Annotated in this window: 52 protein-coding genes and 2 tRNA genes (2 of these 54 only partly in view); 8 read left to right on the top strand and 46 right to left on the bottom strand. The window is 63.3% G+C overall.

The window, feature by feature from the left end; genetic code table 11:
- From DESPIGER_RS02520 to DESPIGER_RS02470, 11 genes are all read right to left on the bottom strand, one after another.
- Window positions 1-174: the start of a hypothetical protein gene (locus tag DESPIGER_RS02520; RefSeq protein ID WP_072332648.1), read on the bottom strand. The gene continues 255 nt to the left of window position 1, outside the view; only the first 174 of its 429 coding nucleotides appear in the window; its start codon is at window positions 172-174; the stop codon falls past the left edge of the window.
- A gap of 483 nt (window positions 175-657) precedes the next feature.
- Entirely contained in the window at window positions 658-2,880 is a 2,223-nt protein-coding gene (feoB, locus tag DESPIGER_RS02515) for a ferrous iron transport protein B (protein ID WP_083575259.1), read from the bottom strand.
- Between the two features lie 115 nt (window positions 2,881-2,995).
- Window positions 2,996-3,271 (bottom strand): DUF2325 domain-containing protein, encoded by a 276-nt coding sequence (locus DESPIGER_RS02510; protein ID WP_006004989.1) that lies wholly within the window; start codon window positions 3,269-3,271, stop codon window positions 2,996-2,998.
- Window positions 3,272-3,481: 210 nt separating this feature from the next.
- Window positions 3,482-4,249, bottom strand: coding sequence for a tryptophan synthase subunit alpha (gene trpA, locus DESPIGER_RS02505; RefSeq protein ID WP_072332642.1), 768 nt, complete (start codon window positions 4,247-4,249; stop codon window positions 3,482-3,484).
- 193 nt (window positions 4,250-4,442) lie between these two features.
- The gene (gene trpB / locus DESPIGER_RS02500) at window positions 4,443-5,633 is read right to left on the bottom strand and encodes a tryptophan synthase subunit beta (protein WP_072332639.1); all 1,191 of its coding nucleotides are present in this window, start codon (window positions 5,631-5,633) and stop codon (window positions 4,443-4,445) included.
- A gap of 124 nt (window positions 5,634-5,757) precedes the next feature.
- Entirely contained in the window at window positions 5,758-6,372 is a 615-nt protein-coding gene (locus tag DESPIGER_RS02495; RefSeq protein ID WP_072332636.1) for a phosphoribosylanthranilate isomerase, read from the bottom strand.
- The gene (locus DESPIGER_RS02490) at window positions 6,362-7,177 is read right to left on the bottom strand and encodes an indole-3-glycerol phosphate synthase TrpC (protein WP_072332632.1); all 816 of its coding nucleotides are present in this window, start codon (window positions 7,175-7,177) and stop codon (window positions 6,362-6,364) included. Before DESPIGER_RS02490 ends, DESPIGER_RS02495 begins: the two co-directional genes overlap by 11 nt.
- The gene (gene trpD / locus DESPIGER_RS02485) at window positions 7,167-8,759 is read right to left on the bottom strand and encodes an anthranilate phosphoribosyltransferase (RefSeq protein WP_072332629.1); all 1,593 of its coding nucleotides are present in this window, start codon (window positions 8,757-8,759) and stop codon (window positions 7,167-7,169) included. Before trpD ends, DESPIGER_RS02490 begins: the two co-directional genes overlap by 11 nt.
- The gene (locus tag DESPIGER_RS02480; protein ID WP_072332626.1) at window positions 8,740-10,182 is read right to left on the bottom strand and encodes an anthranilate synthase component I family protein; all 1,443 of its coding nucleotides are present in this window, start codon (window positions 10,180-10,182) and stop codon (window positions 8,740-8,742) included. The genes trpD and DESPIGER_RS02480 overlap by 20 nt, the downstream gene beginning before the upstream one ends.
- 233 nt (window positions 10,183-10,415) lie before the next feature.
- The gene (locus tag DESPIGER_RS02475) at window positions 10,416-12,608 is read right to left on the bottom strand and encodes a glutamine synthetase III (protein ID WP_072332623.1); all 2,193 of its coding nucleotides are present in this window, start codon (window positions 12,606-12,608) and stop codon (window positions 10,416-10,418) included.
- Between the two features lie 27 nt (window positions 12,609-12,635).
- Window positions 12,636-13,058, bottom strand: a complete 423-nt coding sequence (locus DESPIGER_RS02470; RefSeq protein WP_072332620.1) for an FKBP-type peptidyl-prolyl cis-trans isomerase — start codon at window positions 13,056-13,058, stop codon at window positions 12,636-12,638.
- Window positions 13,059-13,375: 317 nt separating this feature from the next.
- Between DESPIGER_RS02470 and lysA the strand changes: the two genes are divergently transcribed.
- The 6 genes from lysA (at window position 13,376) to ybaK (ending at window position 20,795) form a co-directional block, all read left to right on the top strand.
- A complete protein-coding gene (gene lysA / locus DESPIGER_RS02465; RefSeq protein ID WP_072332617.1) occupies window positions 13,376-14,656 on the top strand; it encodes a diaminopimelate decarboxylase in 1,281 nt (426 codons plus the stop codon).
- 366 nt (window positions 14,657-15,022) lie between these two features.
- Window positions 15,023-16,399, top strand: coding sequence for an MATE family efflux transporter (locus tag DESPIGER_RS02460; RefSeq protein WP_072337493.1), 1,377 nt, complete (start codon window positions 15,023-15,025; stop codon window positions 16,397-16,399).
- A gap of 15 nt (window positions 16,400-16,414) precedes the next feature.
- Complete coding sequence (locus DESPIGER_RS02455) at window positions 16,415-17,290, top strand: DUF2156 domain-containing protein (RefSeq protein WP_072332615.1); 876 nt, start codon at window positions 16,415-16,417, stop codon at window positions 17,288-17,290.
- Window positions 17,291-17,299: 9 nt separating this feature from the next.
- Window positions 17,300-18,661: an NlpC/P60 family N-terminal domain-containing protein gene (locus DESPIGER_RS02450; RefSeq protein ID WP_072332612.1), complete on the top strand. Its 1,362-nt coding sequence runs from the start codon at window positions 17,300-17,302 to the stop codon at window positions 18,659-18,661.
- The gene (gene coaE / locus DESPIGER_RS02445) at window positions 18,661-20,259 is read left to right on the top strand and encodes a dephospho-CoA kinase (RefSeq protein ID WP_072332609.1); all 1,599 of its coding nucleotides are present in this window, start codon (window positions 18,661-18,663) and stop codon (window positions 20,257-20,259) included. The genes DESPIGER_RS02450 and coaE overlap by 1 nt, the downstream gene beginning before the upstream one ends.
- Before the next feature lie 41 nt (window positions 20,260-20,300).
- Complete coding sequence (gene ybaK / locus DESPIGER_RS02440; protein ID WP_072332606.1) at window positions 20,301-20,795, top strand: Cys-tRNA(Pro) deacylase; 495 nt, start codon at window positions 20,301-20,303, stop codon at window positions 20,793-20,795.
- Between the two features lie 144 nt (window positions 20,796-20,939).
- Here ybaK and DESPIGER_RS02435 read toward each other — a convergent pair whose 3' ends face one another.
- The 4 genes from DESPIGER_RS02435 to DESPIGER_RS02420 form a co-directional block, all read right to left on the bottom strand.
- Complete coding sequence (locus DESPIGER_RS02435) at window positions 20,940-22,205, bottom strand: O-acetylhomoserine aminocarboxypropyltransferase/cysteine synthase family protein (RefSeq protein ID WP_072332603.1); 1,266 nt, start codon at window positions 22,203-22,205, stop codon at window positions 20,940-20,942.
- Window positions 22,206-22,355: 150 nt separating this feature from the next.
- Window positions 22,356-22,799: a DUF523 domain-containing protein gene (locus DESPIGER_RS02430; protein ID WP_072332600.1), complete on the bottom strand. Its 444-nt coding sequence runs from the start codon at window positions 22,797-22,799 to the stop codon at window positions 22,356-22,358.
- A complete protein-coding gene (locus tag DESPIGER_RS02425) occupies window positions 22,800-23,078 on the bottom strand; it encodes a hypothetical protein (RefSeq protein ID WP_231927615.1) in 279 nt (92 codons plus the stop codon). It lies immediately after the preceding gene.
- A 78-nt stretch (window positions 23,079-23,156) separates the two neighbouring features.
- A complete protein-coding gene (locus DESPIGER_RS02420) occupies window positions 23,157-24,881 on the bottom strand; it encodes a YeiH family protein (protein ID WP_072332595.1) in 1,725 nt (574 codons plus the stop codon).
- Between the two features lie 424 nt (window positions 24,882-25,305).
- Here DESPIGER_RS02420 and DESPIGER_RS02415 point away from each other — a divergent pair.
- Both DESPIGER_RS02415 and DESPIGER_RS02410 read left to right on the top strand, forming a co-directional pair.
- Window positions 25,306-25,380, top strand: a tRNA-Gln gene (locus DESPIGER_RS02415).
- A 17-nt stretch (window positions 25,381-25,397) separates the two neighbouring features.
- Window positions 25,398-25,474: transfer RNA gene (locus tag DESPIGER_RS02410), tRNA-Glu, on the top strand.
- A 342-nt stretch (window positions 25,475-25,816) separates the two neighbouring features.
- On the opposite strand, the gene DESPIGER_RS02405 is transcribed toward DESPIGER_RS02410, so the two are convergent.
- The 31 genes from DESPIGER_RS02405 to DESPIGER_RS02260 form a co-directional block, all read right to left on the bottom strand.
- A complete protein-coding gene (locus DESPIGER_RS02405) occupies window positions 25,817-26,398 on the bottom strand; it encodes a formyltransferase family protein (protein ID WP_072332592.1) in 582 nt (193 codons plus the stop codon).
- Entirely contained in the window at window positions 26,386-27,549 is a 1,164-nt protein-coding gene (locus tag DESPIGER_RS02400; protein WP_072332590.1) for an ABC transporter ATP-binding protein, read from the bottom strand. The genes DESPIGER_RS02405 and DESPIGER_RS02400 overlap by 13 nt, the downstream gene beginning before the upstream one ends.
- A complete protein-coding gene (locus DESPIGER_RS13110) occupies window positions 27,546-27,713 on the bottom strand; it encodes a hypothetical protein (protein ID WP_173783279.1) in 168 nt (55 codons plus the stop codon). Before DESPIGER_RS13110 ends, DESPIGER_RS02400 begins: the two co-directional genes overlap by 4 nt.
- On the bottom strand, window positions 27,667-27,882 hold the full coding sequence (locus DESPIGER_RS13460) for a Com family DNA-binding transcriptional regulator (protein WP_072332587.1): 216 nt from the start codon (window positions 27,880-27,882) through the stop codon (window positions 27,667-27,669). The genes DESPIGER_RS13110 and DESPIGER_RS13460 overlap by 47 nt, the downstream gene beginning before the upstream one ends.
- Before the next feature lie 230 nt (window positions 27,883-28,112).
- The gene (locus DESPIGER_RS02390) at window positions 28,113-28,979 is read right to left on the bottom strand and encodes a tyrosine-type recombinase/integrase (RefSeq protein WP_231927614.1); all 867 of its coding nucleotides are present in this window, start codon (window positions 28,977-28,979) and stop codon (window positions 28,113-28,115) included.
- Window positions 28,980-29,039: 60 nt separating this feature from the next.
- Window positions 29,040-29,783 (bottom strand): hypothetical protein, encoded by a 744-nt coding sequence (locus tag DESPIGER_RS02385; RefSeq protein ID WP_156831612.1) that lies wholly within the window; start codon window positions 29,781-29,783, stop codon window positions 29,040-29,042.
- A complete protein-coding gene (locus tag DESPIGER_RS02380; RefSeq protein WP_072332582.1) occupies window positions 29,773-31,377 on the bottom strand; it encodes a hypothetical protein in 1,605 nt (534 codons plus the stop codon). The genes DESPIGER_RS02385 and DESPIGER_RS02380 overlap by 11 nt, the downstream gene beginning before the upstream one ends.
- A gap of 10 nt (window positions 31,378-31,387) precedes the next feature.
- Window positions 31,388-34,588, bottom strand: a complete 3,201-nt coding sequence (locus tag DESPIGER_RS02375; protein ID WP_083575256.1) for a DUF4815 domain-containing protein — start codon at window positions 34,586-34,588, stop codon at window positions 31,388-31,390.
- 10 nt (window positions 34,589-34,598) lie between these two features.
- The gene (locus DESPIGER_RS02370) at window positions 34,599-35,102 is read right to left on the bottom strand and encodes a hypothetical protein (protein ID WP_231927613.1); all 504 of its coding nucleotides are present in this window, start codon (window positions 35,100-35,102) and stop codon (window positions 34,599-34,601) included.
- A gap of 36 nt (window positions 35,103-35,138) precedes the next feature.
- Window positions 35,139-36,431 (bottom strand): phage tail protein, encoded by a 1,293-nt coding sequence (locus DESPIGER_RS02365; RefSeq protein WP_072332575.1) that lies wholly within the window; start codon window positions 36,429-36,431, stop codon window positions 35,139-35,141.
- A gap of 2 nt (window positions 36,432-36,433) precedes the next feature.
- Window positions 36,434-37,621: a baseplate J/gp47 family protein gene (locus DESPIGER_RS02360; RefSeq protein WP_072332572.1), complete on the bottom strand. Its 1,188-nt coding sequence runs from the start codon at window positions 37,619-37,621 to the stop codon at window positions 36,434-36,436.
- Entirely contained in the window at window positions 37,572-38,045 is a 474-nt protein-coding gene (locus DESPIGER_RS02355) for a baseplate assembly protein (RefSeq protein ID WP_072337487.1), read from the bottom strand. The genes DESPIGER_RS02360 and DESPIGER_RS02355 overlap by 50 nt, the downstream gene beginning before the upstream one ends.
- 76 nt (window positions 38,046-38,121) lie before the next feature.
- Window positions 38,122-38,856 carry a baseplate assembly protein gene (locus DESPIGER_RS02350; RefSeq protein WP_072332569.1) on the bottom strand — a complete coding sequence of 245 codons (735 nt, stop codon included), beginning with the start codon at window positions 38,854-38,856 and terminating at the stop codon, window positions 38,122-38,124.
- 104 nt (window positions 38,857-38,960) lie between these two features.
- Complete coding sequence (locus DESPIGER_RS02345; RefSeq protein WP_072332566.1) at window positions 38,961-39,779, bottom strand: hypothetical protein; 819 nt, start codon at window positions 39,777-39,779, stop codon at window positions 38,961-38,963.
- On the bottom strand, window positions 39,776-40,321 hold the full coding sequence (locus tag DESPIGER_RS02340; RefSeq protein ID WP_072332563.1) for a hypothetical protein: 546 nt from the start codon (window positions 40,319-40,321) through the stop codon (window positions 39,776-39,778). Before DESPIGER_RS02340 ends, DESPIGER_RS02345 begins: the two co-directional genes overlap by 4 nt.
- Window positions 40,318-42,861 (bottom strand): phage tail tape measure protein, encoded by a 2,544-nt coding sequence (locus DESPIGER_RS02335; RefSeq protein WP_072332560.1) that lies wholly within the window; start codon window positions 42,859-42,861, stop codon window positions 40,318-40,320. Before DESPIGER_RS02335 ends, DESPIGER_RS02340 begins: the two co-directional genes overlap by 4 nt.
- Window positions 42,862-43,033: 172 nt before the next feature.
- The gene (locus DESPIGER_RS02330) at window positions 43,034-43,339 is read right to left on the bottom strand and encodes a hypothetical protein (protein WP_072332557.1); all 306 of its coding nucleotides are present in this window, start codon (window positions 43,337-43,339) and stop codon (window positions 43,034-43,036) included.
- A 115-nt stretch (window positions 43,340-43,454) separates the two neighbouring features.
- Window positions 43,455-43,919 carry a hypothetical protein gene (locus DESPIGER_RS02325; RefSeq protein ID WP_072332553.1) on the bottom strand — a complete coding sequence of 155 codons (465 nt, stop codon included), beginning with the start codon at window positions 43,917-43,919 and terminating at the stop codon, window positions 43,455-43,457.
- A gap of 11 nt (window positions 43,920-43,930) precedes the next feature.
- Window positions 43,931-45,646 carry a DUF2586 domain-containing protein gene (locus tag DESPIGER_RS02320; RefSeq protein ID WP_072332550.1) on the bottom strand — a complete coding sequence of 572 codons (1,716 nt, stop codon included), beginning with the start codon at window positions 45,644-45,646 and terminating at the stop codon, window positions 43,931-43,933.
- A 75-nt stretch (window positions 45,647-45,721) separates the two neighbouring features.
- Window positions 45,722-46,114: a hypothetical protein gene (locus DESPIGER_RS02315; protein WP_072332547.1), complete on the bottom strand. Its 393-nt coding sequence runs from the start codon at window positions 46,112-46,114 to the stop codon at window positions 45,722-45,724.
- Between the two features lie 12 nt (window positions 46,115-46,126).
- The gene (locus tag DESPIGER_RS02310; protein ID WP_072332544.1) at window positions 46,127-46,642 is read right to left on the bottom strand and encodes a translation initiation factor 2; all 516 of its coding nucleotides are present in this window, start codon (window positions 46,640-46,642) and stop codon (window positions 46,127-46,129) included.
- A gap of 8 nt (window positions 46,643-46,650) precedes the next feature.
- Window positions 46,651-47,145: a phage virion morphogenesis protein gene (locus DESPIGER_RS02305; protein WP_072332541.1), complete on the bottom strand. Its 495-nt coding sequence runs from the start codon at window positions 47,143-47,145 to the stop codon at window positions 46,651-46,653.
- Between the two features lie 9 nt (window positions 47,146-47,154).
- Window positions 47,155-47,580: a phage protein Gp36 family protein gene (locus DESPIGER_RS02300; protein WP_072332538.1), complete on the bottom strand. Its 426-nt coding sequence runs from the start codon at window positions 47,578-47,580 to the stop codon at window positions 47,155-47,157.
- 116 nt (window positions 47,581-47,696) lie between these two features.
- Complete coding sequence (locus tag DESPIGER_RS02295) at window positions 47,697-48,695, bottom strand: major capsid protein (RefSeq protein ID WP_072332535.1); 999 nt, start codon at window positions 48,693-48,695, stop codon at window positions 47,697-47,699.
- Window positions 48,696-48,718: 23 nt separating this feature from the next.
- On the bottom strand, window positions 48,719-49,309 hold the full coding sequence (locus DESPIGER_RS02290) for a hypothetical protein (RefSeq protein ID WP_072332532.1): 591 nt from the start codon (window positions 49,307-49,309) through the stop codon (window positions 48,719-48,721).
- Window positions 49,310-49,317: 8 nt separating this feature from the next.
- Window positions 49,318-50,241: a phage protease gene (locus tag DESPIGER_RS02285; RefSeq protein ID WP_072332529.1), complete on the bottom strand. Its 924-nt coding sequence runs from the start codon at window positions 50,239-50,241 to the stop codon at window positions 49,318-49,320.
- Window positions 50,242-50,321: 80 nt separating this feature from the next.
- Window positions 50,322-51,488: an ADP-ribosylglycohydrolase family protein gene (locus tag DESPIGER_RS02280; RefSeq protein ID WP_197678016.1), complete on the bottom strand. Its 1,167-nt coding sequence runs from the start codon at window positions 51,486-51,488 to the stop codon at window positions 50,322-50,324.
- A gap of 12 nt (window positions 51,489-51,500) precedes the next feature.
- On the bottom strand, window positions 51,501-53,426 hold the full coding sequence (locus tag DESPIGER_RS02275; RefSeq protein WP_072332526.1) for a phage minor head protein: 1,926 nt from the start codon (window positions 53,424-53,426) through the stop codon (window positions 51,501-51,503).
- Window positions 53,419-54,966, bottom strand: a complete 1,548-nt coding sequence (locus DESPIGER_RS02270) for a DUF935 domain-containing protein (RefSeq protein WP_072332524.1) — start codon at window positions 54,964-54,966, stop codon at window positions 53,419-53,421. Before DESPIGER_RS02270 ends, DESPIGER_RS02275 begins: the two co-directional genes overlap by 8 nt.
- An 81-nt stretch (window positions 54,967-55,047) precedes the next feature.
- Entirely contained in the window at window positions 55,048-56,517 is a 1,470-nt protein-coding gene (locus tag DESPIGER_RS02265; RefSeq protein WP_072332521.1) for a hypothetical protein, read from the bottom strand.
- Window positions 56,518-56,980, bottom strand: partial view of a hypothetical protein gene (locus tag DESPIGER_RS02260; RefSeq protein ID WP_072332519.1) — the 3' portion only. Its footprint extends 149 nt past the window's final position; the window shows 463 of its 612 coding nt (coding positions 150-612); the start codon falls outside the window, past its right edge — the gene reads right to left on this strand; the stop codon is at window positions 56,518-56,520.

Here is a 56,980-nt window from a genome sequence, read left to right as displayed (position 1 = left end):
ATTGCGCGCACGCAGCGAATAGCTGACGCCCGGGCGGGCCTTGAACTCCAGCGAAACGTTCTCCAGGCCCGCCAGATAGTCACGATATGCCAAGAAGGCCGCGCGGGCATTCAGGGGATCGCTCTGCCAGGCCTGCACCAGTTCTTCAACGCCCTTGCTCCAGTCAGCGGACATATGAACACTCCTTTGTCTGCTCTTTGCCACGGCGCACCGCATGCGGACGAAACGGCCCCGTCGTGAGTCCGGGCATCTCCTTTTCGTGCACAGTCCGACCATGTGGCTGCGCACGCGTCCTTGCTCTGCGGACCGCATGTCCGCCGGATCAGGGAATGCCCCATCGTGGGGATAATGCCCGTGCTCCGCAGCCTTTGTCAAGGCAGGGGAAGTCCCCTCTCCCTGCAGACAGTCTGCCGGGGCGGCATCTTCCGGTCTCGCTGTCCGGCATGCCCGCGGCCTGCAGGCGAACGGGGATGGACGGGATTGTCATCCCAGACCGCTGCGGGATGGCCGCGCGAGCGGCCCTGCGCTCCATACAGCCCCCGCCGGGCTCCTTGTGCCATGACCGCCGCAGAAAGCCCAAAAAAGGAGGGGCTCCAGAAAGCCCCTCCCGCATGACGGCGGCCGTTACCCGCCGCCGGACGTTCAGCCTGTACGGGTCTAGTCCCAGACCACCAGCCCGATCTGGTAGGCTGCTACGGAGACGGCAAAGGCCAGCAGCGTATTGAAGACCATGCTGAAGATCAGCCAGCGCCAGCCCCCGGCCTCACGCTGGATGACCACCAGGGAGACGAAGCAGGGCGAATACAGCAGCACGAAGAGCATCAGGGAAAGGGCCGTGGCCTTGTTCCAGTTGGGGTTGCTCCGCAAAAGCTGGCCCAGGTTCTGGGCATCTTCGGGATCCACATCACCAAGGGAGTACGCCGTGCCCATGGTGGAGACAACAGCTTCCTTGGCGGCCACACCGGCCAGCAGGGCGATGTCCGTACGCCATTCAAAACCGGCGGGCAGGGTCAGGGGCTCGATGGCCTTGCCCAGGCGACCGGCATAGCTGTAAGCCAGCTCGGCGGCGCCTTTCTCTTCTTCCAGCCTGGTGATCTGCTCTTCCAGGGCAGCGCGGCCTTCGTCTTCGTCAGGCAGGGCGTCCAGCTGGGCCGTGAGCTGCTCGATCCGCGTGTCGAACCTGGCCGAATCGGCTTCATCCAGCTTGGGATAGGTCAGACCGGCCCAGATGATGATGGAGATGGCCAGGATCACGGTACCGGCCTTTTTCACATACATCCAGGTACGTTCCCAACAGTGCATGAGCACGCTGAACAGGGTGGGCAGACGGTAGGGCGGCAGTTCCATGACGAAGGGGGTCGCCTCGCCCTTGATGATGGTGGAACGCAGCAGGCGGGCCACCAGCAGGGCAAAGACCCAGCCCGACAGCATGACCAGCATCATCACCGTCGGAGCCTGATCGCCAAAGAATGCCGCGGCCAGCAGCAGGAACACGGGCAGCTTGGCGCCGCAGCTCATGTACGGCAGGGTCAGCAGGGTCGCCAGTTTTTCCTTGGGGCTGCGCAGGGTACGCGTGGCCATGGCGCCGGGGATGGCGCAGCCGCCCGCGATACCGCCCGCGATGATATAGGGCATGACAGAGGCGCCGTGCAGGCCGAAAGCGCGGAAGATGCGGTCCATCATATAGGCGATGCGCGCCATGTAGCCGCTGTCCTCCAGGAAGGCGATGAGGGCGAACATGATGACGATGAGGGGCGCGAAACTGAGCACGCCGCCCACGCCGCCGATGATGCCGTCCACCACCAGGGACTGCAGCTCCCCTTCAGGGATGATGCCGGCAAAAAATTCCCCCAGCGCGGCGCAGCCGTCTTCCACCCAGCCCTGCGGATAGGCACCGACCTCGATGGTCACATAGAACAGGCCGTACAGCACGACCAGCATGATGAGCGGCCCGAAAAAGGCATTGGTCAGCACCTTGTCCAGTTTGTCGGAAAGGGCCAGACGGTCCTTGCCGGCATCCTGGCGCACCACGCCGTCACGCAGCAGACCGCGGATATACCCGTAGCGGGCATCCGTGATGTAGGCTTCCATGGAGATGTTGTGCGCGGTACGGATATGCTCTGCCACCTTGCGGCGCACGGCATCCAGTTCGGCCGCGGCGGCGCTGCCGGCCTGCTGCACTTCCTTGCGGATCTCGGCGTCACCTTCCATGAGCTTCACGGCGATCCAGTGGGGCTCATACTTCGGCAGCAGGCCCTCACGCCGGATGATCCCGCACATGGCCCGCAGCCCCTCGTCGATGTCCGCGCCGTAATTGATCTCCAGCACCCGGCGCTTCCCTTGCCCGGCCAGGCGCACCGCCTCGCCAAGGGCCTGCTGCAGGCCCTCTCCGGTACGGGCCACGGCGGAGACCACAGGGATGCCCATCATCCTGGACAGCCGGTCCATGTCGATATGCACCCCGGCCTTGCGGGCTTCGTCCATCATATTGCAGACCAGCACCACCGGCAGGCCCATCTCCATCATCTGCACGGTCAGCAGCAGGTTGCGTTCCAGGGCCGAGGCATCCACCACGTTGATGACGGCCTGGACATCGCCGCTGCCCAGCTCGGCACGGGCCACCAGCTCTTCCATGGAGTAGGCGGTCAGGGAATAGGTACCGGGCAGGTCCACCAGGGTGATGTCGGCGTTGCCGTGGCGCACATGGCCTTCCTTGCGGTCCACCGTGACGCCGGGATAGTTGCCCACATGCTGTCGCGCGCCTGTATAGGCATTGAACACCGTGGTCTTGCCACAGTTGGGATTGCCTGCCAGAGCGATCCGCAACGCTCCCGTGGCCATTTTTCCCTGACCACCATCAAACCGGGCTTCAGCACTCATTCCAAAAACTCCTCTTTGAGGCCTTGTGTGACCAATGGGCAAAACAAAGGTAAGGGTTCGAAAAAACGAATTTCATTTCCCGAACCCTACTCAACTTGAAAATGAATGTCAATATTTATGAAGACGACAAACAATCACGCAGGCTGGACACGCCGCAGGAGTGCACCAGATGGATGGGGATGTTGCGGGAACGGGCATGCAGCAGAGCTTTGCGCTTGGCCTCATGCGAGACTTTGTTGGTGAACACGATGATGGCATCAGGGTTGCCGATCTTGTCCACAAAATTCCGCTCGTTGCGGCTGATGCATTTGAGGGTTGCCCCTCCCTGACGGGCAGCGGCGATATAGTCCTGCTTGAGTCTGTCCATTCCGCCGATGAGAGTGACGCACATATATGGCTCCTTATCTTGTTTTCACGCTCAGCCCCCACATGCTGCAAATCCAACTTAATTGAAAACGAATTTCAAAGTCAAGAAAAAAAATCCTCTGCCTCCCCCACAAAAAAAGGGCCGCCCTGCACCAGCAGAAACGGCCCCCGTTCCCGGTGAGGACCAGCACACGGCACTGCCCCCACCGGATTAAAAAACGACGCCTCCCCCAGGTCACTTCCAGCGCGCGAGGAACTGGGCCGCGGATTTGCCGGCATCCAGATGTTTCAGCAACGCGCTGCCGAAAACCACGGCATCGGGCAGGGTGTCCGGCGGCAGGCCGGCCAGCTGCTCCGGCTGTTCCAGGCCGAAGCCCAGCGCCAGCGGCAGACGGAACACGGAACGGGCCCGCTGCAGGGTCTCGGCCACCTGCATCTCCATGCGGGCACGCTGGCCGGTGGTCGCCATGGCCGAGACCACATAGACATAGCCCTCGCTGACCTCCGCATACAGACGCATCCTCTCCTCCGAGGTATTGGGCCCCACCAGCGCGATCAGGGCCAGCCCCTGCGCGGCGAGGATACGGCGGATCTCCCCGGATTCCTCATAGGGCAGATCCGGGATGATGAAGCCGTGCACACCGGCCTCACGGGCCTCCACCGCCAGTTTCTCCACCCCGTATTGCAGGAAGGGGTTCAGGTAGCCCATCAGGACGATGCCCGCACGGAAGACCCCGGCACGCAATTTCAGCTCTTCCATGATCCGGGCCAGGCAGACGCCGTCGCTCAGGACCCGGCGCGAGGCTTCCTCCACCACAGGCCCGTCGGCCACAGGGTCGGAAAAGGGGACCCCGATCTCGATGATGTCCGCCCCGCTCTCGTCCAGCTCCACCAGCGCGGGCCAGAAACGTTTTTCATCGGGGAAACCAAAAGTCACAAAGGGGATCAGGGCATGGCGCCCGTCCGCACGGGCCGCACGGATCTTTTCTTCAAGGATATGCATGGTGAAACTCCCGGAGCGGTCGTTGACGACCGCCCCCGTTATGGCTGTTGTTCCATAGGGCCCCCTGCCGGCGCCATTTCGACGCGGGCACCGGGATAGGGCCATTTTGCAGGCTCCGGCCACATGACGCGGGAGCGGCGTTCCCTTGCAGGGGAACGTGCCTTTCCACGCGCCCGCCGGTGGGGCTGCCGCTCTAGCAGATATCCCCGCTTTCCGGCAGGTTCAGGGCTTTGCGCACGATGGCCAGGTCCTTGTCCCCCCGGCCGGAGAGGTTGACCACCACCTTGCTGCCGGGCTCGAACTCTTCGGGATGATCCAGCACCCAGGCCAGGGCATGGGAGGATTCCAGGGCGGGCAGGATGCCTTCGGCATGGCACAGTTTTTCAAAAGCGGCCAGGGCCCGGGCATCACGGACCATCACATAGCGCACCCGGCCCGTCTTGTGCAGGAAGGCATGCTCCGGCCCCACGCCGGGATAGTCCAGCCCGGCCGAGACAGAATGCGAAGGCTCGATCTGGCCGTCACGGTTCTGGAGCAGCATGGTGCGGTTGCCGTGCAGTACGCCGGGGCTGCCCAGATTGAGCGGCGCAGAATTGAAGCAGCCCGGTTCGCCCGTACCGGCGGCTTCCACGCCGATGATGCGCACGCCCTCGTCATCCAGGAAGGGATGGAACAGGCCGATGGCATTGGAGCCGCCGCCCACGCAGGCCACCACGGCGTCCGGCAGGCGCCGGGCCCGGGCCAGCATCTGTTCCCGCACTTCCTGGCCGATGACCTGCTGGAACATGCGCACCAGCGTGGGGAAGGGATGGGGCCCGGCAGCCGTGCCGAAGCAGTAATGCGTGGTCTGCTGGCTGACGATCCAGGCACGCAGGGCCTCGTTGATGGCATCCTTGAGCGTGCGCGAGCCGCTTTCCACCGGATGCACGGTGGCACCGAGCAGACGCATGCGCATGACGTTGGGCGCCTGCCGCTCCACGTCTTCCGCCCCCATGTAGATGGTGCAGCTCATGCCCAGGCGTGCGGCCGCCACGGCCGTGGCCACACCATGCTGTCCGGCACCGGTCTCGGCCACCAGGGCGGTCTTGCCCATATACTTGGCCAGCAGCGCCTGCCCCAGGGTATTGTTGATCTTGTGGGCGCCGGAATGCAGCAGGTCTTCACGCTTGAGCCACAGTTCAAACCCCAGTTCTTCGGAAAGACGCGGACAGAACGTCAGGGGCGTGGGCCGTCCCGCATAGTTGTGCAGCAGATCCTGCAGCTCGTCCTGGAATTGCTGCGTCGGCATGATGTCCCGCATGGCCGCTTCCACTTCCAGCAGCGGCGGCATCAGCAATTCAGGAACGAAACATCCCCCAAATTCGCCAAAATACCCTTTTTTCATGGTCGTACTCCACTGTATCTGAACTGTATCGTTTATCGTTTTTTATACCGTGTATCCGTCCGGCTCTCCAGCCCGGGCGGGAGCAGTCCCCGCGCCCGCCCCCCAAAGCGGACGCCCGCTCCCGTCAGGAGCGTCCGGCAAGCCGGGCCATGTCCGTCATGGCCCGGGCATTTTTCCGCCCCGGCGCATCTTCCACGCCGGAATTGCAGTCCACGCCGTCAGGACGGCACCGTGCCAGGGCCTGCCGGAGATTGGCAGGCGACATGCCCCCGGCCAGCAGCCAGGGATGGGGCAGACGCAGATCTTCCAAGTCTTCCCAGACCAGCGTGCGGCCGCTGCCGCCGCCTGTCCTGCCGGCATCCAGCAGGTACAGGGCACAGCTGTCGGCATACTGCCCTGCCGCGGCTTCCAGGGCGGCCGCATCCCCGTACCGCTGCGGCCAGAGGACACGGATCACCCGTTCAGGGCCCAGCCGCCGGGCACACTCCACGGACTGCCCGGCATGGAGCTGGGCCATGTCCAGTCGCGCCAGCCGCATGATGCGGGCTATCTCGCCGCTGTCCTGCCCGGTGAAAACGCCCACGCGCAGCATGGCGCCGCTCTCCAGACGGGAGACCGCCACGGCATCCACACAGCGGGGGCTGCCCGCATGGAACACAAAACCGCAGTGCGTGGCTCCCAGCCGGGCGGCCAGCGCCACATCTTCCTGCCGCCGCAACCCGCAAAATTTAAGCAGCATGATGCCCTTCCTCCCGGCCGTGGAGCAGCCGGTGCAAGGCGGCACCGGGTTCTCCGTCCGCCATGAGGGCCGTCCCCACCAGCGCAGCGGAAAATCCGGCCCGGGCGGCTTCTTCCAGATGCCCGCGACGATCCATGCCGCTGGCCGCGATCCAGATCTCGCCCTGCTCCGGCGGAAACTGCCGTGCCAGTTCCAGGCAGGCACGTCTGTCCACCCGCAGCGTGTCCAGATCCCGGGCATTGACCTGGATGAGGCGCGCCCCGCTCTCCCGGGCCAGCGCCAGATCCTTCCTGCCGCAGACCTCCACCACGGCCTGCATGCCGAAACTTTCCGCCTGCTCGCGCAGACGCCGCAGCAGCGCGGCATCCGGGGTCAGGGCCACGATGAGCAGCAGGGCCGCTGCCGGGGTGGCCGCCGTGGCCCGCACCTGCAGGGGATCGAAGATGAAGTCCTTGCGCAGCAGGGGCGTTCCGGGGCAGCGGGCGGCCGCCCGCCCCAGGAAGTCCAGCTCACCGGCAAAAAAGCGCCGCTCCGTGAGGATGGACAGGGCTCCCGCGCCGGCGTTCACATACTGCCGGGCGGCCTCCTCCACCGTCAGGGTGTCGCAGATGCGCCCGCGGGACGGTGAAGCCTGCTTGAATTCCGCGATGACGGCCAGCGGCGCGCCCTCCTTCCTCCCCTGCAGGGCCGCAGCAAAATCGCCGCGCTGCCCGCTGTAGGGGGCAGGCAGGCCGTCTTCCCTTTCCTGCCGCCGCAACCGTGCCACTTCGTCAGCCTTGGCCCAGAGAAAACGCTCAAGCAGCATGGAGGACCCTCCTCCCCAGACCGGCACGTACGGCTTCGCGGGCACGGGCCATGCAGACATCCAGCGGCATGCTCTCTTCCATGAGGAAGATGGCCAGCCCCACGTTGAGGGCCACCATGTCGCGCATGGGGCGCGGGCCTTCACCGTCAAGCAGGCGCCGCAGCACGGCCACGGCTTCTTCACGGCTCTCCACCGCCAGCTCTTCCGGGGTGCAGCTCTGGAAGCCGAAGCTGGCGGGATCCAGCTCAAGGGGCCGGACGCTGCCGTTGTGCAGCAGCATGGCCGTGGCCGGGCCCATGGGCGTCAGCTCGTCATAGTTGCCGGCCCCGCAGACCACCGCCGCCCGGTAGAGCGCGGACTGGGACAGGGTATCGGCCAGCAGGGGCACCAGCTCGGGCCGGGCCACGCCCATGAGCAGATGGCTGGGCCGGGCCGGATTGATCATGGGGCCCAGCAGGTTGAACAGGGTGCGCACCCCCAGTTCCTTGCGCAACGGGCCGATATTCTTGAACGCCGGATGAAAATGCGGGGCGAAGAGGAAGGCGAAGTTGCGCCTGGCCACCATGTCCGCCACTGCCGCGGGATCGGTATCCAGCGGGATGCCCAGGCTCTCCAGGGCATCGGCACTGCCGCAGGTGGACGAGACGGCCCGGTTGCCGTGCTTCACCACCTTGTAGCCCATGCCTGCCAGCACCAGCGAGGTAGCCGTGGAGCAGTTGAAGGAATGGCGGCCGTCACCGCCGGTCCCCACCACGTCGATGCACGGGCCAGGGATGCCTTCCACGCGCACGGCACGGGCCAGGGCCGCCCGGGTGGCATGGGCCAGCTCCAGAGCGCTTTCGCCCTTCATGCGCAGCCCCATGAGGAAGCTCCCGGCCTGGGCAGGCGTGAGCTTGCCGTCCATGAGCGCCCCAAAACTGCGTGCCGCCATGTCTGCCGTCAAATCCTCCCGGCGTGCCAGATGCTCCAGCACCTCGGCCATGCCGCCGTCCCGTCCCTGCCGGGGCAGGATGGCCTGGGGGAAGTTGCCCAGCAGGCGCAGGCCGTCCGGCGTCAGGATGGATTCGGGATGGAACTGCACCCCCACCCACGGCCTGTCACGGTATTGCAGGGCCATGACCTCGCCCTCGGGGGCCCGGGCCGTCACCTTGAACAGGGCATTGCCCTCCTCTTCCCCGGTACGGACCACCAGCGAATGATAGCGGGCCACCTTCATGGGATTGGGCAGGCCCTCGAACAGGCCGCTGCCGTCGTGCACGATCTCGGACTGTTTGCCGTGCATGATGCAGGGGCCCACATCCACCTGCGCCCCGGCATGCAGGCCCAGCAGCTGATGGCCCAGACAGACGCCCAGCACCGGCACATGATGCGGCAGGCGGCGCAGGAATTCGGGGCAGAAGCCTGTTTGCGAGGGATGTCCCGGCCCGGGCGAGATGCAGACCATCTCCAGGGCGGGGTCCACGGCCATGTCCAGGATGGCGGGGTCGTCGTTGCGCAGCACCACGGGCTCGTGCCCCAGGGCATAGAACGCCTGGACCAGGTTGTAGGTAAAGGAGTCGTAATTATCGATGAGCAGGAACATGAGCGTCACCCTCTTCAAGCACAAGGCGCATGATGGCTGATTTGTTGCAAACTTCTTTCCATTCCAGAGCAGCGTCGGAATCGTGGACGATGCCGCCCCCGGCCTGCCAGAACAGACGGCCCTGACGGCTCCACATGCTGCGGATGGCGATGCCCATGTCCAGGTCCACACTGTCCTTGTCCAGTCCCAGCCAGCCGATGCACCCCGCATACGGCCCGCGGGCGCGCCCTTCTAGGCTGCGGATGATCTCCATGGCCCTGACCTTGGGCGCACCGCTCACCGTCCCCGCCGGGAAGGTGGCCGCCAGCACGTCCAGGGCATCGAGCCCCTGGGCAAGGCGGGCCGTGACACGGCTGGTCAGATGCATGACATGGGAAAAACGCTCCACATCCATGCAGCGCTCCAGGTTCACGCTGCCGGGCTGGGCCACCCGCCCGAGGTCATTGCGCCCCAGATCCACCAGCATCACATGCTCGGCCTGTTCCTTGGGGTCACTGCGCAATTCCTCCGCCAGTCGGGCATCTTCCAGATCGTCCCGGCCACGGCGCCGCGTCCCGGCGATGGGCGACAGCTGCAGGCGGCCTTTCTGGCAGCGCACCATGACTTCCGGCGAGGCCCCCCAGAAGCAGAAGTCTGCCAGCCGCATGAAGAACATGTAGGGCGAGGCATTATAGCGGCGCATACGCCGGTAGAGCACGAAGGGATCCCCTTCGCAGGCCACGGAAAAATTCACGGACGGCACCACCTGTATGGCCTCGCCCTGATGCAGCATGGCCTTGATCTTTTCCACCATGGCCTTGTAGCCGGCTTCCCCGGGATCGTCGCGGACGTCGCCGCTGACGCTGAAGCTGCCTTCCGCATCGCGGCTGCCCCGTACCTCGCGGTGTTCGCCCAGGCTGATCTGGCACAGCCGATTGTACAGATGGTCGAAGACCAGCTGCGTCCCGGGCAGCACCAGCATGCTTTCCGCCTCTTCCGGCGGCATGACCGTGGCCAGGCGGGGCTGGAACAGGGAGGCCATGCCGAAGCCCACCCAGCCGTAAAGGGCGCGGGTGATGGCCGGAAGGCCTTCGATCTGCGCCGGGGCCTCCAGGTACAGGCCCTGCATCAGGCGGCGCAGGCCTTCCACAAAAGGCAGGCCCTGCAAAACGGCAAGAGGGGCAAGGCGTGCATCCTCGATGCGCAGGTCCAGCCGCCCTTCGCGGCAGCGGACATACAGGGCCATATCGCAGGCAAGGACGCTGTAGCGCCCCCAGCGGCCGTCCACCTCCGCGCTTTCCAGCAGGATGCCGTCCTGCCGGCCCACCATGCCCAGATAAAGGCTGATGGGCGTATCCATGTCGGCGGGCAGCCAGCGGGCCTGCTGCCGCAAGGAGACAAGTGGAGCCTGGGGAGCCGCGTCGGAAGAAGTAGTGGTATTCATAAGGTCCGTCCTTCAAAATAAAAAAAGCGCCGTTCCCCGTGGGGGGAACGGCGCTTGCTCAATGCATGTGACGTATCAATCGCAACAGGCTATGCCTGCACGTCCCCCGTACATTGACTCACGCGCCACCAGAAGGTGCGGAAGCATATATGGGAGAAGGTGCACGACATAAAAACTATCCTGATGGTTGAAATTTCTTTGAGTAGAAGATCACAATTCCTTCCGGCTGTCAACTACTTTCCGAAAAGGATCTCCTGATAGCTGGGCAGATCCCACAGGTCATCGGCCACACGGGTCTCCAGCAGGTCGGCATAGCGCCGCACCTCACTCATGAGGGGCAGCACTTCCGTGCAGTAGCGGGTGGCACGGGCCAGGAAATCGCCCTTGCCGTCCACGCTGGCCAGTGTGGCTTCCAGACTGCGGGTAGCATCCTGCAGGCCGCGCAGCTGCTCGGTGACTTCGTCCAGGGTCATGGTGCGGAAGTCCTTGCCGATGGCCTTCATGCGGGCCGCTGTCTCGGCCAGTTCGCCCTGATAGCGCATGGCCGCGGGGAAGATGATGGTCCGGGCGATGCGGGTGGTCAGGATGGCTTCGGTACGCACGGTCTTGCAGTACTGTTCCAGATAGATGTCGTAACGGGCCTTGAGCTCGGCACGGTTCAGGATGCCCAGACGCTCGTAAAGGTCGATGACCTCGGGGCGGATCAGCTCGGGCATGGCCTCGGGCGTGGTGCGCAGATTGGGCAGGCCGCGGCGTTCGGCTTCGGCATGCCAGATGCTGGAGTAGCCGTCACCATTGAAGATCACGGCGCTGTGCTCCTCGATGACATGCTGCACATAGTGCTGGATGGCCGTATTGAGATCCTTGCCGCGGGCCAGTTCGCCTTCCAGGAAATCTGCCGCATGGCCCAGCGAATCGGCCATGATGGCGTTCAGGGCCGTGATGGAACCGGCAGCGGACTGGCTGGAGCCCAGGGCACGGAACTCGAAACGGTTGCCCGTGAAGGCGATGGGGCTGGTGCGGTTGCGATCCCCGGGATCGGTGGGCAGGGGCGGCAGGGTATCCACGCCCACGTTCATGACACGGCCGCTCTTGCTGTTGGCGGCATCGTCGATACGGCCGGCGCGGAAGGCTTCGAACACTTCCGTCAGCTGGTCGCCCAGGAAGATGGACATGATGGCCGGCGGAGCTTCATGGGCACCCAGACGGTGGTCATTGCTGGCACTGGCCACCGTGGCGCGCAGCAGGCCGCCGAACTTGTGCACGGCGCGGATCATGGCCGCACAGAACACCAGGAACTTGGCATTGGCGTGCGGGGTCTCGCCGGGGTTGAACAGCGTGCCCAGCTCGGCATTGCCGATGGAATAGTTCACATGCTTGCCCGAGCCGTTGACGCCGTAGAAGGGCTTTTCGTGCAGCAGGCACTTGAGCCCGTAGCGTTTGGCCACGTTGCGCAGGGTGGACATAATGATGTGGTTGTGGTCCACGGCCAGGTTGCTGGCCTCGTACAGGGGCGCGATCTCGTACTGGCTGGGCGCGGCTTCATTGTGGCGGGTGCGCACGGGCACGCCCAGCTTGTAGAGCTCGCGTTCCACTTCCATCATGTAGGACAGCACGCGCTGGGGGATGACCCCGAAGTACTGGTCGCTGAACTCCTGGCCCTTGGCCGGACGGGCACCGAAGAGCGAACGGCCCGCCACCTGCAGGTCGGGACGGGCGAAGTTGAAGTTGTGGTCGATGCAGAAATATTCCTGCTCCAGACCGGCATAGGAGACCACGGGCAGCTTGGTCTCGATACCGAACAGCTTCAGCACGCGGCGGGCCTCACGGTTGAGGGCCTGGCCGGAACGCAGCAGCGGGGTCTTCTTGTCCAGGGCCACACCGGTCCAGGAAAGGAACATGGTGGGGATGCACAGGAAAGTCCCGTTGGGGTTCTCCATGATGTAGGCGGGACTGGTCACATCCCAGGCCGTGTAGCCGCGCGCCTCAAAGGTGGAGCGCAGGCCGCCGGAGGGGAAGGACGAGGCGTCGGGTTCGCCGCGGATCAGCATGGCGCCGGAAAATTCGGCGATGATGCGGCCCTGGCCGTCAGGCATCAGGAAGCTGTCGTGCTTTTCCGCCGTCTGGCCGGTCAGGGGATAAAAAATGTGGGTGAAGTGGGTGGCACCCTTTTCGATGGCCCAGTCCTTCATGACGGCGGCCACGGTATCGGCGATGCCGGGATCCATGCGCTCGCCAAATTCGATGGTCTTGTGCAGGGCCTTGTAGACATCCTTGGGCAGGCGTTCGCGCATCACCTTGTCAGTGAACACGTTACAGCCGAAAATGTCGGTGGGCTTGGTATCATAGAAATTCAGCGGCGACGCTTCCGGCTTGTAGGTGGTGATGGCCTGAACGGCACTTCTGCGGGCGGAGTTGCTGCTCATGAAAGCTCCCTTGTCAACGTCGGGACCCTAGTTGACGCTGACGATTTCGATTTCGAAGGTCAGTTCCTTGCCGGCCAGGGGATGGTTGGCATCCAGGGTGATCTCCTCGTCCGTGACTTCGGTGATGGTCACGTCCATCTGGCCCTGTTCATTGGAAAGCTGCAGCGGCACGCCCACGGTCAGCGGGATGTGGTCGGGCACCTGGGCGCGGTCCACGGTGAAGACCAGCTCGGGGTCGCTTTCGCCATAGGCCTGGGACGGGGGAATGGTGACGGTCACGGTCTCGCCCGCTTCGTGGCCCATGACGGCGGCTTCGAAGCCGGGGATGAGCATGCCTTTGCCCATGGTGAATTCCAGGGGATCGCGTTCGCGGGAAGAATCGAAAACAGTGCCGTCGCTGAGAGTGCCGGTGTAGTGCACGCGCAGGGTGTCGCCATTCTTGATAGCCATGGATACTCCGTATGATTCGGGCAAGCCCGGTTGATTACAAAAAAAGAATGCGCGGCAAAAGGCCGCGTGAAAGGCGGGAACCCGGATGCCGCCAGGGCATTTTCCACCGTTCCGCTGTTTTGGAATAAAGCAGGGGGGCTGTCATGTCAATGCGGGCGGGCCTGCCATCCCCTGCGGCACGGCCCGGGCCGCCATGAAATCGCCCTTGCCGCGGGCCTGCCATCTTGACAGCCGGGGGAGGCGACAGCATATATTGAGCGCCCAAACAATGCCTGAGCCGGCCAGAGCCGGCAGCCTTTCAGACCAAGGAATCCCCTATGTCCCAGATCCGCTCCAGCTATACCGACAGTATCAATTTTTATGAAGGCCATTCTCCTCTGGATCTGGCCCAACAGTTCGGTACGCCGCTCTATGTCTACAACGAGGCCGTGCTGCGCCAGCGCTGCCGCGAACTCAAGGCCCTTTCCTCCCTGCCCGGCTTCGGTGTCAACTATTCGGTCAAGGCCAACACCAACCCCGTGCTGCTGCGCATTATCCGTGAAGAAGGCCTGGTGGTGGATGCCATGAGCCCCGGCGAGCTGTACATGGACCGGCTGGCGGGCTTCACCGCCGACGAGATCCTTTACATCTCCAACAACATCTCTGAGGCCGAGCTGCGCAATGCCGTCGAGCACGGTGTGCTGGTCAGCGTGGATTCCCTTTCCCAGGTGGAGACCCTGGGCCGCGTCAACCCCGGCGGCAAGGTCATGGTGCGCTTCAACCCCGGCATCGGTGCGGGCCATCACGCCAAGGTCGTCACGGCCGGCAAGGAGACAAAATTCGGCGTTTCGCCGGAACTGCTGGACGACCTGTTCGCCATCCTGAAGAAACATGACCTGCATCTGGCCGGCATCAACCAGCACATCGGTTCCCTGTTCATGGAAGCCGACGGCTATATCGCCGCCGCCGACGTCCTGCTGCACCTGGCCGAACGCCTGCCCGCCGATGTGCTGCAAAAGCTGGAAGTCATCGACTTCGGCGGCGGTTTCGGCATCCCCTACCACAAATACGAAAACCAGCCCCGTCTGGACATGGACGACCTGGGCCGCCGCCTGCACGGCCTCATCAGCGGCTGGGCGGAAAAGACCGGCTACACCGGCCGCTTCCTGGTGGAGCCCGGCCGCTATGTGGTGGCCGAATGCGGCATCCTGCTGGGGAGCGTCAATGCCACCAAGACCAACGGCGACAGGCGCTATGCCGGGACCGACCTGGGTTTCAACGTGCTGGTGCGCCCGGCCATGTACGACTCCTTCCACGATGTGGAAGTGTATCGCCAGGGCGCGCAGGGCCCGGATACCGGGACCGTGGAGCAGAGCGTCGTGGGCAATATCTGCGAAAGCGGCGACATCCTGGCCAAGAACCGCCAGCTGCCCCTGCTGCATGAAGGCGACGTGCTGGGCGTGCTGGACGCCGGGGCCTACGGCTTCGTGATGTCTTCCTCCTACAACCAGCGTTGCCGGGCCGCCGAGATCCTGATCCAGACCGACGGCAGCGTGCGCCTGATCCGCCGCCGCGAGACCCTGGAGGACCTGGCCGCCTGTTACGAGGGCCTGCTGTAATCCTGGGCCATCTGCCCGATTCTCCATAAGGGGGAAGGGGACTTTCCCGGCGGGAAAGCACCCCTTTCCCCTTTCGAGCGCTTCCGGCCATACGGAACTTTTGCCCCGTCCATCTGCCGCAGCAGAAAGGTCCGTCCTGTCCCGCGCCAGGAAAGCCCGCGCGGCATCCGGGCGACCGCCCTGCCCCCCGGGTCTCCGGCCCTGCCGGAAGAGCGTGCGGCCCCTTCAAACAACAGGGACATACGGGTATGATCTGCCGCCGGATTGCCGGAGCGGGATGTCTCCCCGGCCTGTCCGGCCCGGGGACATTTGCCGTCCAGCAACCTTTTCCGTGCCACCCGCACGCAAACCTTTTGGGAACGCCCCATGCCGGAACCGGATCTCAGCATTTCCCCCCGCGCCATATGGAAGCTCACCTGGCCGCAGATGCTCATGATGTATCTGGTCTTCTTCATGGGCTTCATCAATATCTGGGTGGCCGGACGCATCAGCGCCGACGTGCAGGCCGCGCTCGGCATGGTCAACCAATGCGGCCTGTTCCTCATGGTCGTGGCCATGTCCATGTCCAGCGGCGCCACGGCAGCGGTCAGCCAGTCGCTGGGGGCCAAGCGCCTGCGCCGTGCCCAGCGCTATGTGGGCACCACCGTCCTGGGCAGCCTGCTGGCCGGCATCCTGGTGGCCCTGCTGGGCTGGCAGCTGGGCAGTCCCATCCTGCGCACCCTTCAGGTCCCGGAACGCATCCTGCCGGTCACCGCCGGTTTCTGGGGCATCACCATGCTGGCCCTGCCCGCCCAGTATGTCTACGCCGCCACCGGCGTCATGTTCCGTGCCACCCGGCAGGTCCTGCCGCCGCTCTGGGTGGCGGCCACGGTCTGCATTTTCGACCTGCTGGGCTGTCTGGGGCTGGGTCTGGGCTGGTTCGGCCTGCCCTGCATGGGCTATATGGGCATCGCCTGGGCCAATGCCGGTGCCCAGTGCCTGGGGGCCGTGGCCAACTGCCTGCTGCTCTGCCGGGCCGGATACCTGTGCCGCCGGGCCCTGCCCACCATGCGCTGGCTGCGGGGCGGCCTGCCCTATCTGCTCAAGGTGGCCCTGCCCGCGGGAGCGGCCCAGATCGTCTGGCAATCCGGCTACCTCATGCTCTTCGTCCTGGTGGCATCCCTGCCCTTCGACAGCATCAATGCCCTGGCGGGCCTCACCGCCGGACTGCGCATCGAAGCCCTGCTCTTCCTGCCTGGCATGGCCTTCAACATGAGCGTTTCCGTCCTGGTGGGCAACTGTCTCGGCATGGGCGAACCCGCCAAGGCCAAGCGTGTCGCCCTGCAGATGATCGTCATCGCCTCGCTGGGCATGAGCGCCGTGGCGGCCCTGCTCTGGCCCTTCCGGGCCGACCTGGCGGCCCTGCTCTCCCATGAGGCGGGCACACAGGCCCAGATCATCAACTACCTGACCTACAACCTGCTTTCCACGCCCTTTTCCATCGCCAGCACCGTCATGGGCGGCGTCATGGTGGGCGCGGGCGCCACGCGTTACAATCTGATGGTCTACGGCGGCACCTTCTGGCTGGTACGTCTGCCGCTGGGCTGGCTGCTGGGCCACTGGCTGTGGGGCACGGCCTCCGGCGTGTTCCTGGCCATGCTGGTCTCGCAGTGTTTACAAACAGCCATCATGTTTTATGTTTTGCTGTACCGCGACTGGGCCCGCTTTGCCATGCGGGCCCGGCACCATCATGTCAACAGATAACGACAGGTTTGCCTGATGAAAAATCTTGCCTTCACCCCCGTCACCCTGGACGGCCGTTCCGAATTCTATGAACTGTGGCACAAGACCCCGCGGCGTTCCCTGGACTACAGCCTGCCCAATATCTGGGGCTGGCAGCAGTATTTCGGCCTGCAATGGGCCTTTGACGGCGATCTGTGCTGGCTGCGCCAGACCGTGCCCTTCGTCACCTACTGGGCCCCCGTGGGCGACTGGGATGCCGTGGACTGGGCAGCCAGCGGCATCGAAACCTGCCACAGCTTCATCCGCGTGCCCGAAGAACTGCTGGAACGCTGGCGTGCGGCCCTGCCGGACAAAGTCGAGGAGCACGATTCGCGCGGCCAGTGGGAATACCTGTATTTGCAGAGCGACCTGGCCACCCTGCCCGGCAACCGCTATCACAAGAAGCGCAACCACCTGCGCGGCTTCGAAAAGGCTTACGGCATCGACTACCGGCCGCTGGACGACGCCATGGTGGAAGACGTGCTGGGCCTGCAGGACGACTGGTGCCAGTGGCACGAATGCGAGGACTCCCCTTCCCTGCGTGCCGAGAACGAGGCCATCAACCGCGTGCTCTCCCACTGGGAGCTCCTGGACGGCCTGTGCGGCGGTTCCCTGTATGTGGACGGCCAGATGGTGGCCTTCAGCGTGGGGGAAGCACTGGACGAAAAGACGCTGGGGGTCCATTATGAAAAGGGCCTCAACGGTTTTCGCGGCGTTTACCAGACCATCAATGCCTGTTTTGCCCGCGAGGCGGGCAACGGCTTCGAGCTGCTGAACCGGGCCCAGGATCTGGATGAAGAAGGCCTGCGTCAGGCCAAGATGACCTATCTGCCGACGGACTTTCTGCGCAAGTATCAGGTGAGCTTCAAATAAGGGGGCATCATGACTCGGTCTTTCCTCTGGACAGGGATACGGCTGGCGGCGCTGTGTGCGCTGCTGTTGCTGGCCGCCTGCGGCGGCAAGCAGATCCCTCCGCGTGACGGCATCCCTTCCCCGCATCTGGGTACCATCCGTGACATGCGGACCTTCCCCCAGGATCTGACCGTGTTCGCCCGGCAGGCCGGCGCCGACACGCCCCTGCTGGACAGCCAGGCCCAGGCGGAACAGGATGCGCGCTTCAACCGCATCTTCTTCGGTCCCTGGGACATGCACAAGACCTCCATCCGCAAGCGGGAGGTAGAGATCTATTTCCGCAAGGCCAGGGGCTACAAATACGGCGACGTGCGCTGGACCCAGGACGAATGGGACGCCATGCGCGCCAATGCCCGCCTGAAGGGCTTCCCCAATGCGGCCATGCACGGCATCACGGTACGCAATGCCGACCTGCGCGAGATGCCCAGCCACACGCCGCGTTTCAGCGAGCCCACGCCCGATCCGCGCACCAATCCCTTCGACTACTTCCAGTATTCCCTGCTGCCTGTGGGTACGCCGGTCTTCATCGCCCACACCAGCCGTGACGGCAACTGGTACTATGTGGAGACCCCCGTGGCCGCGGGATGGGTGGACGCCAGTGATGTCGGCCTGGTGGACGATGCCTTCGAGGCCGGCTACAAGACAGGCAGTTATGTGGCCGTGCTGCGCGACAACGTCCCCCTGCCCGGCAGCCTTGCCGGACAGGTCAATATCGGCACGGTCCTGCCCCTGGCACCGTCCCAGAGCGACAGCACCCGTCTGGCGGTGCTGGTCCCCGTCAGGAACGGCAGCCGGGCGGACGTGGTCACGCTGACGCTGGCCCACGAAGACGCCGCCATCAAGCCCCTGCCCATGACCCCGGCGCAGGTGGCTCTCATCGGCAATGTCATGATGGGCCAGCGTTACGGCTGGGGCGGCATGTTCGGCGACCGCGACTGTTCGGCCCTGACCCGCGAACTGCTGACGCCCTTCGGCATCTGGCTGCCCCGCAACTCCCTGTCCCAGGCGCGCGGAGGGCGGCGCATCATGCTGGACGGCATGAGCATCAAGGAAAAGGAAAAGACCATCCTGCGCGACGGCGTCCCCTTCCTGACCCTGGTCTGGCTGCGCGGGCACATCATGCTCTATGTGGGCCCCTACAAGGGACGGCCCGCCATCTTCCACAATGTCTGGGGCGTGCGCACCGTGGAAGGCGACAGCGACAACGAACGCTTCGTCATAGGCCGTGCCGTGGTCAGCTCCATCACGCCCGGCAGCGAGCTGCGCAACCTGTACCGCACCACCACCTTCGGCGACCGCGTGAACAGCATCACCATCCTGGGAGGCCGCTGATGAGCGGGGACAGTCCTCGCCGGCTGGATTTCCGCGTGGCGGGCGCCCTGGCGGGACAGCGGCTGGACAAGGCCCTGTGCGGCCTCTTGCCCGGCCTTTCCCGGGCGGCCGTGCAGCGTGCCATTACGGCCGGGGCCTGCCGCATCGACGGGATGCCGGTCTCCACGGCCTCCCTCAAGCTCCGGGCAGGCCAGGAGGTCGTTCTCGCCCTGCCCGATACGGCCAATGAGCTCCGCGCCGAAGAGGAAGCGGTGGACATACTCTGGCAGGACGAGCACCTGCTGCTGTGCAACAAGCCCGCGGGCCTGACGGTCCATCCCTGCCCTTCCTGCCCCGAGAATACGCTTGTCCAGCGTCTGCTGCACCACTTCCCGCGTCTGCGGGAACAGGAAGGTCTGCGCCCCGGTGTGGTCCACCGTCTGGACAAGGACACCAGCGGCCTCCTGCTCGTGGCCCTGGACGAGCCCACCCGCCTGCGCATGAGCGAGGCCTTTGCCCGGCGGGAAGTCCGCAAGGAATATCTGGCCCTGGTGCAGGGCGTGCCTCCGCAGACGGGGACCTGCCGGGAACCTCTGGGACGCCATCCCACTGCCAAGATCAAGATGGCCGTGGTCCCGGAGAACCGGGGCGGCAAGGCGGCCCACAGCGACTGGCGTGTGCTCTGGAGCAGCCCGCGCAAGGATTTCTCGCTGGTGGCCGTACGCATCCATACCGGGCGCACCCATCAGATCCGCGTCCACATGGCGCATGTGGGGCACCCCCTGCTGGGCGATGCCCTGTACGCCCCGGCCCCGGTGGCGGCCCGCGCCCCGCGCCAGATGCTGCATGCCTGGCACATCAGTTTTTGCCACCCCCTGTCGGGGGAGGAGCTGGAATTCTTCTGCCCGCCGCCCGACGACATGGTCCGGACCATCCTGGACAACAGCAGCCGCATGCAGCGGCTGGTCATCACCGGCAACCCCGGGTGCGGCAAATCGACCCTCACCCGAGCGCTGGAAGAGGCGGGCCTGCCCGCTGTCAGTGCCGACGCCCTGGTGGCGCAGCTCTATGCCGCCGGCGGCGAGATGGCCGATTATCTGGGCCGCCGCTTCGGGGACCGCCTGCTGGAAGAGGACGGCAGCGTATGCAAAAGCGCGTTGCTGGATGCCATGCAGCAGGATCCCGGCCTGCGCAGGGAAGTGGAACAGATGGTGCATACCCTGGTCCGGGACGCCATCCTGAGCTTCTGGGACAGGGCGGAAGCCCAGGGACGGGCCTGTGCCGTGGCGGAGATCCCCCTGTATTTCGAATGCGGCTGGCACAAGGCCGGCGGCCTGCCCGGCGCCCTGAGCCTGACGGTCCGCTGCCCGCGCGAGATCCGCCTGCAGCGCATCATGGCCACCCGCGGCTGGAGCGAAGAAAAAGCCGCGACCCTGGAAGCCTGGCAGTGGCCCGCCGAGCGCAAGGAAGCGGCCAGCGACCTGGTGCTGGACAACGCCGGGACACCGGCGGACCTTCGCGCCCGTGTCCCTGCCCTGCTGGAACAGCTGGCCGCACTGCGGCAAAAGGCCCGGGAAGACATCCTCCGGCAGGTCACGGCCTGCTGGCAGGCCAGGTGACGCCCATCCCTCGTTTTGAGCACACGCATACCGCACATACCATGAGCAGCAAAAAAATAGCCAAGACCAATGCCGCGCGCCTGCTGGAGCGCCTGGAGATCCCCTTCACCCTGCATCAGGCCGATGTGGACGAAAGCGACCTTTCCGCCGTGACCATGGCCCGCAAGCTGGGCGTGGACCCCGGCTGTGTTTTCAAGACCCTGGTGGCCCGCGGCGACAGGACAGGCGTCATCATGGCCTGCATCCCCGCCGCGGCGGAACTGAACCTGAAAGCACTGGCCACGGCATCCGGCAACAAGCATGTGGAGATGGTCCATCTCAAGGAAGTCCTGCCCCTGACAGGCTACATCCGTGGCGGCTGTTCGCCGCTGGCAGCCAAAAAGGATTACCCCGTCTTCCTGGACGAGCACGCCATCCTCTGGGAGCGGATCTACATCAGCGCCGGACAGCGCGGGGTGCAGCTTTGCCTTTCGCCGGACGATCTGTGCCGGGCCACCGGCGCCACCATGGCCGAGATCGCCAGCAATGCAGACTGAAACAGTTTGCAAAAGACAGTAAAGAACGCCGCATGTCCCCCTGCCCTTTTCCTGATGGAACGACGGCGGATTTCCCGGCATGACGCAAAGAGAGCGGGCCCCTTGCGGGGTCCGCTCTCCCGTTTTTTGCCGTATCGCCAGGGCCTAGGCCTGTGCCAGTGCCTGCGACAGGTCTTCCAGAAGGTCGTCGATATTTTCCAGACCGACGGACAGGCGGACCATACCAGGCGTGATGCCCGCTTCCGTGAGCTGTTCGTCCGTGAGCTGGCGATGCGTGGAGCTGGCCGGATGCAGGACGCAGGTACGGATATCGGCCACATGCACCTGCAGGGACACCATCTTCAGGCTGTCGATGAAACGGGCACCGGCGTCGCGGCCGCCCTTGAGCGAGAAGGAGATGACGCCGCTGCATCCCCTGGGCAGGTATTTCTCGGCCAGGGCCTTGTCGTGACTGTCCGGCAGCCAGGGATAGCAGACGCTCTCCACCTTGCCGTGCCCGGCCAGGAAGGTCGCCACGGCTTCGGCATTGCGGCAGTGGCGTTCCATGCGCAGCGGCAGGGTCTCCAGGCCCTGATTGATGTAGAAGGCTCCCTGCGGCGTCTGGCAGCAGCCCAGGTCACGCATGAGCTGCACGCGGGCCTTGACGATATAGGCCGCCTTGCCGAAAGCCTGGGTATAGATCAGGCCATGATAGGAGGCATCGGGCTCGGTGAATTCGGGGAAGCGCCCGGAAGTCCAGTCGAACTTGCCGCTGTCCACGATGACGCCGCCCATCTGCAGGGCATGGCCGTCCATATACTTGGTGGTGGAGTGGACGACGATGTCGGCACCGAAATCGAAGGGGCGGCAGAGCACCGGCGTGGCAAAGGTATTGTCCACGATCAGGGGCAGACCGTGACGATGCGCCAGGGCCGCGATACGTTCGATGTCCAGCACGTCCATGGAAGGATTGGTCAGGGTCTCGCCGAACACCGCCTTGGTGTTGGGGCGGATGGCCTTTTCGATCTCGGCGTCATCGGCCCGCTGATCCACGAAGGTCACTTCGATGCCCATTTTCTTCAGCGTCACGGCGAACAGGTTGAAGGTACCGCCGTAGATGCTGGCCATGCTGACCACATGGTCGCCACTCCGGGCCAGGTTGAGGATGGCGATGAGATTGGCCGCCTGCCCCGACGAAGTGCACAGGGCACCGACGCCGCCTTCCAGAGCCGTGATCTTCTGCTCCACGGCGTCCACCGTGGGGTTGCCCAGACGGGTGTAGAAAAAGCCGGAAGTTTCCAGGTCAAAAAGCTTGGCCACTTCGGCCGTGGAGTCATAGGTAAAGGTCGTGCTCTGCACGATGGGCACTACCCGGGGCTCACCATTCTTGGGAGTATAGCCCGCATGCAGGCAAAGCGATTCGGTTTTCATGGGTTCCTCGTTCCGTAAAAAGTCCATTCGGCAGCGTCTGCCGGCCTTTTTTCTTATCTGATGGATAGGAGAAACACAAGCCGCAGCGCCCCAAAGCAAAAGCCCGTCCTCAGGAAAGACGGGCGACGACGGCAACGACCTTGCACAGGTCTAGATATCTTCGGGCAGATGCTCTTCGGTGTACAGGGCGAAACCGGCCTCGCGCAGCATCCGTGCCCACAGCCCGTCACCGGGACAGAGAGTACGGCTGAACGTGCCGTCATAGATCTGCCCCACACCGCAGGACGGCGAACGCCGTTTGAGGATGGCCGCCGTGCAGCCGTGTCTGCTGGCTATCTCCATGGCCAGCCGGGCCCCCCGGAAAAAATCCGCCGTCAGATCCCTGCCATCCTGCGACAGGACGCGCCCTTCCCTGATCTCGCACGGCGGACGGGGCACGGGCAGGCAGGCCAGCCCTTCAGGACAGGCCGTGACGGCCGCCCCCCTGCGCACCAGTTCCCGGACCGCAGCACAGGCGTTGCTCCCGCCATCATAACGGCAGTATTCCCCGGCCAGGCAGGCGCTGACCACGAAACGGCAACGGGACGGGGCCATCTACCGTTCCACCTCCCGGCGTTCCGCAATGGCCAGTTCACGCCGCTCGGCCATCCCGGCTTTGACGGCACGCTTCATGGCCTCTTCGGCGGACTGCACCACGGGGACATTGGTGTAATACAGGGCACCACTGTCCAGACCATGCTCTTCCTGAACGCGGTCATACTGCTGCCAGGCCGGGCTCAGGGCCACAAGACGCGGGGTGACGAGCGCAAAAAAGACCCACAGGCCCACGCCCCAGAGGACAAGCTTGCCCATCTTGAACATTCTGTCATTCATGAGGATCACCCTACACCGGAACATCCGGGAAAAAAAGGGGGCCGTTCCCGGAACGACCCCCCTGATTTTAGATGGAGCTTAGATCTTGGCCGTGATTTCGGGGAAGACCTTGTAGAACATGATCCAGGCCATGAGCAGGGTCAGGACCAGGTTCAGGGACTGGCCGCAGACATAGAGCAGGATGGGCTTGCCGCCCTTGAAATACTTGCCCAGTTCGCGGAAGTTCGTGGTCAGGCCGATGGACACGAAGGCCAGGGCGAAGAACCAGCCGCGCAGGGGAACGGAGACCTTGTTGATGCCGTTGTCCACCAGCATCTTGCCCACGTCAGCCCCCAGAGAGGAGCTGACCACGGACATGACGACGGAAGCCGTCAGGAAGCCCAGCACGAACTTGGGGAAGCGGTGCCAGATCTCCATGGCGCTGACCTTCTGACCTTCCTGCACGTCCACCTTGGCGCACCAGTACATGGCCACGCAGAAGGCCGTCACACCGATGAGCACGTTCTGGATCATCTTGACCGTAGCGGCCACCTGCAGGGCCTTGGGACCGATGAAGGCACCGGCAGCGGCCACGGCGCCGGTGGCGTCCACAGTGCCGCCGATCCAGGCGCCGCCCAAGATCTCAGGCATGCCCACCCAGTTGATGAAGGCGGGCATGGCCACCATCATGATGGCAGTGAAGGTCAGGGACAGGCCGATGGACAGGGTCAGTTCTTCCTTCTTGGCACGGCAGGCAGCGGCGGTGGCGATGGCCGCCGAGGTGCCGCACACGGACATGTCGGCGGAAATGACCATGTTCAGGGTACGGGAAGGCATCTTGAGCACCTTCTGGCCGAAAATGAAGGTGCTGATGAGCACGATGGGGGTCACCACCCAGGCCACGAAAATGCCGGGGATGCCGATGGCCAGGATCTTGTGGAACAGCACTTCGGCACCCAGCAGCACCAGACCGGTCTTGATGAAGTATTCCACCTGGGCGCCGTCCTTGACCAGCTTGGGCGTGCCGACGGTATTGGCGATGATCATGCCGATGGCGATGGACCAGATCTCGGCGTTGATGCCGTAAAGGCGCATGGTCTTCTGGTTGCCCAGGATGTTGGCCAGCACGCAGAGGGCATAGATGATGAGGAAGGAAACAAAGAACTTGCCGGGGTTCATGCCCATGAACACGGCCCCCACGGTACACAGGGCGCCCAGCACCAGGCCCAGCACGATGAGGGTGGGGATACGGTTGAAGGGCTTGGCCAGACCGGAGGCAGCCTTGGAAGCCTTCTTCTCGGCGTTCTGCCAGGAGTCGATGGCGGCCGTGGCGGCATCGTTCAGACCGGCATCCTGATAACCGGCCGCCGCGGCGGCATCCTGGGCGGCCCTGGCCGTGGCCAGGGCTTCGGCAGCGGCCTGCCTGGCGGCTTCGACCTTGGGCTTGAGGGCGGCGTTGCGCTCATCAGCGCGGGCCTGATCCATCATCAGGGCATCCAGAGGATTGTCGGTCCAGCGGGCGGGCGTCTTCAGATAGGCGATGACCTCAGCCACCTGCGACTGCTTCTGAGCCTGCACGTTTTTCTGGGCAGCCGTGGCCTTGTACCATTCGATGGTCTTGAAGGGCTTGCTTTCCTCGGCCGTGATGATGGTCCCATATTCGTTGAACCTGGCTTCCAGGGCCGGACGCTGGCCAAAGCACAGCCACGCGGCCACGATCAGGAAGAAAAAGCCGATCCAGATGGCCCAGTAGTCTTCCTTCTTCCACAAGTCGGACCACTGTGACTTGGCACGGTCGACAACGACTTCGTTGTTTTGTTCCATAACAGACAACCTCCGTTTGCGGCCGGGCTGCTCCCCGCCACATCATGTTGGAAATGGCAACAAGAAGGTCTCTCAGGAAGCGCATCCCTCCCCTCCCGAAAAAAGACAGAGGCTTTTTTCACAAACCATCTTGTCCTTGCGGCGAACACAGACCGCCATGCAAGGATAATACCGTGCAAAACAACAAAGTAAAGTAAACTATTTTAACAGGATAGAAACATTCTCCTTGTGCCTTAGCAATGAAAAATCAACATGTTAGGCAGCATGTGAAATATTTTGTAATGGTGCTCCCGACCATGGCACCAAAACCCTCTGATCACCTGCCGCCTCCCCCTCGTTTTTTTCTTCCGTCTGCTGTTCTTCAAAATTTTTTATTTTTTTTGTTGACACCAGTTCAGAAATTACGTAGGTTCCATTTTCGCGATGGGCTGTCGTTCAATTGGCAGGACGGCGGATTCTGGCTCCGCTAATCAAGGTTCGAGTCCTTGCAGCCCAGCCATCACAATTTCATAGCGCGTCCCCATCGTCTAGCCGGCCCAGGACAACGGCCTTTCACGCCGTCGACAGGGGTTCAAATCCCCTTGGGGACGCCAAAGATTTCACTGCGTTACAGAAGCGTTTTCCTATTGGAGTCTGTTATTTACAGACCCATATTTACAAAATGCCTCGCGGGGTTCCGGCCTGCGGGGCATTTCCATTTCCAGCAGCTGTTCGGCTGCGATCCCTATACTGCTCTTGCCCAGAGCGTCCATCATGACGCTCCGCTCTCTGTGAGCTGTCACGCAACTTGAGAATTTCCGTCACGAAACTTGAGAACGGCGCTCGACACTTTTCCGCAGTTGGCACAGTCATTGCTTAGAAATTTGCCGGAACAAAAAGGGGCGTGGATACCGTGTCGAAAATGACACATCCACGCCCTTTTTTCTTTTTTTTGCTTACTGCCCCAGCTTGTTTTTACCCACGGCGGGTTCAAACGTGGCCACGCGCTGGTCCTGCGGACGGGCGCGGGGGCGTTCTCCCCTGGCCAGGCGGGCCACACACGCTGTCAGTAGGCGCACCCCCATAGGAGCAAGCTCCCGCCGCCACAGTTCTGTGGCCGTTTCTCCAGGCAGGACATGACACCAGTCCTGGGCTTCGATGGGGCCAGTATCCGCCCCGTCGTCCATCCAGTATGCCGTCCCCCCGGCCACAGGTTCGTGCATGGCCAGAGTCCAGCGGATGGCGTCGCGCCCCCGGTGCCGGGGCAGAAGCGACGGGTGATACGCCAGAATCCCCAAGCCGCACCGGGCGCGCACCACAGCGGGCAGGTACCGTTGGCAATAGGCGGCCACGCCAAGATCGCATGGGGGCACGCCCTCCAGCGAGAATACCGGGATACCGCACAGCCAGGCTTCTTCCTCAAGCCTGTCCCCGCTCGTGTCCGGACACACACCGGCCACAGTCACGCGGGGCAGCAGCGAGAGCTGTCGCAGCACTTCAACGGCCAGCCACTTTTGCCCGAAAATCACGACGCGCATGTGGCCCCTCCGATGTACCGGAACCCCTGTACGGCCCGAAAATGCCCCCCATAACCGGGGGAATGCCCCTGGCCTTGTAAGGTCCCGGCTCGCTCCCGTGACCTGGTCATGGACCGGGCACTTCTGGCTTTGTTCTCGCCGTAGAGCCTAGCGCTTACTTGCGTCCATAAGGGGGAGCGTCGCAGAGCCGCACACATGCCCGGATGCGACGTGTGAAACAGTGTTGGCATCGGCTTGCCATAGCGGTTCTGGCCGTCACGCCACATCTGGCAGATAGTGTTGAGAAAGCGCATACCTACGCCAGCTCCCTGCCACTCAGGCATGACTACCAAGCGGCAGGCCCGTGCCTCCACAAAGCCCTGTCGGGTACTAACCGCCACATGGGCCACGGGTTGGCCGTCCACAAAGCCTACATAGTTGGTGGCCGCGATCATGTGCGGCAGCTTTAGATAGTGATGCGGCTCAAAATACGGCCACCATTCCCAGCCCGTTTGCCGGATTTCCAGCTCGAAGCGGGGACGTTGAAGACACCCCCGTGTCCACCGAAAGCCGTCGCCGCCGGTGTCGAAAATCCAGTCCGGGGCCAGCCAGTCGATGATGTCGTAGTGGCACGAAAGCAGGACAACCTGCCCGCCGGTACGCCGCCAAGCCTTGGCAAAGGCAGTCGCTCCGATCTTGGCAATCTGCCGGTCCACGACGCTGGTGAACTCGTCCACAACGGCGCGTTCCGGGGCCTCACAAATCAGACGGGCCAGCGAGGCCCGAAACCGCTCTCCCGTACTCAGTACATGGTAAGGACGTAGCCAGGCGGGCACATCTCCAAGCCCCACAGCGGACAGGGCACCCGTAACGGCCTGCCAGTTTCCGCCTCCATCCTCTGGGGAAATGGCGTCGATGATGGGCCTGTCCTTGGGCCAGCCTTCGGCCCCACGCAGGGCTTTTTCCCCCCAGATACGGGAACCAATGCTGGACTTGCCGGAACCGGAAGGCCCAACGACCAGGCCGATCTGCCACGGCTCCGCATCGGGGCCATCGATGGGCAGGTCCGCGTCGAGGTCGAAACCAATACCGTCGGCATTGAACAGTGAGCGGACCAAGGCGGCGCGGTAGGAATCGAAGGTCGGTGCGGGATAGTGGATGGCAATTTTCATACGCGCACCACCCGGCACTTGTAGCCTTCGGCCTTGAGGCGTTCATACACGGCCTTGTGGTCGGCCTCGTCCTTGCACATAACAATGACGCCGAATTTTTCCTTGTACTTGAAGCCGTTAACCCCCAGCATGGGCCGGGGCTCCTTGGACGTTGTCTGGTCCATAACAGGATTCCTTGCGGCCTTCTGGTGGCTCTGTGTTGGGGCACACGGCCCTCACGGTATAGTATGTCCCGCAACGGGGGCACTTAAATTGCATGATCTCAACCTTGCCCCGCCCCAAAAGTTTGTTGCAGCGCGGGCATCTGACGTCTGAAAGTTTCTCCTGATTCATGGCGCTAAAATCGTTGCACCCCAACGAAAATCTGTCTATCGTGCCTCTTGTCTCGTCCAGAGACGACACGACAGGCGGATACTCTGCAAGCGGCTGCCTTCCGCTTGTGGGGCCGTGGTGCGACGTTAGGCCGTCGCGCCGGTGGGGGCGTGCGTCGCCCCCGCCACTGTCAGGCTCTACTATGCGGGAACGCGCCGCTCCCTGCCCGGAAACAGCGCGTTCCATGCACATTATTTTCCCAGCCCCGGTCCCGCCGAAATGGCTTTCTTGAGCTGTTTCCACTTGATATGTTGGTATGTTTTCAGTAACATAGACGGATCGGAATGCCCCATTATCTCGGCAACGGCTTTGATGTCGGCGTCATATTCCAGGGCGCTTGTCGGGAAGGCGTGTCGCAAGCTGTAGGGCGTTATGACACGGGAAATTCCCGCTGCCTTCCGTGCCGCGTGCCACGCATGGCCGATACACATGACCTTTTTCCCCTGCCAATGGATGACCCACGGGCAGTCTATTTTTGCGTCCTCTTCCCACCACCTACGCAGCTCCGGTAAAACGTCATCCCGTACAGGAATCAGGCGGGATTCCGCGCGTGCGCCTTTCCGGGCGTTAGGCATGCGGATGATCCCCGCGTCCAGATCGACGTCTTCCCAGCGCAATTTGAACAGCTCCGAGGGGCCGATGCGCGGCCCGGCCATCATGCCCAGCGTGATGACGCGCGCCACATGATACGCGGCCACGTCGCGCATACGCCTGGCTTCGGCCAGTGTGGGCGGCATGACCCGCCGTGCCCTGGGCCGGGGAAAGCGCACCCCCTCCAGCGGATTGATGGCCAGTCTGCCCGTACCGACGCCCCAGCGTAGTATCGTGAGCAACAGCTTCGCCCGCAGGACAGCCGTTGCCAGGGATACCCCCGACTGACGCTGCCCCTCTAGAAACTCGCTGATGTGCTGGGGTTTGAGCCTCCGGGCCTGCCAGCCTCCAACCAGACGCAGCACCGGCCGGAGGTGGTAGCGCCCGCTTTTTTGTGTCACGGGGTGGGTGCAATGCACCGTAAAATAGACATCCGCCAGCTCCCTGACGGTAATTCCTTTTGCCATGCGAACCTCCTGTTATATGGTCCGCACGACTTTTTACCCTGCACATCCTTCTGTCAAAAACTACCTCCTTTCCATGTCCTGCCGCATGGCTTCCAAGCGCCGCACCATCTCGGCCGCGTCCTCCTGGGACATATCGCCGTGTCGCTCTTCAAGGCGTATCCACCAGCGGGTGGCGCGGCAATCCTCGGCCCGGACGTGTCCGCCCGCCGTGGCAATCAGGCCCCGGCAAACGCCGGGCAGCCAAGCGGCCGGGCGCAGCAGGCCGCGCAGGCCCTCGTCGTTCCAGCTTTGGCCGATGTGAGCCAGCCAGTCCCTCACCATGACCCGCCAGCCTCGCCAGAAACGGGGCTGATCGAACACGCAGCTCTCGGCCTCGATGCGGCCGCCATGATGTGCCCAGGCGGCAAAAGCCCGCACGTCGAACCGTCCCGGCTCCCCCCAGTTGCGGATCAGGCAGCGTCGCAGGATGATCCACATACAGGATTGAACTTCCGGGCCGCGCCTTCCGAAGTCCTCAAGGATACAGTCCTCAAAGATGACTACCTTGCCGCGCTCCACCGCCAGCTTGTCCGCATCTCCTGAACCGCAGAGGATGAGCTTTCCCGCGCCCCGGATGACGCAGCGCCGGAAGATGGCGCGGCTGCCCCAGGTGATACCTGCCGCCTCGTCCAGCCGCTCCAGTGGGCAGGCGGACAGATCGATGATGCTGTCCTCCACCAGCCAGGACTGCCCGTCGCTGATTCCCAGGCCGTGCCCGCCAGCGTCTGGAGCGGTGATACGCTGTCCAGCGACCCTATACGTCATAGCTCACGTCCACGGCCTGCACAGCCTCCACGCTGTCTGCCGCGTCCACAGCGGCCAGCAGCTCGTCACGGCGAGCGGCGTGCCGTGCCTGAACAAACGCCAGACCTTCCGCGTCATCCACGGCAAAAAGGGCCGCACCCACTGCTACGTCCTGCGAGGTGGGCATGGCGGCAGGCATAGTGAGGGAGGCGGCCAACGCGGCGTCGTAGCCGGACAGCACCTCGGCAGTTTTGGCCTCCTTGGCATCGGGGAGTGCGCGGGCGGCGGCTTCCTCGGCGGCCTTTTCCTCACGGCGTGTTTTCTCCTTCCGCCACAGGGCCACATACGGCGCGACCTGTTCGTCGTAGTCCGCAACGGTCAGGGGCTGGTTGGGACCGCCCGTCCACTCCGTATGGCCCGCGTCATCGCGCCATTGCAGGGCATGCAATCCGTCAGGGGCCTGGAAATCAAAAACCAGGGCTACCCCGTCGCAAATAATCAGCTTATCGGCGGGGACAACCGTAACAGTCGTAACAGTGGACATGGGAGCAACCTCCAAAATGGTTGGGAATTGAGGGGATAGCATGACCCGTTCCGGGTATCTGCCAAGGGTACAGGACAGGTCCGTCCATCTCACGTCGGGCCTTGATCTGTTCCGCTCTGGCCAGAATTTCTTCTTCTGTGATTTCCCGCAGACCATGCGGGGTGTGTTCAAGCCACATAATAGCCTCCGGTTATTTGTTTTTTTAGGGAAAATGTCGGTCTTGCTGGCACTGTCGGGGAAACCACCCTGTCCATCGAGCAGATGCCAGCGCATGCCCACCAATGGCGTCATGTCCAAACATGGATTTCCGGTGAAACGCATGCTGATGGCGTTACAAAAAATGGCAATATCAATGGCGATACGCACGGAACCACAACTACCGTAGGCGGCTCCAAGCCTCACGACCACCCGCTTGAGGGGGCTACGGAGCAAGCCGACAGCCTGCCTCCGTTCCTTTCGTTTGAGATAGTGGTCAGGGTGGCATAGGGGCGTCCTCCGTGGGTTTGCGGGCGGGATGTGGGTCTCGGACCCGCCAGCAGAGCCAGCCGGATGGGCTTCGGATGCGCCCAAAACGACACGCCCTCTCATGTCGGGCACGGTGCCGCCGTGGCCATCTTCCCCGCCGTCACAGAGCACCCAGTTTTCACGCGGTTCCGTCTCTCCGGGCATAATGGCGCGGCGGCCGTCGGAACCGCCAAACTTTACGCCGTCAACAGCAATGGGGACGCGCATGGGGAAAATGTCCCACGGGTTGATCTTGGCTACCGTTTCCTGCAGAGCCTCGATTTGCTTCTTCAAGGCGGCGATGGCGTCGTCATGGCCGGAATCCGCCTGGGAACGGGCTTGTTCCTCCTGGGAGATGGCTTCCGCCAGGTCCTTGCCCTGGGATTGCATGGCGTTTGCCAATGTCGTGTCGGCCTCGGCCAGTGCCGCAACGGCGGCGTCCGATTTTTCCGCGAACCGGTCCAGGGCCTGCAGGCTTTCCCGAATACGCGGGCAGTCCTCACGCAGCGTATTGCGCGGGTGCGGCAGGGGCAAGGACAGATGGGGGGTCTTTTCGTCGTAAGCCATACGGTCCTCTCTACTTCACGGCCAGCATGCGGATATTGCGGACACGGGGACGGGCCGTGGCCGTGCCCGACAGCTCGATCTTGGCCTTGACCATATCGCCGCCGGAAAGGGCCAGCTCGTAGCGGAACTCCACCAGCCCGTCGCCCTGGTTCACGGTCCCGGCCTTGGTCATCTCCTGCCATTCCCCCTCATCCTCGCGCATTTTGGGCGTCACGGCGGCCCCGGCGGGAATGATGGCGTCAAAGATCAGAACGCCCTTGGCCGCACCGGAAGACGTGATGCTGCGGGTGCAGTAATCGGCGGTCGTCCCCACCTTGCCGCATACCAGCATGGTGCCGGGATACAGCACGGGGGATGCGGTGGCGTCCCCGGAGAGGGATGCCTTCACGCTGAAGCGCCCGGTCTGGCCCTTGGCAAAGTTCACAGCCTGGCCCTCGGCCATGCTGGCGGTCGTACCGTCCGGCAAGTCCACGGCATACTGGACAGAGGTCTTGGCCGTAGGCAGGTCGGACAGGCCGAACAGGAGCATGTCCGTGGCCTCCTCTTCCGTATCCACACTGCCCAGGTCGATTTCCTGCGCCTGGGCGCTGGTGAAGTCAGCCTTGAGGAGACGGAAGGCCATGTCCTTGTCCTGGTGGGCTGTCCAGGTACTGGCATTGGACGACGAGAGCATGACGCCGATGGTATAGGGCTGGCTGGTGACATAGCTCTTGCGCAGCTCGTCGTATTCGCCCAGCACGGCAATGGCCAGGGAGGTCTCGGCGTCGTCGCACAGCACGACGAGCGCATATTCCACATTGGCCGACAGGGCTACCGGCGCATCGAACAGCACGCGCGTATGCCCCCCGCCGGTGACCACCATGTCTTCCCTGGCGATGTGTGCTTCCGCGAACACCACGCGCGTGGGAACGCCGTTGACCACCTCGCGGATCTGGACCTGGGCATCACCACCCGCCGCCATGAAATAGAGGTCCACACCGGCAAGCTGCATGGCCTCTTCGGCAACAAATGTCTGCGCCAGAGGGTCTACCCATACGGTCGTCACCTGTTTGACCTGCCGCAGGGTCTGTACGGTCAGCGTACCTTGTCCCACGAACACGGCCTGTCCCTGTCGGCTGTGCGCGGACACGACGACAGTTTTTGCCCCGGCGGGCACATTGGGCGGGATGGTGAACACGCCACGCGCCACACCGTTTTCGTCCGCCGTAATCGTACCCGGTTCCCCTTCGGCGGTGCGACACTCCATGACCATGCCGTCAAAGGTCACCTCATGGACAGTTTCCCCCGGCTCCAGGTCCCGCGCCTCAAAGGCCACGTCGATCTCGCGCAGGAACTCCAACGCGCTGGACTGGCTGGACAGGGTCTCGGTGGTGGTCTTGGTCTCCGTCCCCACAACGACGTGGTAGTAGCCGTCCCGGCTGACATCGAATTTTTCTGTCACGGGGCTGGCCCATGTGGTGTCGTATTCCGTCCAGCGGTCGATGCTGGGCGTCAGGGTGACGCGCGCGGGCATGGGGTCAAAGGCGGAATAGGGATTCACGCGCATGGAATTGGTCCGCAGGGTCTGGGCAAGAGCCACCACGGGCACATACGAGCGGGATTTCGGTACGCTGATGTCCCTGGACAGCATGTAGGCCGACGCGGCAATGGGCAGACACAGCTCCCCGCCAACAATGGCGGCCGTCTGGCTGACGCCCTGGTCACGCATGCTGTCATCCAGCAGCGGGTCGACAAACATGCCGACACGCGCGCCGTCTTCCCGCGTGGTGGCATCGGCTTCAAGGCGCTGCCTGGCCACTTCGGCCATGACGTAATCCAGGCGGGCATTGATGGCCTGAATGTCGGCAAACGGCACCACACGCACCCCGTCATTGACGACAGCAGGAGCGCCGCGCCATGCCTGGGTGACGCTGGCCAGCGCCAGCATGGTGGCCGGGACAGCCGGGGACTTGGGGGCCAGCTCGTTGCCGACGCCCTGTACCCACTCGAACGCACCGTCCTGGGTAACACACAGGCGGTCGATACGCGGCAGGGCCTGCTCGTAGGTCACAAGGACGTTGCTGTCGCGCACGGCGTTTTTGACGCTGAAACCGTCGGCGTCCACGTCATCCGGCACCTGCTGTGTCATGACCGTATATTTGACCTGGTAGGACGACCCCGTGGCGGGTTCGTCGCCCGCCGGGGACCAGTCGATCTTGTCCCCGTTCTTGGTGTAGTCGTCTCCGGACACATAGACGGTGTCCCCCTGCTTGACCTCCAGCAGGGCCACTACCGACGTATCAGGCAGAGCGTCCTCACAGCCCGCGTAGCTGCCGTGCGTCAGCTCCACGCTTTTCTCGACGATGACGTTGACCTTTTTCACGGCATGGATGGGCGGATGAGCCACAGTGATGCGCTGGCTTTCCGTGCCGTCGCCCACATGGACTTCCGTGTCGATGGTGCGCAGGTCTGGACGCGCCGGGTAGGACAGGCGGCGGGATGTGGGCACCTCCACCCCGTAACCGTACACACGACACCGCCCCTCAGACAGGTTGTATATCTGGGCGTCGTCGGTCTGCTCGGCAAAGCGCAGCAGCATCCCCTCAGCCACATAGCCGCTGCCGCCTGTACTGTCGCGGTCATAGCGGGCGATGCCCTGGGTAAAACTGTCCTGGTTCGGCGGCTGTTCCTTGGCCCGCACGACGCCGTTGTCCACGGTATGCACGGGCACAAAGCGCCCGGACCCGCCATCCGTATCAAAGCCCCACAGCGCCTCGACCTTGAGCCGCCATGCGCCCGCTTCGCCTTCGCCGTCACAGCCCTGCGCCGGGTTGCGCAGCGCGGGATCTTCATTCTCGCTGATGACGGTAAGCACCAGACGGATGCCCACCGTCACCGTGCCGGACGTGGGTATCACGAAACTGGCCGGAGGAACCCCGCGCACCTTGCCTGCCAGATAGATGGCCCCGGCCTGCGCAGTGACCTGCCCGGTGGAGGCGTCCACGGAAATCTGCGCGTCGCGAATAATGTCGCCGTCGGCAAACAGGGCGTCGCCAAGGCCCCTGGCATGTTCAAAAAAAAGTTCCTGCAGGTCGTTGAGTTCACGGCCCTGGAGCACATATCCGTCGCGGAAGAGGATGCTTTCAAAGGATTTTTCCGGGTCGTGCAGGTTGTAGTAGTTGTCCGGGGTGGAAGGCAGCTCAAACAGGCCGCCCATGATTTTCTTGCCCATGTGATGCTCCTTAGATGGCCTGGACCAGCTCGATGCCGATCTTGCGGTTGGGGCTGCGGGTGATGGGTTCGTCGAGGATCTGCGCGGCAAACAGGCGTCCCGCGTTCACGATTTCTTCAGGACGGAAATAGAGCTGGCCGGCGGGACAGTCCGGGGAAACCTCCGTATCCATGAAAACACCGACCTCGCGCAACGTGGCGGTGGGGGCGTCGCTGTAGTCAAAGTCCGCGCGCAGGTACAAGTAGGCCGTCGGCTCGGCACTGTAGGCGTAGCGTTTGGTGACCACCTCAACGGTCCCCTCCTCGGTAACGCGCTTCTCGACAGGGACCACGATGGAGCCGTTATCGTCGGGCGTCACAAATCCCACCACAGAGGGCTTGCGGCGACCCACCTCGTTGACCAGGGCCGTGGCCTTGACCAGTGACGGCCATTCAAGGGGGTCCATACTGTCCCAGGCCTCGTCGCCCAGACCCCACGCGATATGCAGCGGGCGTGCGGCAATGGCGACAGCCATCGCGATACGCCCCTGTTCGGTAACGGTAGATTGCATTTATTCCTCCGTGATGGATATTCCCATGCAGGCATGGATGGTGTCCCAGGCGGCATCATTCCAGCCGCCTTCCTCTTCCCATGTCCCGGCATTAAGCCAGGGAGAGTGCCCGACCTGGACCATTGTCTCCGATCCCCAGCACTGACCGGGCACGGCTCCGGGGAAGGCCAGTTCCCCCATGCTCCGGCGTTCCGCCTCATAGGCCCACAAACACACGGGCGTGCGCACGGGACCATGATTGCCAAGACGCAGGTCCCCCAGCCTGTTGACGCCGCGCGCCAGCACGATACGACGCACGCCCCCCAGCCGTTCATTGATGCCGGACAGGCGGGACAGGCCCGTTTCCAGCTGGCTGCGTGCCGTATGGCGGATGCCGAGTTCAAACGGCGGGATGTAGCGGGTAAAGCCCTCCCAGCGTTCCCAGGGGCGGTCGTCCCAGCTCCCGTCATTCCAGGAGGCGGAAAAGTACACGTCCTCGCCGCTGCCAATGCTGACCACCTCGGACATGACAAAGGGATTGCGGCGGATGAACGTGTCAGAGAGCCGGGACACGCTCAGCACAAAATTGTTGACGCGGCGCGGCCCATACAGGGTCAGCAGCTCCGTCAGGCCCCAGAGCGGAGAACCATCCAGCAGGGGCGGGCCGAACAGGCTGATCTTGACGCCAAAGGCGATGACCACGTCGCCGTCTCCGACGCCGGGGTCCGTGGTCCCGCTCCAGAACGACAGGATGCCGCTGCCCAGCTTGGGGCCTATACCGGGGATGATGGGCCGCCGGTCGTTGGTGTCGTTGTAGATACGGAAAAAGAAACTGCGTGCTGGCTTGTATTCCTGGATCAGCCAAACGAGGTGCGCAAGGCTGTCGAGCTGGGCTTGTTGATCCCCGTAATGAGGCGGCGTTTCCAGCCGCACCATGAACTCCGCCCAGCGCGTGGGCGCAAACTGGCGCATATTCTCGATGGCTTCGACGTGGTAACCGTAGGCTGCCAGAATCTCCGGCAGGCCCTGCTGCTTGCCCCCCAGCATGTGCCAGCGCCAGGCATTGACGACACGGGTGCGGAACTGCGCGTCGCTTTCCACGGGGCTGCGCACCAGGCCCCGGCTTGCCCCGAAGGCGGACACAAGCCCCGGCTCGCAGAGAGCCGGGAACCACTGCCGCCGGAAATACACGACATCATCCCGCGTCTCGTCCAGCGCATGGGCCATGCCCCGGACGAGACCCTGCAGGGGGCCGGGGGCATGGATCAAAGGCCATGCCAGGATGTCATGAAAATATTTCCAGAACTCGGACACGGTTACGCTTCCTCGGCCCTGACGGCGCGCAGGGCAAGGCTTTCAAGGCGGGCCACGCCATCGGCGGGCACGACCAGCACGTCCTGTGTCGGGCTGGTCCAGGTCACACGCTTGACGCCTGCGACCGCCATGACCGTATGCGTCAGCAGGTCGAGCGTCAGGTCCTGCCCGATCTGCAGGGCCGTCACGTCAGCCAGGGGGCTGGTCTCCGCGAACAGGGCACGCAGACGGTTCTCCGCCTGGGTCGTTATGGCGTCCGGATCGCCGTCGGTGTATTCCAGCACGCCGTCTATGGTGGCGGCCACGGGCACAGGTCCCTTGACCAGCCAGTCGTCGTTTATGGGCACGTTGGGGGCCACGGCCTCCCGGACTTTCTGCAACAACGCTTCGGTGGGCAGCACGTCCGCACCGCGCACGACAATGTCCACGGTGCCCTGGCCGCGCGGATGCCGGTCCAGGATCGACACCGAGGTCACACCCGGCACGGACAGTGCCCAGGCCATGTAGGCGAACTTGGTGCAGCCGTTGTTTGCTTGCCATTGCAAGGCATAGCGCCGTTGCAGGCTGGCGTCCGTTTCTTCGTCGGCCCCCTCGCTGACCAGCCAGTCCGCCGGGTTGCTCACCCCGGCAACGCCCGTTACGGGGGTCACCAGCTCGCATATCTGTCCGACGGATGCATTGGCCGCTGCGCCGTAGTCCTCCGCCTCGACTTCCACATCCACATGGTCCGCCCCGGCAGGCAGGACAGCGGTTGCGACCGTGCCGTATCGAAAAATACGGCCCGTGCCGTCCGGCAGGGTGCGCACGATGCGCCCGGCAGGGATGGTGATGTTTGTGTCCTGACCGGTCTCCACGGCGCGGGCAAAGCGCACTTTCCCCCGCGCCTTGGTCGCCGGGCGGCGGGTCACGTCCACCCCGGCGGCGTGCATGTCCAGCCATTCCCCCGTTGCCCCGTCCGGGCTGACCTGCTGCAGCAGACGTTGCAACAGGCTGTAGATCTGCCAGTAGCCCCAGCAAAAAATTTCCAGCAGGCCGCGAACCACGCCCTTGTTCAGGTTCAGGCGCACGGGCAGATAACCGTGGGTGGCGAGGCTGTCCTGTGCCGTCTCCACATAACCGAATACGGAGGCCCGGACGTCCTCAATCGTCCGGGAAACACGGGGTAAAACTGTCTGTTCGCGGGTCGGCATCTTTCACTACCAGTTCCATCGTCAGCTTGTTGATCTGCAGGACCAGGGACATCGGCGTGTCATCTTCCAGAAAGCGCCAGCGTGCCAGCGCCGTGATGGACCGTGCGTCCCAGGCCGTGACCGTGCAGCGCACGGACCCTACGGCAACGCGGGGGTCTTCCTCCACACGCATGACGACCTCGGATTCCAGGGCCGCCCTGTTCGCCGCCGTGGATTCTTCCAGGATCCAGTCATGGATCAGGGAGCCGAATTGCCGGTCATAAAACAACTTGCCAAGGCGGGTGAACATGCGCAGGCGTATGTCTTGCACCCCCGTGTCCACGCCGTCGGTCAACACCAGCTCGCCGTTAGCGGCAACGCGGGCCTGCCCGCTGCCGTCCAGCGCGATGTCTTGCCCCCAGAGGTCTGTCGTGGTGTCACTCATGGGGGAAGCATGGCACACAACAAAAAAGCGCGCCCGGAAAGGACGCGCTCCATGCAAAGGTTTTTCTGGCCACGGCCTAGTGGGGGCAGCTGCCCCCACTACGGCTACCGGCGTAGGAATCCCCGTCAATATGGCTGCTGCCGTTGGTCGTGGTGTTGCCCGTGACCGTCTGGTCGCCACGGATAGTCACGTCTCCTACGAACTCCGCTTGCCCCTGCCCCATGCCATCCACGGATTTACAAACAACATGCCCCTGGAGGTTGATGCGCGGGGCAATGATGCTCACCTCGTTACCCGCCTGGATAGCCGCCTGTTCCCCGGCTTTGACCGTCCAGCCTTTACCGGCCTCGGTGGCCACGTTTTGCGGTGTCAGCGTCACGATCCGCTTTTCCTTGTCAATGCGGATTTCCACGCCATTCTCACATTGAATGACAAACTCGTTCAGCTCTGCATGGGGGGCATTCATGCCGCCGCCCCAGCGAATGTTGGAGATATACGGGTAGTTCGGATCGCCGTCATAATAGGCCAGGTCGCACAGCACCCCGGAAACGGGCGGGCAGACAACGCCCCGATCTGGGCCGCCCCACAGTACGGGCAGGGCCACACGCGGCACGACCGGCTCCTTTGGGTCCGGGCTTTCATCGTTCCGGAGCGGCTGCACGTCACAAAAATATTCCCCATCGCTTGCGTACACGGCCACCACCCTGGCCTTCCGTGGCAGGCGGTAATAATGCCGCAAGTCGGGCATGGCCAGCTCAACGAGCTTGCGGATCATGCCCACGACATCCCGTTTTCCCTGTTGCTCGTCCATTTCCGTTCCTCGTTCGCCTTCATGCCCGGCGGGCAAAGCCCGACCGGGCGCTCCCTCGTCTCTCCATGCGGCGCACGCGCCGTGCCTCCGGCGGTATGCGGTGTTCAGCTCCAGCCAACGTCTTTCCCGTAGGTAATTACGGTGCGGTTGCCGCTTTCCTGAAACGTATGCACTACGTCCAATGCCCGCACGGTGGCATCCAAGCTGCGCCGGGCGTCGCGAATATGCACCAGACGGCTGTGCGTTAATCCCGGCAGCGGCACAGACACCAGAACCCCTGTTCCGCCATCGGCCTGCGGCGGCGTATGTGCCAGCAGATTTTCCGCCGTAGCCACGCTGTACACATCGCCGGGTTCGTTCCCGTCGCTCCAGGTCAGTCCGGACGCGCCCAGCCAAAGAGCATGGCGGCTCATGTCATGACCGAAGCTGCGCTCCAGCGTATAGGCCAGCTGGCGTACAGCCCGCGCCACGGATACCCCGGAAAAGACCTGGTACGGCAACACGTCGCCCGGCACGTCCACTGCGCCCACGGCAAGCCCGGTGCGAGCCAGCAGCCGCCGGGCCACGACGTCAGCTGGCTCCCGGTAAAAAGATTCCGTCACGTCCGTGGTGGTCAGCACCTTTTCACGCCCAACGGCATGCACCGTCACGGCATCGGCGCTGCTGCTGTCGGCGCGGGGCTGGTCGATGCCTTCAACGGTCCCCTCCCATTCCTGCCAGAAGCCAGTCTCGCCCCGGTATCCCCAGCGCACGGCAACCGCCTGCCCCGTGGCCAGCACAGCGCGGGCTTCCCCCTCCGGGTCCGGCACGGTAATGGTTGCCCGGCTGACAACGGCCCGCCGCCGGAAGACCAGCTCAAGAAACGGACTGCGCAACACTTCCAGCGGCCCCACATTGCAGCGGACGTTCAGGCCCTCGATCATGACAGGTCCCCGCCGATGACTTCTTCAGGCTCTTCCGCCCTGGCTGCGGCTGCAGCTTTTTCCTCCGCTTTTTTGGCCAGCTCGCCGGGTGTGGGGGTCTTGGCCTGCGCCTGTTCCTGGCGCACGATGGGCGGATTATGCTCCACAAAAGATAACGACGCGCGTATCTCGTCGGTCTGGGTCGTCTCCGCCGAATCCAGACGCGAGAACACCACACGACGCACACCTCGCGCGAGAAGGTGCCGGTTGGTCACGGTAAAAATGGAGGGGTTGGCTTTCCCATCCGTTTTCTTGAACCATCCGTTTAAGGATTCCAGCTTGTCGTAACAGGTCCCGGACCCGTCCGTCGTCAGGTAAAGGGTCAGGCTGATGTCCGCGTCTTCCCAGCCCTGCGGCGTCTTTTTCTTGCCGCTGGCCTTGTCCACGCTCTGCTCGTCGAATCGCACCTTGCCGCTTACCCGCAGGTCGGACAGAATGCCGGGCAGCTCCTCGCCGTCGATACGCACGACGCCGTCTTCAAATGTCAGAAGTTTTACACTCATGCCATATTTTCTCCCATTTCCGTGGCCGCCGCCTGCAGGTCAGCGAAGAAGTCCTGCGCGTCCTTGACGTTGGGGAGGGTGATGTTGGCGATATGCAGGGTCCAGGATTGCGGAGCGGCGGCACGGTCTCCGGCGGCCCTCGCCCGACGTTCCTGTTCCTCGGCCAGATCGGCGGGCATACCGGGGGCGTCGGGGACAACAGGCTGCTCGCCGGTGGCGGGCACGGGCACATCCGTGGTCTTCCACAGCCCGTCCCACCAGCTGCTTATGCTCTCTTTCAGGCTGCCCAGCTTGCCGGACAGGGTGGCGTACAGACCGGGGAAGCCCGCGTTCATGCCCTCGCCCAGCGTGGACATGAGACGCGCTCCGGACAACGTCAGCGTGGACAGGGGGCCTTCCTTGGCGTCAGAGAACGGCAGCAGATTGCGCAGGCTGGCCAAGGCATCGGAAAACGTCTGCTTGAGGCTTTCCACCTTGGACAGGATGCCTTCCTTGAAGGTGTCCAGAAGGCGTGCCCCTGACTCGAAAAGGTCGATACCAGCCAGCCATTCCGTGGCCTGCGCCCACGCATTGCGCAGCCAGTCCCCAATGCGGAAAAGGTCTGCAAAAGCCATGAGCGACGCGCAAAAATTGTCCCAGACGCTTTGCGCCATTTCTGCGGCGGTGGCCCAGTCGCCGGTCAATACGGCACCAAGCCAGCGGAATGCCGCGATCAGGCTTTCGATGCCACGTACCAGATTGGCAATGACCGTCGCCAGCCCTTCCAGTATCCAGCTCAAAAAGCCGCCCAAGACCTCTCCCAGACCTCGCGCTTCGGACGCGGCGCTCGTGACCTCAAAGCCGAAAGCCTCCTCCACTCTCTTCCCAACGAAGTCGAACAGTTCACCTATCTTGAGAATGGCCGGTATCAGGACCGCCACCGCACCGTCAAAATTCAGGCCCTCCCAGATACCCGCAAAAAATTCTTTGATGCGGTACACGGCACGGCCAACGGTCACAACCAGCCGCTCCAGACCGGCGGCCCGGATGTCCCTGGCCAGTTCTCCCCGGATCTCGAACGTGCTTCCCTTGAGGCTCTCGAAGATGGCCGTCACGCCCCGAACCACGAGGGAAATGTTCCGCCCCCAGCGGTTCAGGGTCGTGGCGATCCCGCCAAAATTTTTCTTGTAAGCCACATACAGCAGGCCCACGGCGGCAATCAGCGCCCACACGGGCCAGCCCAGCGCCAGCAGGGCCATCCTGATACCGGTCAGGGTCGTGGAGACCACGGGGGCGGCTTTCGATACCGCCCACATCCCGGCGCTGAAAGCCGTCACGGCCAGCACAGCGGCGGCCAGTCCTCCGGCCAGGGTCAGGATGACCTGGCCGACGCGGGTTTCCGCCACCCAGCGCAGGGCGTCGGCCATCGCTCCCAGGGCCTTGGCCCCGGCGGTGATGGCGGGCAAAAAGGCATTGCCCACGGCAATGGCCAGATTTGTCAGCTTGTTGGACAGGAGCTGCAGCGCGTTTTCCGTGGTTTTGCTGCGTGTGTCGAACTCCGCCTGCATGGAACCGGCATAGTTCGCCTTGTTGCCCACAAGCTCGAACGCCTGGGACAGGTTCCCCATGTTCTTCAGCAACGGAGCAATGGCCCCCAGGGATTCCTGGCCGAACATCTCGGTCAGGAGGGACATTTGCAGTTCCTTGGGCTTGTCCGCCAATGCCTGCAGGACCTTGAAAATGGTTCCCTGGGCATCCCGCTGCATGTCTTTGGCCATCTGGGTGGCCGAAAAACCCAGGGACCGGAACGCGGCGGCCTGGTTCTTGCTCATGGCCGTGCCCTTGACCAGGGTCGTCGTGAAACTCTTGAGCGCCGTTGCCGCCACTTCCGGGCTTGCTCCGGCGGAAAGGAACGCCGCGCCCAGCGCCGCCACCTGCGTTTCCGCCAGTCCACAGCTCATGGCCGCCGCGCCCACGCGCTGGATGACCTCACCCAGCGCGGGAGCCGTGGCATTCATGTTGTTTGAAAGATGGTTCACGGCATCGGCCAGGGCATAGGTCTGCGGCAGGCTCAGGGCCATACCGGCCCGCCAGTCGGCCATCATCTTGCCCGCCTGGTCTCCGGTCAGGTCGAAGGCGACGCCCATCTTGGCGGCCTGCTCGGCAAACTCGGTCAGGTCTTCCTTGGCCACGCCGGATTGCCCGGCGGCTGCGATGATGGCCGCGATGCCGTCCGCCGCCATCGGGATGCGCCCGGCCATGTCCATGACCGTTTTGTTCATTTCCCGGAACTCGGCGGCGGTGTCGAAGTTTACCACCTTGGCCACATCGGCCATCGCGCTTTCAAATGTCATGGCCTTGCTGGCCGCCATACCGAAAGCCCCGACCAGGAGTCCGGCGGCCACCGCCGCCGGACCCATAGCCAATGCAAGGTTGCCCAGGCGTTCCCCCAGACCTGCGGTAGCGGCGTTGGCCACGTTCATGGATCGCGTAATGCGGCCCAAGGGACCGGAGATCATGTCCACCAGGGACAGGGTGGCGAATACGGAGAAAACTTCCATGCTCAAACCTTGCGGGTTCCCAGGATGCTGCGGGACAGGGCCTCAAAAAAGCGTCGTTCCATCCAGACGGCCTGACGCACCTGACACGCCCACTCATCCAGGTCTTCCGACGGCTGAAGGTGGAGCCAGTGCAGGATAAGGGCATCGCCCTGGGCGTAGCCGTCCGGGGCCTCTAGTTTCCCAGATCGGCGGCAATGCCCACGGCGCGGATCAGGGCGGTGGAGAAGGTGGTGGCAATGCCGGGATACTCTTCCAGAGCCTCGGTAAGCCGCTCCTTGTCATCGGGATGGATAGTGGCCAGCAGCAGGTTGCGGGCCGCCTGGGTGGGATTTTTCCCGGCCACGTCCTGCAGGCGCTTGATTTCCATTTTCGTGGGTTTGGCAAAGCGAAGGGACAGCTCGACTTCCTTGTCTTCCCATTTGTCGGTGAAGGTCAGATCAAACGGGGCATATTTGCGGGTGGGTTGGGTGTCGCTCATGGTATGCGCTCCTTTGTGTGGTTTTCTGGGGGAAATTCCCTTCCGCATACCGTAGGCCCAAAACAAAGAGCGCGCCCGTACTGGACGCGCTCCATGCGAACAAAAAGCCGCTTCCCTACAGGGTATAGCCGCTCCAGTCCTTTTTGGCGGGCACACCGTTGTACAGGATGGGGGACAGGATGGTGAACTCGCAGGTCATGGGGCTGGCGTTATCATCCCCCTGCGCGGCGCCCCCGCCGCTGAACTTGGTGATCTTGCAGTTTTTCAGGGTATCCGTGACCGTGCCCATATCGTTGTTGGCATAGGAGACCACGATGGTGAACGGCGCATGGTCATAAATGCCCCCGCCGTCAACGGTCAGCTCTTTCTTGAGCTTTTCCCATTCATCCCTGTCCAGGACCATGCTGCCGCTGGCCTCGTAGTTTCCCCGGCCATAGGACCTGGGGATGCTGCCCCTTCCATAGCGGGCCGTAACTTCCTGCCCGTCCTCGTATTTGATCTCGGTAATCCCCGCCGCTTCTCCGTGCGGCAGGGTCACCGTGATGTCTTCCCAATCGTAGGCTCGTCCATTGACAGACATACTGCCTCCCGTTACGCCGCCACGCTGTAGCGTTCGATGCGCGGGTCGAAGTTGGAACCCGCATAGGTGTAGCGGTTGTACAGCTTGATTTCCCGGATGATCGGGATGCCGACAAGCGTGATTTCCACCGCCACGCCGTTGTTCACAATATCCTGCCCGGAGGGGATTTCCACCACATAGGAGGCCAGCTCTCCGGCCGTGGTCATGGCATCCAGGGCATTTTCCAGATTGGCCTTCAGATAGGCGAGACCACTTTCACTATCCGGACGCAGGGGGTCTCCGGCCTCGTCGTACATGCTTTTGAGGGCAGCGATGCGCGTCAGGCGCACGGCCTTGAAGACGGTACGCAGCACTTCCTCATAGCGAAAGTCGGAGGTATCCTCGGCCAGGGTGCGCGAATCGCCCCAGTAGGCTCCCTCCAGCCCCGCGTATTTTTTGGCCGTCTGGAATCCGTTGCTTTCCAGGGTCGGCTGGACAGCCTCCCAGCCGTCCGGAAGGGTAAGCTGCGATATGGGGCCGTCCTTAACGCGGCCTGTGGCCCGCTGTACGGGTATGGCCATCACACGTCCGGACTGCAGGCCACCGGCATTGCGCAGGCGGGATGCTCCCGCCGTATCCACGATCTCGCCATACTGGCAGCAGACGGTCACGAACCGGCCCGCCACCCCCTGCCGCTCCGCCAGCAGGGCCGCCACATAGGCGTTCAGGTCTTCCCCGTCAAACGGCAGGCGGGCCTCCAGCTTGAAATAGGTGGGGCGCTGCTGGTTCCACAGCTCGTCGGCCTTGGCTTGGGCGGCCATCCAGTCCACCGAGTCAGAAGGGCCGACGATATGCACGAACTCCACATCATAGAGGGCCAGCGGGCTTTCCAGGGCTTCCAGCACATCCACGATGGACGGGGCGGGGGGCAGCAGCCGGCAGGTATAGGTGGTCCCCGCCACGAACTCCCCTTCGGGGAAGGTCAGTTTGACACCGTAATCGGCCAGCTCGTGGAGGCCGTCCACGGGGATGGTGCGGATGGCCGCGAACGTATCCCCACCGTCCACAGAGAGCTGGAACGTCCCCTCGTTCCTGGCACCGCTTTTCACGATACGCACCACCAGCTCCGCCCCGTCCAGAACCCCGGAATCCAGTTCCGACACCTCCGGCAGCGGACTGGATTCATCCCCCACCCGGACCACAGGGCCAACGGGACAGCGCACAGCGAAGGTGTAGGTCGCGCCCTCGTCCAGGCTCGCGTCATCGGGGAAAATCAGGGTAGCTCCCGTGGGTTCCTCCCCGGAGCTGATGGGGTTCTGCGTGGCGGAGGGGACGGGTTCCGCAAATGTTTTGCCGCCGTCCGTGCTGATTTCCAGCGTGGCGGTGCCAATGGTGCCCGCCGTGACCACCCTGACCACCACATCGGCATTGAGCGCCGGATAACCGGAGAGGGTGGCCCCGGCCTTGCCACCGTTCACGGACAGGCCGGAGATATAGCCCCCAGGCTGCCCCTGTACGGGGACGGCCACAACGTATGGGGCCTGCCCCCCCGTGGTCAGCATGTCACGCACGCGGTCCACAAGCGGCCCCGTGCCCAGCATGGCGGCAAGGTCCGTGCGTTTGCCGATCAGATAGGCCTTGCCCACAATGCCCCTGGAGCAAACACCGGCCACCAGGGCTTTGCCGTCAACCCCACCGGTAACGATCCCGGACGTGCCGTCGATCAAATATTGCAATACGTCGCCCATAGCAACATGACTCCTTCTCTAGCGGTTTGCTGTCGCCATCCGTAAGCGGGCAACGCCCGCTAACGGCTGCCGCGCCTACCTCGCACGACCGCCGCCGAGACGGCGGGCCTTGAGCTTGTCAAGCGCGCTCTTGTAGGCCGCGTCAGTCACCCGTTTACCGGCTTCCCAGCCCATCATGCGGCACAAGGCGGCCTCCATCCAGGACGGGACGCGGTGGCGGTCAGCCAGCACGGCCAAGTCCACCAGGTTTTCCCCGTCGGCGGGTTCCCGCGAGGCCGTGACTGCCGCTTTCTGGGGCGCTGCCGCCACATTTTCTTGCGGAACAGGGGCCGCTTCCCGTACTTCCGACGCTTTCGCCTCGCCATGCGCTCCCTCCTGGCCGCTGTTTTCCATACCCGACGCCGTCTGATTCTCGTCGACCGGCGTAGCGGGGGGGGCCTGTTCGTCGTTCTGCTTTTTCGTCGCCATAATAGATGACTCCTATCCGAGTTTCGGTTTGATGGTGAACGTCGGGATCAAGACTTCCGCCTCCTTACCAGTTATTCTCCAGGTAAAGGAAATCACAAAAAGGCGATTCACCCGCGTAAATACCTCGATGACCTGATGCCCGACACGCTTGTCCGGAGAGCGTCCAAACGTCGCCTGTTGTGCCCGAACCCTGACCCAGTTTCCCCGGCTGTCATTGCCGCCACGCGGCAGGGCCGCCGCAAAGGCAAGGCTGAACGCTTCCAGCCAGGGGCGGTCATCGGCCAGGACATTGGCATTGACCGTTTGCACCACCTCGTACAGCTCGCGGGTGCGCTCCTGTTGCAATGCCGTGCGGCGCACACCCAGCACACGGCCCGTGCGCGTGTATTTTTCCGGCAGAAACTGCAGCTCGATGCGCGGGCGCTGAAGGGTCAGGTTGTCTTTCTTGACCATGTCGATGACCCGGCCTTCCGGCAGCCCGGCATCCAGCGCGGCCTGCGTTATGACCCCCGTGGCAAATGTCTGCATGCCGACCCCTATACCTTGAAGATCCCGGCCAGAAAGTCAGCCATAGCGGCCCGCACGTCATCCAGGTCACTCTCGGAAACCCCAAGATACGGACGGGCCGGGATAGTCACCTTGTCGACGGCCCTGGTCGTGCCGTCGTGCCCCTTGAACACCAGCTTCTTGGCTTTCTTGGGTACGATGACCCCACCAAGCTGGTGGATACGGGCATACGGCAGGTTGCTGCCCACCATGACCTTGTCGGGGGTCGCCGCGTAATCGATGGAATCCCGCAGTCTGGCGGTATCCGTAAGCGTCTGCCCGCCGGAAGCAGCGGCACGTCCGGATTGAGGCCATTTTTGCCCGTCCGGGGCTTCCTCGTCGCGGAATCGCTGCCGTGTGCCGGATACCAGCCCCTCGCCGATAGACTCCATAAGCGCCTGGGTATGGGCCAGAGAATGGGTGGCCTTTCCCAGCGCCTTGTCCAGACCTTTCCAGTTCAGTGCCGCTCCGCTTTTTGCCGCCATAGCGCCTCCCTACAGGCCCCGCAGGTCAAAAAAGCGAACGGGGGCGATTACGGCTACGCTGGCCTCTTCCCTGTCGGGATTGGCCTCTTCCAGCGGCAGCTTTTGCTTGCCGGAAGCGATGTCTTCCAGGAGGTCCGTGCAATATTTCCACTGTTTTTGGAGGGGCAGCCATTCATTGTCGCTGCTGGCTTCCGTATCCACCAGGGACGTGATGGCCTCCACCACACGGTAGGCGCTGATGACGGCGGCGATGTATCGCACCAGCTCCGGCACATACGGCCAGGGCTGCGGATACCGGTACGAAAGCGCGTCCCCGATCTCTCCGGACACGGCTTCGATGGTCCTGTCCACGAGGCCGGGGTTCTGCTGCTCGCATGCCTCCACATAGGCGGCGTGCAACAGGTCCACGATATGGCTACGACGGCACAGCAGCATGGAGACCCCTTTTTTTCGCGTTTTGGACTAGTTTTAGACTAGTCTGATTTATTTTCTCCGGGCACTGCCCGCCCCAAGAGGAAAAAGCCCTCCCAGGACGGGCAGGCGTCCCGCCCTTAATCCACGACCACGGCCTTGCAGGACGCACGCGACGGGCGCGCCGGAAGGGGTTTGGCCTGGCCGATAAGCATGATGCCGCTGTCGTCCTGACGGGCCACCGGCACGATATGCAACGGCGTGGCCGCATTGTTGGCCGAAATGGAGTCAATGGCGCAGTACCAGACCTTGCCCGGCTGGTTTGTGGCCACGGCCAGCAGTACCTTGGGGTTGAGCTTGGGCAGCCATTCCGTTTCGTCTTGCGGGTTGGGATAGGTCTCGTCCATGAAACGGATGGTGTAGCCACCCACCACAACACGCCCCTGCTCCAGGGACACACGGTAGGGCTTGGTTTCGACCGTGGACACATACTGTTCCACAATGCCCAGCAGGACGGCCACCACGTCGGACCCGGCCCAAAATTCCACGTTGCCGCCCAGGCCCCCCTTTTTCACCTCCAGCTCCATGTCGCGAAGGAGCTTGTAGACGTCGGGCAGCCTGGAGCCCACCGTCAGCTTCGCGGCGGGTTCATAGGTAAGCAGCTGGCCATAATCGACCTCGTAGGTCTCCTGGTGCCCGCCCTCCAGTTCCACGGGCCAGGTCAGCTTGCCTGTGGAGGCGACCACCGCGCACATGGCTTCCGTGGTATCGCGTACCGTGCGGCGTATCTGGTCGATCTTGCGGGTACGCCATGCCGTCACGGCGGCCTGATCGCCGAAGATGACCCGCAGGTCGTTCAGCTCCGACGCGGTCACCGGGATTTTTACCTTGACCGGCAGAGGGGCGATAAATTCCATGCTGGCCGTTTCGCCCTTGAGGGCAACAGGCGTACCGTCACGGCGAACAACGGGCACGGTCTGCACCACGGATACCAGCTCGGAGACGCCGATCAGAGGCAGCGGATGCGTGGGCCTGTCTTTGAACAGGGTATCCATGATGGTGGTTTCCAGCGGCGTGAGCAGTTTCATGGACGCGGCGATAGCCTGCGGTGTGAACAGCCCTTTGAGTTGCGCAAGCATAGTGATTCCTTGTTGTTAGACGGTTAGACGGCAAAGACGCCGTGGCGCGCCAGGGCAGCGATCTGCCCGCCCGTGGGGGGTACGCCGTCGCCGGTCTTCAGCACCCGCGTTTTGACCGTTCCGTGGACAACGGCAGCCACGCTTTTTTCTCCGCTCTCCCCGGTGGGATCGCACGGCAGGTCTACGACGGCGCACGGCTCGGCAGCGTCCACGGCCAGGGCCGGTTCATAGGTCACATCCGCCACGGCCAGAGTAACGGTCACGGTATCACCGCTGGCCGGTTCACCGGTCAGGGACACGCCGTATTCCGTGATGGTGGCCGGGCTGCCGTCCAGCTTCCACGCGCTGTCGTAGGTGAACACATAGGCACCGGGCACGTTGTTCACCTTGGCGGCCAGGGTCTCCAGCGTCACGCTGGCGGCGGTGACGCCGGTATTCTCCGCGCCGACCACGGCGGTCGCGCCGTAAACGTCGACAGCCTTCAGCAGCAGGCCGACGTCCAGCTTTTCGGACACAGAGGCGGCAAGGGGCAGGTAATGGATGACAGTGGGGTGGTCATCCGTGGCGGCACGTTCGCCACCAAACGTGTATTTGCCGAGCAAGCCCTCGTTCATGGCTCCTCCTACATTTTGCTGACCATGTCGTCGGGGGTCCATTCGGGCTGGTCATTACCCGCATGGGCCGGAGGCGTCGAAAACTCCGCAAAACGCTGGTCCCTGGGCCGTGCTTCCAGCTCCCGCAGGTAGCGTTCTTCCAGGCTGATGGTCTCGCTCTTGCCGTCGGGGGCGGCAAAGTCCACACTGCCCCCCTGGCTGGCCAGGGCCGCAGCGAAGGTCAACACCTTTTCCTTGTCGGCGGGCTTCACCTTGCCGTCCTTTACCAGATCGGACACGCGGGCTTCCCGGCGTTCCCCCTCCACCTGTTCACGGTATGCGGCAAAGTCGGCGCTGGCCTTTTCGGCCTTTTTTTCAGCTTCGGTTTTGGAGGTCTCGGCCTGTTCCTTTTCTTGCTGGCTGGTCTCGGCCTTTTTTTTGAGCGAGGCATTTTCAGTTTTCAGGGCCTCGATCTGGGCCTGCAGCTGGCCTACCTGCCGCTGCAATTCTTCCATTGTCATGGTGTCTCCTTGGGGTGTGGCCGCGAAGTCCACGGTTATGACGTCGTCGCCGTCGGAAAATTCCACCGCCCGCAGGCCGTCGATGGCGGGCTGCGCCGCGCCCAGCAGGGCCACATGACGCAACGTCACACGGTCCGGCATGAGGCTCATGCTCACATGCCGGTAATGGCCGGCACCCACGAGAGCGCGTACCTGTTCCGGCACCTGGGCAAATTGCGCCAGCAGCCTGCCGCCCTCACGTTTCAGGCGTTGCGCCCAGCCGAACGCCGGGGCCGCATCTGTCTGCGGGTGGCCGAATACCAGCGGGGCATCCCGCTTTTGCGGATCGTAGGCGCTGGCGATGGCGTCCAGGTCCTTTTCCGTAAACGTCTGCTGCCGCCCGGCGCTGTCCGTGAAGGTGCCCGTGCGGGCTATCTCGATCCATTTGTCCATAAAAAAAGCCCCTGTTTCTCCGTCACTATGACAGGGAAACAGGGGCTTCGCCCGGAAAGGGCGCGTACTATGCGAGGATTTTAGAGGCTTGCCTTTCGGAACATATCCCAGCGGGGCATCTTGATGGCGATACGCCGGACTTCCTCCCGGTTTGCGAGCTGGTCAAGCCATTCCTGCGGGATGGCGTCTACACCATAGGCCAGCCCGGCCAGCGCGCCCGTCACCGCTCCCGTGGTATCGGTATCGTCACCCAGGTTGACCGCCTTCAGCACGGCGTCCTTGTAGTTGTCCGTGGTCATAAAGCACCAGAACGCAGCTTCCAGCGTGTCGATGACAAAGCCGCTGCTTCGTATTTCCCCTTCCGGCAAGGTACTGATGTCGTCTCCAAGTATCCGGTCGAACTTGGCCAGCGTTGCCTTGCTGATGAAAGGCACGCCGCGCGCGAAGTCGTCTCGCAGTTCCGCATAGGCGGCCCTCTTCTTGCGACCCATGCGCAGCTTGTTCAGCATTTCAACGTAGATGTAGCAGGCCGCCACGGACCATTCGTGGGCGTGTGTGATGGACGACACATCCCGGACGATACGGAAGCGTTCCTCCGCGTTTCTGATGCCGAACATATAAAAGGCCAGCGGCGCAATCCGCATGAGGGAACCGTTGCCGTTGTCCTTTTCCCCCGTTCCCCCGGCCTTCTCCGGGGCCACGCCTTTTTTCAGGCGCTTGATGGCCGCCGCCGTCGCGTTGCCCACGTCAAACACCTTGCCGTGCGGCGTGTAGGCGGCCTTGTCGTACCATTCCGTGAATCCCCATGCGATACACTCAAGGTCGGGCCTGTCTCCGTCTGCAAGCAGATTATCCGCCAGGGCCAGGGTCAGGGACGTGTCATCGGACCATGTGCCGGGTGGCTGGTTGTGCGTGCCGTAGCCCTGCATGCCGGTCACATGGAAGGTGCCGCGCTTTTTGAACTCCACCGGCACGCCGAGGGCGTCGCCGACGGCCAGGCCAAGAATCAGGGCCTGGGGCCTATCATCTACCTTTTCGTAAAACTCGCATTCCGCACCATCCCAAAGAACATCGTTGGGCTTGCGCTCCGGGTCTTCATACATCTCGCAGGTGTCCGTACTTGCCCGATCCAACTGTGTCCCGTCACCGGCAACAGTTGCCCTGAACTTGCAGGTTGCGCAGGCCACGGCATTGGGGTGCTGCACCGTCCATATTTCCTCTTCCCATCTGGGGCGCTTGTTGCCCATAGCCTTCCCACCCTATATCTGCTCGACGACTTCCATCTCGAAAGCCAGTTTGTTTCCTGCTTTTTCCACTTTCGTTATCCTGAACGTCGTTCCGCGCTGGATAATCGTTTCATCTTCATACCCGAAAAACGCCTGTGGCTTCTTTCCGTCCCATTTGCGTTTCTGGCCCGCGCCAAAATGGCTGAACGGCTCGGCATACATCATCTTTGTCCCCTTGGGGCAGTAGATGCGGAAAATATAGCCACCAAACCCCTGTCCCTTGGCGCTCCCGCAGGAGGCAAAGGCATGCTCGATTTTGGGGTCTTTTTTCAAGGCGGTTTCCAATTTTTTCAGCGGCCATTTTTTCAGCGCTTCTACCGGAACGCCAAGAAAGCTGGCCGCACCTTCCGCCGTCTCGACGCCACGCTGCAGCCAGATGTCCCGGTCATAGGTCGACTTGTCGATAAGGTCGGTCATGTGCTTGATGGCGGCTCCGCGCCCCTCGTTGTTCAGGTCGACCTTTCCCACGCCCTTGAAGTTCCCCCAGTAACCGTCATGGCCGCGAAGGGGACGATTGAATCCGCCAGAACCGCGCGTATACTCATAAATGGCGTCTTTCTGGGCCTTGGTCGCATTGCGCCATACCTCGCCGCATCGCTCTCGTAAAACGCTGTCGGCTTCCTCCGCCGTTTGCGCCCAAACAGCGGCAGCCTTCCGCTCCTCGGAATAGGGATTAGGATTTTCCTTACCACCGTTTTTGAGCTTGGACAAGGATTGTTGAATATTTTTTTGCTTCTCTTGCAAAGCATATAGCTTTTGCCCTTGCGCATCGAACTCTTCCAGGTCCTGCAGCAATCCTTTGAACTTTGCGACATCCTCCGGCGTCAGGTTTCCAAGGGCAAGTTTGTCCTTAAAATAGGCGGACTTTGCCAGTATGCTGCCGGACTTTGCCTTCCAGTCCGTCGTGGTGACATCCGTCTGCCATATCCCGCTGTAGGTCTTTACGGGGAAATCACCGATCTGCTGTTCCAGTTTTTTCAGCTGGTTTTTCAGCTTCTTCTGGGCAGCCTGCTTTTTCTTTTTTTCGAGCAGGGCCTGCAGCTCTGCCTTTTTCTCTTCCAGGCCGGGAACGGCCTGCGGGTCATTACCCGCCTTGATGAGTTCATCGATGGAGGCAATGTCCGCCTCCAGTTTTTTCTGTGTCACCGGTTCTTTTTTCGGTACCGGCGGGGCCGTGCCCTCAAGACCATGTTTTTTCAGGTTCAGCCCGGATTCGGCCCAGTCCTTGCCGGGATTGTTCCGAAAACCCTTGTCCGGGCCGGGGAAATGGACAAAGTATTCCATCCCGGTCTTGGGATCGGTCCAGACCCCTGCCTGGGGCATTTCCTTTTCCACCGGAAGGCCCAGCGTATCGACCTGGCGCTGTGACAGGGTACGCACGCCACAGCGGCAGCGGAAACCGTTGGGCGGGTAATGCGTCGCCCAGAACTCGTGATCCGCCGGATAAACTTTCCCGTCCAGGATGGCGTGCGAGGGGCGCACCCGCCGGTCCATGACGGCCAGGTATTGCCAATAAGGGCGGGATGCCTTCACCGCCTGCATTTTTTTGTAGCGCCCGGCGGCATAGGCCGTTTGCAGATTGGTACGGAAGATGTTTTCGATCCGGTAATCGTGCCAGCCCTGCGTCTGGATGGCGGTCATGATCCGGGTCTTGAAATCCGCCAGCGTCTCCCCGTTCTTCAGGGCGTCTTCCAGGCCATCGCTCACCAGCTGGACAAGGTCATGATGCGCCAGACCGGTAACATAGAAAGCCCGGTGCTTGGCGCTTTCCCCCAGCGCCTGCGCCTCGGCATCCGTGAGCTTGGCCCGCCATTTCCAGAACTCGACGGCCGCGTCAGGGGGGACCCCCTCGGCGATAACCTCCGGGGCTGGCAGGTCAAAAGGCTTTTTCTTAGGCATTGCCGTCCTCCGCCTCTTCGGCGGCCACGGCCGTAGCGCCGTATCCCGCCGCAGCCGTCATGGCGCGGGCCAGAAAACTCTCCAGCGCGTCCGGTGTCATGGACGGAGCCAGCAATTCCACCAGGGCATCCTGCAGATCGTCATAGCTGGCGGCCTTGCGGACGGCATTCTCAACTCTCGTGACAAATTCGGCGCTGGCCTTGAGCGCCCCCGGCAGCATTTTGGCAATGGCCGTATCGAGGGTGGCTTGCGCCTTTTCCGCCAGCGGCTTGCGCCCGGACGGGGCCGCGAAGTTTGCAATGCCTCCCGGTTGCGGGGCGTCTACGGTGAACTCGCTTTCCTTGAGGCCGTAATTTTCCTTGAAATGCTCCGCCGTAAAACGCACGCCGATCTCGACCAGCTTTTTGTCCAGATCGGCCCGCGTATTCAGGTCTTCGGGCTCGTCATAAGCGGCCAGTGGGGCCAGCACGCCAGGCCCGGCGTTGACCTGGGCATACAGCCATGCGATCTCGTTCCAGGCGTCCACGACCATCGCCTTGTCGGCATCGGCCAGGTCTTCCGCCACGGAACGGTGGGTCTCCGCAGCAGCCAGGCTGTTGGCCCCTTCCATCTCTACCGTTAGGGTCTGACCCATGAGAATCTTGCTGATGGCTCTGTCCTGCCTGGCAAGGAAGTCCTCATGCAGCGCTCCCTGCGTCTGTCCGGCGCTCTCCAGCTTCACATTGGCCCCGTGCGGGATGACGGCCACGGCGTCCTGCACCATGCGGGCAAGGTCCCGCGCCATGTCCTGCTTTTCCAGTCGTTCGGCCTTGGCCGGGGCCTCTCCGACCACCCACGGCAAACCGTGCCGCTCCACAAACTTGGCATAAAAACGCAGTCCGCCGCGCTTGAAGGCCACGGGCCAGAGGCAACGGGACAGCAAGCGCAGACCGTAGGGATTGTCGTAGGTGGCATGGTGCTGGACAAAGACGAACTTCCCCGCTGGCAGCGGCACCGGCTGTGCGGCGATACCACCGTAGACCCCCACGAAGGTCGGGCGGTTTTCGTTATCAAAGCGGAACCAGCGGGGAGGCCGGGGCACAATGTCCACCAGGTGCCACCAGTTGTTGCCGGGCCGCCAGATCAGTTCCAGCGGGATGAAACCAAAGAAGGGAGCGTCCAGGATGCCGGAAATGACGGTGCGCAGGTTGGTCCGCTCCAGGTCCTGTACAAAACGGCGGTACAGCTCCTCGGCTTCCGGGGTGGCCGTGCCGCCGTCCGGCGCTCCCGCCCGAAGCGTGAAGTCCGGGCAGTTGAGCACGCGGTTTTTTCGGGATAGCATGGCCGTGGTCACCTGGTCGTCCGCCGACAGGTCATCCAGCACGGTGGCGTCTTCGCCCCGCTTGCGTAGCACCGGATCGGGGTCCGGCAAGGTATTCAGCCACCCTTCCAGCTCGCCCAGGGTGACGCCCGCGTTCTGGCGTGTGGCCAGCTGTGTGGTCAGCTCCGCAGCGCTGAAAGAAAGAAAGGTGCCGTCCGGCAAAAAAAGCCCGTCCGCCATAGCAAAAGACCTCCATTTTCCCGTCATGGTGACAGAAAAACGGAGGTCTTGCCCGGAAAGGGCGCGGGCTGTGCAGGCAATTCACCACCCCCGGAAGTCCATTCCCGGTAATGTCACGCCCGCATACTCCCACGGCTCCGCCGCGCCCAGTTCCTTGCGGGCATCCAGCATCATGGCGCAGGCCACCGCGCTGTCGCCGTGCCGACCGCCGGTCTTGTCTTTGGTGCGCTGCTCCGGCACACGGGCCACGCCCTTGACCACGCGCAGGCTGCGGAAATCCGAAAGGATGCCCGCGTCCCTGGGCAGAAGCAGCGTCCTGTCTTCTATCCCGGCCTTCAGGAGCGGCATGGTCTCCCTGTACCAGGCTTCGGAGATCATGACCTCCCGGACCTGTTCCGGCCCGTACTGCTGCCGTGCGGCTTCCGCCAGGGCGCTGCCGTTGCCCCGTGCGTCCAGAGAGACACCGGCAAAGCGTGGCAGGGCGTCCAGGATGGCGAACAGGATTTGCTGCTGGGTACGGTGCGGGCAGTTGCGCAGCTCAAGGACGAAAGGCGGCACCAGGCGCAAATCCCGCTCTTCCGTGGCGGGCCAGAAAACGGAAAGGTCGCCGCTGCGTCCGAAGTCCACGCCGCAGAAATGCGCCTGGTCAACCGGCAGGCTGGCCAGCAGCGGCGCAAGATGCTCCGCGATCCAGCCCCTGGTGTATGTCTCGGCCACGGGCAGCGGCCAGTCCACAAAGTCGTCGGCTGGTGGCGTCCAGGTCAGCACCGGCGTGTCCCCCATGCAGGCTTCGATCATGGTCGCGGTCAGGTAGGCACCGCTGGAGCGGTTGGGGATGCAGAACAATTCCTCGTCAGCCCCGTCGCCGTAGTCCGCGATGATACCGGCCCGCCATGCCTCCTCGGCCTCCCGTGACCAGACACGGGGGGGATTGGCACGCTTGCAGATGGTCTTGAACAAGCCGTCGGCAATGGCGTCGTCCAGGGTGGTACGATGCAGGCTGTAGTTGCGCTCTCCGGAGCGGATTTCCTTGAGCAGCTCGTTGAAGGGATTTTCTTCCCCGTTGTGCGTGGACAGGATGGAGACACTGCCGCCCCACATAAGCAGGGCAAAGGCCGCCTTCATAAGCTCCGGCAAATCGTCCACAAAGGCCGCCTCGTCGATGATGACGCGCCCTTGTTTGGAACGAAGGGAGCGGGCTTCGGAAGGCAAGCCCCACACATTGAAGCCGGAGGCAAAGCGGATGCGGTAGACGGTGATGTCCCTGTCCTCGTCACGCAGGACGAGTTCCTCGGACTTTTCCGCCAGCACATTGAGCGTCTTGGCCCAGAAGGCGCAGTCACGGATGAAGGTCTGGGTCATTTCCTTGTTGTAGGAAAGGTAAAAGGTATCCTGCCCCCCGGCTTCCCGGCTTTTGGCCGCTTCCATGACGGACTGGAACGCCTCGCAGTACGAGGCCCCGATACGACGGCTCTTTTCCCAGACGCGCACGCGGGCCGTGTCCGCCACCCAGCGGCGCTGGTAGGGCAAGAGGATATTGGCCACGCTCATCTATTCCCCCGTGATGCCCAGCGCCTGGTAGATGTCCTGGGCCATATTGCCGGACAAGCCGCGTTTTCTGCTCTCTTCCGCTTCGGATTCCTTGGGCAGGCTGGTTTCCAGTTCCGCCACCAGGTCAAGGCAGCGTTTTATATCCTGGACAGTGGCCGTGCTGATTTTTTCGGGATCGGCAAGGGCCGTGCCCAGCTTGCGCTCCACGGCCTCGCGCAAGGCGGCAACGGCATCCGCCCGTGTGACGATCTTGCGCCGGGCCAGGCTGGCGGCGTGGGGAATCTTTCCGGCGGTGGCCAGCTCCTGCCGCTTCAAGGCAAGCGATTCCAGACTGGACACGGCAAAGGCCATCGAGGCGGCTTCCTTGGCATCAGTCGTGGCCAGGAGCTGTTCAAGGGCCTTCTGTCGTCCCTTGATGATGTTAACGCGGATCTCGCTTTCCGCCTGCGCTATCTCTTCCCGG

It is taken from the genome of Desulfovibrio piger (genome assembly GCF_900116045.1).
GTDB lineage: Bacteria > Desulfobacterota > Desulfovibrionia > Desulfovibrionales > Desulfovibrionaceae > Desulfovibrio > Desulfovibrio piger_A.
This window is presented reverse-complemented; position numbering and strand designations above follow the sequence as displayed.

Bases quoted from the DNA above. Each gene is read 5' to 3' on its own strand.
- feoB (WP_083575259.1), bottom strand. From the start codon at position 2,880: ATGAGTGCTGAAGCCCGGTTTGATGGTGGTCAGGGAAAAATGGCCACG.
- DESPIGER_RS02510 (WP_006004989.1), bottom strand. From the start codon at position 3,271: ATGTGCGTCACTCTCATCGGCGGAATGGACAGACTCAAGCAGGACTAT.
- trpA (WP_072332642.1), bottom strand. From the start codon at position 4,249: ATGCATATCCTTGAAGAAAAGATCCGTGCGGCCCGTGCGGACGGGCGC.
- trpB (WP_072332639.1), bottom strand. From the start codon at position 5,633: ATGAAAAAAGGGTATTTTGGCGAATTTGGGGGATGTTTCGTTCCTGAA.
- DESPIGER_RS02495 (WP_072332636.1), bottom strand. From the start codon at position 6,372: ATGCTGCTTAAATTTTGCGGGTTGCGGCGGCAGGAAGATGTGGCGCTG.
- DESPIGER_RS02490 (WP_072332632.1), bottom strand. From the start codon at position 7,177: ATGCTGCTTGAGCGTTTTCTCTGGGCCAAGGCTGACGAAGTGGCACGG.
- trpD (WP_072332629.1), bottom strand. From the start codon at position 8,759: ATGTTCCTGCTCATCGATAATTACGACTCCTTTACCTACAACCTGGTC.
- DESPIGER_RS02480 (WP_072332626.1), bottom strand. From the start codon at position 10,182: ATGAATACCACTACTTCTTCCGACGCGGCTCCCCAGGCTCCACTTGTC.
- DESPIGER_RS02475 (WP_072332623.1), bottom strand. From the start codon at position 12,608: ATGAGCAGCAACTCCGCCCGCAGAAGTGCCGTTCAGGCCATCACCACC.
- DESPIGER_RS02470 (WP_072332620.1), bottom strand. From the start codon at position 13,058: ATGGCTATCAAGAATGGCGACACCCTGCGCGTGCACTACACCGGCACT.
- lysA (WP_072332617.1), top strand. From the start codon at position 13,376: ATGTCCCAGATCCGCTCCAGCTATACCGACAGTATCAATTTTTATGAA.
- DESPIGER_RS02460 (WP_072337493.1), top strand. From the start codon at position 15,023: ATGCCGGAACCGGATCTCAGCATTTCCCCCCGCGCCATATGGAAGCTC.
- DESPIGER_RS02455 (WP_072332615.1), top strand. From the start codon at position 16,415: ATGAAAAATCTTGCCTTCACCCCCGTCACCCTGGACGGCCGTTCCGAA.
- DESPIGER_RS02450 (WP_072332612.1), top strand. From the start codon at position 17,300: ATGACTCGGTCTTTCCTCTGGACAGGGATACGGCTGGCGGCGCTGTGT.
- coaE (WP_072332609.1), top strand. From the start codon at position 18,661: ATGAGCGGGGACAGTCCTCGCCGGCTGGATTTCCGCGTGGCGGGCGCC.
- ybaK (WP_072332606.1), top strand. From the start codon at position 20,301: ATGAGCAGCAAAAAAATAGCCAAGACCAATGCCGCGCGCCTGCTGGAG.
- DESPIGER_RS02435 (WP_072332603.1), bottom strand. From the start codon at position 22,205: ATGAAAACCGAATCGCTTTGCCTGCATGCGGGCTATACTCCCAAGAAT.
- DESPIGER_RS02430 (WP_072332600.1), bottom strand. From the start codon at position 22,799: ATGGCCCCGTCCCGTTGCCGTTTCGTGGTCAGCGCCTGCCTGGCCGGG.
- DESPIGER_RS02425 (WP_231927615.1), bottom strand. From the start codon at position 23,078: ATGAATGACAGAATGTTCAAGATGGGCAAGCTTGTCCTCTGGGGCGTG.
- DESPIGER_RS02420 (WP_072332595.1), bottom strand. From the start codon at position 24,881: ATGGAACAAAACAACGAAGTCGTTGTCGACCGTGCCAAGTCACAGTGG.
- DESPIGER_RS02405 (WP_072332592.1), bottom strand. From the start codon at position 26,398: ATGCGCGTCGTGATTTTCGGGCAAAAGTGGCTGGCCGTTGAAGTGCTG.
- DESPIGER_RS02400 (WP_072332590.1), bottom strand. From the start codon at position 27,549: ATGAAAATTGCCATCCACTATCCCGCACCGACCTTCGATTCCTACCGC.
- DESPIGER_RS13110 (WP_173783279.1), bottom strand. From the start codon at position 27,713: ATGGACCAGACAACGTCCAAGGAGCCCCGGCCCATGCTGGGGGTTAAC.
- DESPIGER_RS13460 (WP_072332587.1), bottom strand. From the start codon at position 27,882: ATGAATCAGGAGAAACTTTCAGACGTCAGATGCCCGCGCTGCAACAAA.
- DESPIGER_RS02390 (WP_231927614.1), bottom strand. From the start codon at position 28,979: ATGGCAAAAGGAATTACCGTCAGGGAGCTGGCGGATGTCTATTTTACG.
- DESPIGER_RS02385 (WP_156831612.1), bottom strand. From the start codon at position 29,783: ATGACGTATAGGGTCGCTGGACAGCGTATCACCGCTCCAGACGCTGGC.
- DESPIGER_RS02380 (WP_072332582.1), bottom strand. From the start codon at position 31,377: ATGGCTTACGACGAAAAGACCCCCCATCTGTCCTTGCCCCTGCCGCAC.
- DESPIGER_RS02375 (WP_083575256.1), bottom strand. From the start codon at position 34,588: ATGGGCAAGAAAATCATGGGCGGCCTGTTTGAGCTGCCTTCCACCCCG.
- DESPIGER_RS02370 (WP_231927613.1), bottom strand. From the start codon at position 35,102: ATGGCTGTCGCCATTGCCGCACGCCCGCTGCATATCGCGTGGGGTCTG.
- DESPIGER_RS02360 (WP_072332572.1), bottom strand. From the start codon at position 37,621: ATGCCGACCCGCGAACAGACAGTTTTACCCCGTGTTTCCCGGACGATT.
- DESPIGER_RS02355 (WP_072337487.1), bottom strand. From the start codon at position 38,045: ATGAGTGACACCACGACAGACCTCTGGGGGCAAGACATCGCGCTGGAC.
- DESPIGER_RS02350 (WP_072332569.1), bottom strand. From the start codon at position 38,856: ATGGACGAGCAACAGGGAAAACGGGATGTCGTGGGCATGATCCGCAAG.
- DESPIGER_RS02345 (WP_072332566.1), bottom strand. From the start codon at position 39,779: ATGATCGAGGGCCTGAACGTCCGCTGCAATGTGGGGCCGCTGGAAGTG.
- DESPIGER_RS02340 (WP_072332563.1), bottom strand. From the start codon at position 40,321: ATGAGTGTAAAACTTCTGACATTTGAAGACGGCGTCGTGCGTATCGAC.
- DESPIGER_RS02335 (WP_072332560.1), bottom strand. From the start codon at position 42,861: ATGGAAGTTTTCTCCGTATTCGCCACCCTGTCCCTGGTGGACATGATC.
- DESPIGER_RS02330 (WP_072332557.1), bottom strand. From the start codon at position 43,339: ATGAGCGACACCCAACCCACCCGCAAATATGCCCCGTTTGATCTGACC.
- DESPIGER_RS02325 (WP_072332553.1), bottom strand. From the start codon at position 43,919: ATGTCTGTCAATGGACGAGCCTACGATTGGGAAGACATCACGGTGACC.
- DESPIGER_RS02320 (WP_072332550.1), bottom strand. From the start codon at position 45,646: ATGGGCGACGTATTGCAATATTTGATCGACGGCACGTCCGGGATCGTT.
- DESPIGER_RS02315 (WP_072332547.1), bottom strand. From the start codon at position 46,114: ATGGCGACGAAAAAGCAGAACGACGAACAGGCCCCCCCCGCTACGCCG.
- DESPIGER_RS02310 (WP_072332544.1), bottom strand. From the start codon at position 46,642: ATGCAGACATTTGCCACGGGGGTCATAACGCAGGCCGCGCTGGATGCC.
- DESPIGER_RS02305 (WP_072332541.1), bottom strand. From the start codon at position 47,145: ATGGCGGCAAAAAGCGGAGCGGCACTGAACTGGAAAGGTCTGGACAAG.
- DESPIGER_RS02300 (WP_072332538.1), bottom strand. From the start codon at position 47,580: ATGCTGCTGTGCCGTCGTAGCCATATCGTGGACCTGTTGCACGCCGCC.
- DESPIGER_RS02295 (WP_072332535.1), bottom strand. From the start codon at position 48,695: ATGCTTGCGCAACTCAAAGGGCTGTTCACACCGCAGGCTATCGCCGCG.
- DESPIGER_RS02290 (WP_072332532.1), bottom strand. From the start codon at position 49,309: ATGAACGAGGGCTTGCTCGGCAAATACACGTTTGGTGGCGAACGTGCC.
- DESPIGER_RS02285 (WP_072332529.1), bottom strand. From the start codon at position 50,241: ATGGACAAATGGATCGAGATAGCCCGCACGGGCACCTTCACGGACAGC.
- DESPIGER_RS02280 (WP_197678016.1), bottom strand. From the start codon at position 51,488: ATGGGCAACAAGCGCCCCAGATGGGAAGAGGAAATATGGACGGTGCAG.
- DESPIGER_RS02275 (WP_072332526.1), bottom strand. From the start codon at position 53,426: ATGCCTAAGAAAAAGCCTTTTGACCTGCCAGCCCCGGAGGTTATCGCC.
- DESPIGER_RS02270 (WP_072332524.1), bottom strand. From the start codon at position 54,966: ATGGCGGACGGGCTTTTTTTGCCGGACGGCACCTTTCTTTCTTTCAGC.
- DESPIGER_RS02265 (WP_072332521.1), bottom strand. From the start codon at position 56,517: ATGAGCGTGGCCAATATCCTCTTGCCCTACCAGCGCCGCTGGGTGGCG.